This is a genomic window from Methylomonas methanica (assembly GCF_001644035.1).
Taxonomy (GTDB): domain Bacteria; phylum Pseudomonadota; class Gammaproteobacteria; order Methylococcales; family Methylomonadaceae; genus Methylomonas; species Methylomonas methanica_A.
This window is the reverse complement of sequence record NZ_LUUG01000122.1, coordinates 1-57,671: the sequence shown is the minus strand read 5'-3', so window position 1 is coordinate 57,671 and position 57,671 is coordinate 1. Positions and strand designations below refer to the sequence as shown.

Here is a 57,671-nt window from a genome sequence, read left to right as displayed (position 1 = left end):
CAAAATGAAGGCCGTGCGGCCAGGCATCAGCCTGTCTTCGGATTTCATCGTCGGTTTTCCCGGCGAAACCGAACAGGATTTTGAAGATACCATGGCACTGATTGAGGAGGTCGGTTATGACTTGTCTTACAGTTTTATCTTCAGCGCTCGGCCGGGTACGCCGGCGGCCAATTTTGCCGATGACGTCAGTATGGCGGTTAAGGAACAGCGTCTGAAGCGCCTGAAAGACCGGCTTAACGAGATGTTCATGGCGATTTCCGAAGCGATGATCGGTAGCGTGCAAAGCGTACTGGTAGAAGGCATTTCCAAGAAAAACCCGCTGCACCTGACCGGCCGTACCGAAAATAATCGCGCCGTCAATTTCGCCGGGCACCCGCGCTTGATCGGGCAATTTGTCGATGTCTACATTGCCGAAGCCTTGCCCAATTCGCTACGGGGCCGCCTGGTGGAATCGTCCATAGAAAAAATTACGCAGACCGCCTAGTGTTGACCGCCAGCCATTTTTCGCAAGAAATCACTCTATTACCCGCCGATGCGCAACGCCTGTCCAATTTTTGCGGGCAGTTGGATGCGCATATCCGCCAAATCGAGCAACGCTTGCAGGTGGAGATCGCCAATCGCAGCAATCATTTCAAAGTGACGGGCGTTGATGCAGCTGTCACAGCAGCTTGCGCGGTGATTCAGAAATTGTTCGAACTGACCGAGCGGGAAGAAATTACCCCGGAACAGGTGCATTTGAGTTTACAGGATGCCAGTATCGATCAGCTATTGCAGGCGGCTCCGCCCGTGAGGTTGGAGCCGGTAGCGATTAAAACCAAACGCGGTGTGATCAAGGGGCGCGGCTTCAATCAGCAGGACTATCTGCGCAAAATCCTGTCGCACGACATCAACTTCGGCGTCGGTCCCGCCGGTACCGGTAAAACCTATCTGGCGGTGGCTTGCGCGGTTGACGCGTTGCAAAACGAGACGGTACGGCGGATTATCCTGGTGAGACCCGCAGTGGAAGCCGGCGAGAAATTGGGTTTCCTACCGGGCGACATGGCGCAAAAAGTCGATCCTTATTTGCGGCCGCTGTACGATGCGCTTTACGACATGTTGGGCTTCGAACGCGTCGAGAAATTGCTGGAAAAAAATGTCATCGAAGTAGCGCCCTTAGCCTTTATGCGCGGCCGAACCTTGAACGACTCCTTCATTATTTTGGATGAAGCGCAAAATACCACAGTCGAACAGATCAAGATGTTTCTGACCCGGATCGGTTTCGGCTCCACGGCGGTGATTACCGGCGATGTCACGCAAATCGATTTGCCCAACGAAAAAATGTCCGGTTTGAAGCATGTGTTGAAAGTGCTGAAGGATGTGGAGGGTATCAGTTTTACCTTTTTCGGCGTGCGCGATGTGGTCAGGCATCCTTTGGTGCAGCGGATAGTTGCCGCCTACGAGCACTACGAGAAAGAGCACACGCCCTCGGTTTAGTGTATGAATTATATCGATATGCAAATTGCTACTTCGGCGCCTCACCCCGAATTGGAGCAGTTTCAGCGATGGGTGGATGCCGCGCTAGCAATCTTTGAGGATGGCGCGGACTGCGAGCTGGTGATTCGTTTGGTCGATGATGCGGAAAGCGCCCAACTCAACCAACAATATCGCCATAAGACCGGGCCCACCAATATCCTGAGCTTTCCCTTTGAAGCGCCGGCGGGTATGGACATGGACTTGCTCGGCGATTTGGTGATTTGCGCGCCGCTGATTGCGCAGGAAGCAGCGCAGCAAAACAAATTACCCGAACATCATTGGACCCATATCACTATACACGGCGTATTGCATTTGCTAGGGTATGACCATATAGAGGATCAGGATGCCGAACAAATGGAAGCATTAGAGATCGAGATTTTGAGCAAATTAGGTATAGCAAACCCTTATATGGAGGATGGAAAGTAATGAGCGATGGTAACCCCCCGAGTAGTCAACCCCATAAGAGCTTGATCGAGCGCATCGGTCATTTTCTGAGTGGGGAACCGCAAGATCAGGAAGACTTGCTGGAGATATTGAGAGAATCGCAAGAAAAACATCTGTTAGACTCTGACGCGTTGGCCATGATGGAAGGCGTGATGCATGTGGCGGAGATGCGGGTCAGAGACATCATGATTCCGCGTTCGCAAATGGTGGTCGTGCCCAGGGATGCGGAACTGGAAACCATCTTTCCCTTAGTCGTCGAATTTGCCCATTCCCGTTTTCCGGTCATCGAAGAAGACCGTAGCAAGGTGGTCGGCGTTTTGCTTGCCAAAGACTTGCTGGCGCACGCTTTGCGGGACAAAACCCTGAAAGTGGAAGATGTGATGCGACCGGTCAACGTGGTCCCGGAAAGCAAACGCTTAAACGTGCTGCTGAAAGAGTTTCGCACCGAACGCAATCACATGGCCATAGTGGTAGACGAATACGGCAATGCCGCCGGCTTGGTGACGATTGAAGACGTCCTGGAGCAAATCGTTGGCAAGATCGAAGACGAGCACGACGACGACGAAGTACAAGAATTTATTTCCCAGCGTAGCGAAAAAGAATTTATCGTCAGCGCGCTGACACCCATCGAAGAGTTTAACGATTATTTTTCCGCCACCCTGGAAGACGACGAATACGATACGCTAGGCGGTTTGATCGTGCAGAGGCTAGAACATTTTCCGAAGAAAGGCGAGAAAGTGGAGCTGGAAGATTTCTGTTTTGAGGTATTGCGTGCCGACAATCGGCGGGTGCATTTATTGAAATTGAAGATCAAATAAGTGTGTTCTTTGCGCTGGTGCCGGAGGCCTGAAGGATTAGCAGTTCCTCGAACGCATCGGCAGGCAGGGCTCTGGAGAATAAATAGCCCTGCCCATAGTCGCATTCCGCTTCCAGCAGTAGTTGACGTTGTTGTTCGGTTTCTATGCCTTCCGCGATGACCTTCATACCCAACTTGTGCGCCATCACGATAATCGCTTCGCAGAGAATTTTGTCGCTGGAATTCGGCGACAAATTGCCGACAAAAGACTGATCTATTTTCAGATAATCGATATCGAATTTTTTCAGATAAGCTAGCGACGAATAGCCGGTGCCGAAGTCATCCAGCGATACTTGAATTCCCGCGTCTCGAAAGGCCAGTAATTGATCTTTCACCACATTGCTGGCGTCCAACAGCAAGCCCTCGGTAATTTCCGCCACGATGCTTTGTCCGGGCAGTTCAAGTGTTTGCAAGTATTCCAGCCAAGTGCCATGGGAATGGTCGTCGTAGAACTGCACCGGTGATTTGTTGACGCTGATTTGAAAATCCGGATGGTACCGGGAACGCCATTGTTTAACCTGACCTGCCGCTTGTTTAAATACCCAATCGCCGATCTCGGCAATCAGGCCTATATCTTCGGCAATATGTACAAATTCGCCGGGGCTAACCATGCCGCGCGTCGGGTGTTGCCAGCGTATCAGCGCTTCGGCTTTGTGGATGGCGCCGGAGCCCAGTTCCACGACCGGCTGGTAATACACCTCAAACTGGTTTGCCTCCAGAGCATTGCGCAAATCGTCGGCAATCAGCATTCGCGCTAGTGCGGCTTCCTGCATTGACGGGGTGAAATAACAATAGCGATTACGGCCCTGATGTTTGGCGGCGTACATTGCCTGATCGGCGTTTTTGATTAAGGCATCGATTCTCTCGGCGTCCTTGGGGTAGAGCGTGATGCCGATACTGGCGGAGATGTAGGCCACTTTGCTTTTCAGCTGAAAAGGTTCGGCCAATCTTTGCAGGATATTTTTGACGACGCGTTCGGCATTGTCGGCGTCATCCAGTTCGCCGAGGATGACTGTAAATTCGTCGCCGCCCAATCTGGCGACAGTATCCGAATCGCGCACGCAACGCAGCAGCCTTTGCGAGGCATCTTTCAGTAATAAATCGCCCATATCGTGCCCCAGCGTATCGTTAACTTCTTTGAAACGGTCCAGATCAAGCAATATCAATGCAACCTGTAAGCCACTGCGATGCGCCTTTTTGATTTCCTGATCCAGTCTGTCGTGGAACATACGGCGGTTGGGTAGGCCGGTAAGTGGGTCGAAATTGGCTTGGGTCCAGATCAGTTCTTCGGACTGTTTCTTTTGGGTGATGTCCGAAAATAATGCAACGCGCCGTTGTGGCACGCCATCCGCGCTAAATATGGTATTGATGGTCAGTTGCTCGGCGAATATGTCGCCGTTCTTCCGGCGATTCCAAATTTCGCCTTTCCAGTGACCGTTGCTGTTGATGGCTTGCCACATGGCTTGGTAGAACTGTTCGCCCTGCCGCTCCGAGTTCAGAATGTTATGGTTTTTACCGATGACTTCTTCCAATGTGTAGCCGGTCAACGCGGTGAAAGCCGGATTAACATTGATAATCATGCCTTGTGCGTCGGTCACGGCCATAGCTTCGCTGCTGTTTTGATACACTAATGACGCCAATTGCAGTTCTTCATTGCTGCGGCTGCGGTCAATTGCGATGCCGGCCAGATGCGAAGCTTGTTCAATCATCTGGATATCGTCGGCTCCCGGTGCCGCAGGCTGTCGCTGGTAAATAGCGAACGTGCCCAACAATTGGCCGGAGGAGCCTCGGATCGGTTCCGACCAGCAGGCCCCTAAGTCGGCCCGTGCCGCAAGCTCGGTAAAAGGCCCCCAATAAGTATGATTTTGAATATCTTCGACAATGACGCGTTGGCCAAAGTAAGCGGCAGTGCCGCATGAGCCGACGCCGGGACCTATGAACAAGCCGTCTACGGCGGCATTGTAGAAGTCGGGCAGGCGCGGTGCCGCACCAATAAATAAGCGATTGCCTTCGCTATTTAATAACAAGATTGAACAGAGTAAGTCCGGATTTTGGGTTTCCACACCCCACACTACCGCTTGCAGGATCTCCGGTAATGCCGCACCTTTGGACAGTAATTCCAGCACGTGGTTATGGGCGCGTTCGCGATTAGCCGCTTGTTGGCGATCACTGATATCCATGGCAATACCGATAATGCCGACCGTTTCTTGGTTGATGTCCTGTAATTGGGTACGGGTTATCTGTATGGTATGCCGTTTGCCGTCGGCAAATTTTATTTGCTCAAGAGATTGATGCGGTTGGTTCGTTTGCGCTAAACAGGCTTGATCGGCGCTTAGAAAACGGCCAGCCATTTCCGAGCCAAACAACTCGGCAAGTTGCTCGTTAGCAATGAAACGGGCTTCCGGTAAGCCAAGGGCGTCGCAAAAGGTATGGTTTACAAACAAAAAGCGCGTATCAAGGTCGGCCAGCCAAATGCCGACCGGTGCATTATCCAGAATGGCATGCAACTTGGCTTCCGAGGCATGTAACTCGGCTACTTGCGAATTTAATTGCTCAGTCATCGAGATGAAGCTATTGGCTAGATAGCCGATTTCGTCGTTACGATGCGTGGGCAAGCCGGTTAGCGGTGTGCCCAGCTTGAATTGACCGATGGCGGTCGTCATCGAATTTAACGGTTTGGCCAGGACGCGCGCCAACATTAGCGAAATTGCACTTGCCAGCAGGCTGAACAACAATGTGATTTCAATTACTCCCACGCCGAGAGCCTTGCTTTCCACCAATACGTTTTGCAGCGGCGTATACAAGCCCAGCATCACGAAGCGCCCGCTGCTTTCCGAACCCAACGACAGTTTTACGAAAGCGGCTAGTGAAGAAGGTGCCAGACTTTGCGTATCGCTGGACGCGAACACCGAATGCTCTTGTTTGCCAGCCAGAATCGCTTTTATGTCCGGGATGTCATCCTGAATCAGGAAACTGCGCCCGCTCTCAAATCCAAAGGTTTTTGCAGCGTCGGGGTGAATCAAGTAGTCCCCTCTGTCATTGCTGAGCAGCAATTCAATATCGTCGGGAATGTTGCCGCGCACTTGCTCGAACAATCCCTGCAAGTCGACATTGATGACGATCACAGCGATGGTGGCGTTCGACGATTTGATTGGCATCGCTATCCGCAGGGTGGGTTTGCCGAATCCCAGGTGAGTACCCAATTCTTGGTTTAAATTGATTTCGGAAACGTAGTATTGCTCGGCGGCCAGAGGCACGGTTTCGAATACGTAAGGGAAATGGTTTTTCTCTTGTAATTGTGCTTCGGCAATGACTTTTAGGTTGTCCCGGTCTCTATCGACTCTGACCAATTCCTTGCCGTAATGTTGTGTGTCAATCAAACGGATTTGACTGTATTCGGGATGGGCGTTCAGCAGGCTAACAAAAATCTCCGCCAATTGATTTTTGCGTACGGTCAACTTTGAATCAGGTTTCGCCGAGACGATGTCGGCGCTGACCGGCATATTGGCCAGAAACTTTACGTTGCTTGCGGTGGCTGCCAACGCATCCGCGAAGCGGTGTCCCAAGGCTTGGGTGTCGTTGAGTAGCTTATCCTTGGCCGTTCCCACCAGCATGGCGCGGCTACGGTCGTAAACATAATAACCGGTCAGGCCTGTCGATAACGTGCCTAGCAGTGCCAGCCAGAAACCCAGTTTTATGCCTATGCTGGAGCGCACTCAGAAGGCCTCGGGTACTTCGCCGGAAATGATTCTATCCCATAGCGTTTTGCGCACCAGCGGATTGGCTATCGGTTCCAACCAAATGATGGGCTGGTTTTGGGTGCTGTCGTTTTCTGACGCGGTGATGGTGTTTGCCAAGCCGTGTTGCTGGGTGAGCCGTTCGCTGACCGCTTTTTCCAAGGTGTAATTAATCCATTTTTCCGCTAATTCCGGGTTTGGGCTATTGCGGGTGATCGCCCAGCAATCCAGCCAGGCCAGCGCGCCTTCACGGGGAATGACGTAGCCGATGTCCGCACCTGCTTCGCGCAGGGCTTTCAGTTGTTGCGTGCCGTAATTGCCGAAAATCAAGGCTACATCATACTTAACAAAAAGCCTGGTGGCTTCTTCGGCGGTCGCGTAAAAGGTCAAAACATTGCGACGCAACTTGACCAGTTCGCGAGCAGCCTGTTGTAGCTCGGGATCTGTCATGCGGAACGGATTGGACACGCCCCTTAGTAATCCGACCATGGAAAAATTGTGATTACTGGCGTTAAAAGCCAGCACCCGGCCCCGATAAGTAGCGTCCCACATGGCTGACATGGATTGTGGAGCAGTATTAACTAGTTTACGGTTGTAGATCAGCCCCATTTCCGAGTAGGTGTAAGGAACGGCATACGTATTGTTCTCACGAACCAGGCCGGGGATAGCTTGCAAGTTTTGGAAACGCGGCAATTGCTGGGTGTGGTTGGGGATATTCACCATTCTGATCGGTCTGCTTAGGCCCTGATCGATGTAGCGCTGTAATTCCGCAGTATTGACAGCAAATACGTCATAGTTGCCGCTATTAATTTTTTGCCAAAGGTCGTCGTCGGACGTTACCAGGGTTAATTCTATTGCAACGTTGAACCGCTGCTGGAAAGCCGAAACCACTTGATTGTCGGCGTAGCCGTCCCAAGTGAGTACCCGCAGCGTTTCCTGGGCGGACACCCAACCGGATGTTGCCAGACATATGATCGTTAGAAAATATGTAAGAACGGTCACGGAACGTTTAGCAATGATGCTCATAAGGCTGTTGGCATGAATTTGTCGGGCCATCATAACCAATTAGTATGCGCTTTCCGCCAATTACAATATTGATATTATGTTGCTGCGCACAGATTCCGAAAATAATTCCGTGACGATGTCGGGCGTGATTGTGTAGCCGGTAGTTTAAGGTGGGCCCGGATTAATCTGCTTGATCGACTTTGATCAGAATGCGTAAAACGTTTTGCCGGGTACTGTGGTTGAAACTGTTGAAGCCGCGACTGTCGGATTTTTCGGTGTCGGCATTGCCGGCAATTTCCACCCATTCGCCGAGATTGGCGCGTAAAGTGGTGCGAGCGGATTGGGTTTCGATATGGCCGTTGCGCTGAAAGCTGTCCGACCACGGTTCGACATCGAGAATGACCTGGTTGCCGGTCAAACGCGGCGTAACAGCGAAGCCTGTACTGGCTTCAATCATCTGGGTGTTGGTGCTTACTGCGGAACCGTAACCATAGCCCGAGTCGTAGACGCTGTAATTTTGCACCGGCCGCACCTGTCCGGTTTTGATATGGGCCGCCTGGCCTTCCAAGGTGCGTAATTGTTGATGTTGCTGCCGGTTTTGCAAATCCTCGGTGTTGCCCATCATGCCGCGCATCCGAATCATATTCGGCGCTGCGGCAATCGCCGCTTCGGCGTTCAACTCGGCTGCGGTTTTGCTGCTGGTTTGCAGTACACTGATGACCAAATTGCTGAGCCGGGCATCGAGTTTTTGAATGAGTGCTCTAATTTCGCCGAGTTTGGCGGGATTGGTTTTAACGATCAGACTGGAGCCATTATCGATGACGCGATCTTCGGCATCCAGCAAGGGTGCCACTAAAGCTTGGACTTCAGCGGCGGGGCGGTTGACGAGCGGGATGACTTCCATCACCGATTCGTCGGCGACCGCGAGGCCGGCTATCAACATCAGGCCGGCCAAGCAGGTTTTAGATTTCATTGTAAAGCGCGAGATATTGATTCGCACTGTTTTGCCAGGAGAAATCCTTGATCATCGCGTTACGCTGAATTTTTTTCCACACCGGTTGGTTGTGGAATAGTACCAGACTGCGTTTGATGGCTTCTATCAGCGCTGCCGCCGACGCATCGTTAAACGAGATGCCGCTGGCGGTGCCATTGCTGATGCTTTCCGGTAGTGCATCGACCACCGTGTCTGCCAAGCCGCCGGTTTTTCTGACAATAGGTATCGTGCCGTAGCATTGGCTATACATTTGATTTAGACCGCAAGGTTCGAAGCGCGATGGCATAAGGAATATGTCGGCACCCGCTTCGATTTGATGCGCCAAGCGTTCGTCGTAACCGATGGTGATGGACACTCGTTCGGGATACAGGCGGGCAAACTCCTGCAGGCGGTATTCGATGCTTTTGTCGCCGCTGCCCAGTAAGGCAAATTGCAAGGGTAGGGTGGTCATCTCCTGTAGACAGCTCAGTACCAGATCGATGCCTTTTTGCTCGACTAATCGACCGATCAAGCCGAACAAGGGTGTTTCCAAATCCACCGGCAAGCCCAGCTGCTGTTGCAATGCCGTTTTGTTGACTTGCTTGTCTTTTAGCTTGTCGACGCTGTAAGGCTGCGCAATATAAGCATCGTTGGCCGGATTCCAGACCGACACATCAATGCCGTTGATAATGCCGCGCAAGTGGCTTTGCTTATGCGCCAATAGGCCCTCCAAGCCGTAACCGAACTCAGGGGTCTGGATTTCCTGGGCATAAGTGGGACTTACCGTGGTAATACGGTCGGAATAGCTCAGGCCGCCTTTGATGAAGGACAGCATGCCGTGGAATTCCAGGCCGTCGGGATGTAGTAATTGCCCGGGCAGATTTAACTGGGCGTAGGTGCTGCCGGGGAACAGGCCTTGGTAGGCCATATTGTGAATGGTAAAAATCGTCGCCGGCGGGTTGGGTTCCAATGACAGTAGCGCGGGTACCAAGCCGGTCTGCCAATCGTTGCAATGCACGATGTCGGCGTGCCAATTTAAATAAGCCCGGTTGGTGGCCACTTCCACGATGATGCGGCAGAACAACGCAAAGCGCTCACCGATGTTCGGCCAGGGTCGCCCGGCTTCATCGAGGTAAGGGTTACCGGGAAAATTGAAGAACGGCGGATAGTCCACCAGCCAGACGATGACATCGCTGTCCGGCAAGCGCGTTTCCAATAGGTTAACGTCGCAATTGTTGACTCGTACCGTGCACAGATAACGGCCGGGCTCGCAATTCTTGATGCCTTGGTAATTAGGCATGATGATGCGCACGTCCTGGCCCAGTTCTGCCAGGGCCAAGGGCAGGCTGCCGGCGACATCCGCCAGGCCGCCGGTCTTAATCAAAGGATGGGTTTCGCTACTCGCGAACAGAATTTTTTTCATGACGATTAAAACTACATTTTCAAAATAATGCCGGCCAGGGGCGGCAAGGTTACGGAAATGGAGTGGTCTTGATTCATCCACGGTTGCGGTTCGGATAGTACTGCGCCGTTGCCGGTGTTGCTGCCGTCGTAATACTGCGAATCCGAGTTGAAGATTTCGTAGTAAGTCCCTGGGTTAGGTACGCCGATCCGGTAGCTTTCGCGAGGAACGGGCGTGAAGTTCAGGATCACGATCAGATCTTCATGCGCCGATTTGCGGCGGTAGCTAATGATCGATTGCTGATAATCGTGGCAATCGATCCACTCGAACCCGTGGTGATCGAAATCGTAGCGGTGCAGCGCCGCGTGGCTGGCATAGAGTTTATTCAAGTCTTTAACCAGGGTTTGTAGACCTTTGTGATGCGGGTAATCCAGTACATACCAATCCAAAGTGCGGTTGCAACTCCACTCGGTACCCTGACCAAATTCGCAGCCCATGAACAACAGTTTTTTGCCCGGATAGGTAAACATCATCGTATACAGCAGGCGCAAATTGGCAAAGCGTTGCCATTCGTCACCGGGCATCTTGTTCAGCATCGAGCCTTTGCCGTGCACTACTTCGTCGTGTGAAAACGGCAGTACAAAGTTTTCGGTGAATGCGTAAAGCAGGCCGAAGGTCAGCGAATCGTGATGATATGAGCGATGAATGGGTTGTTCCTGCATGTAGTGCAGAATGTCGTGCATCCAGCCCATGTTCCACTTCATCGAGAAGCCCAAGCCACCGGTCCAGGTCGGGCGAGTGACTTGCGGCCAGGAAGTCGATTCCTCGGCCATGATCACCGTACCGGGATGCTGTTCGTGGGTGACGGTATTCATCTGGCGCAGGAAATCGATGGCTTCCAGGTTTTCGTTGCCGCCATACATGTTTGGAATCCAGTCGTTGGCGTCGCGGGAATAATCCAGATACAACATTGAGGCCACCGCATCGACGCGCAGGCCGTCCAGATGGAATTCCTCCAGCCAGAAGAAGGCGCTGGACAGCAGGAAGTTTTTCACTTCGTTGCGGCTGTAGTTGTAGATCAGCGTGCCCCAGTCGCGGTGCTCGCCCTTGCGCGGGTCTTCGTGTTCGTACAGCGGGGTGCCGTCGAAACGACCCAGCGCGAAGCTGTCTTTCGGAAAGTGGGCGGGCACCCAGTCCAAAATCACGCCGATGCCGTTTTGATGGCAATGATCGACGAAATAGCGGAAATCATCCGGGGTGCCGTGGCGGCTGGTGGGCGCAAAATAACCGGTGGTTTGATAGCCCCAGGAAATGTCCAGCGGATGCTCGGTTACCGGCAATAGCTCAATGTGGGTAAAGCCCAATTCCTTGACGTAATCCACCAATTGCTCGGCCAGTTCCCGGTAATTCAGGAAATTGCCGCGATGGTCGCGCCGCCAGGAGCCCAGATGAACCTCGTAAATCGACATAGGCTGATGCAGCCAGTCGTGTTGCGGGCGTTGGTCCATCCAGCTGCCGTCTTGCCAGGTATAACTGTCTTCGGCCGTGACGATGGCCGCGGTTTGCGGACGGAATTCGAATTGCTGGCCGTAAGGGTCGGTTTTGACCAACAGTTGGCCGGTATGGCGATTGAGAATTTCAAACTTGTACAGGCAGCCGACCGCCAGGCCCGGAATGAAAATTTCCCAGATACCGCTGCTGCCCAAGCTGCGCATCGGATGGCAACGGCCGTCCCAGCGATTGAAGTCGCCGATGACGCTGACCCGCTGTGCATTCGGCGCCCAGACCGCAAAATGTACGCCGGGAATGTCGGCTACGCTGTGTAGATGCGAGCCAAGCTTTTGATAGATGTGCCAATGCCGGCCTTCGGCAAACAGGTGCTGGTCGAATTCCGGTAGTACCGGGCCGAAGCAATACGGATCGTACTGTTGATGGTCATGGCCGTCCTTGTCAGTCCAAAATAATTGGTAATGCTCGGGGATAGCTTGGTTGCCCGGATGGTATTCAAAAAAATCGGTATCGGGAATGCGTTTGAATTCAGGGCCTTTTGGGCTGTTTATTCTCACGGTTTCCGCATAAGGCAAATACACTTTGATGACGTTGTCGCTGCCTTGACCATGACGGCCTAGCACGGCGAAAGGATCGTGATGCTTTGCTTCGGTGAGTTTTATTAGTTCTGAATCAAGCGTGTTGGTTTTGCTTGGCTTGTTCATTTTGCAATGCCTCAGTTATAGTTTAGTTATCGGTTGGCAGGAATAGCAATTTTGGTAATGACCGACTTTTCAGCATCAAATCGCTTGAGTTTTTACTTTTCCGTGAAGAGTAACGATAATGGCTCCACGCGGCAAGTGGCAGGTAGAGAAATCTGTTAAATGTCGGTTGCAGTCGGTTTTGGGCGGTACAGCTTATTTAATTGAAAGAGGATACACATGTCAGTCGTCGATACACATCAAACGGAGAGACGGGTCAATGATTTAACCCGCAATACCATTGCGTTAATTCTGGCTGGCGGACGCGGGTCGCGGCTAAAGGATATGACCGACTGGCGGGCCAAGCCGGCGGTGCCGTTTGGTGGTAAATTCCGTATCATCGACTTTCCCTTATCCAATTGTATCAACTCCGACATTCGCAAGATCGGTATCCTTACCCAGTATAAGGCCGATTCGCTAATTCGCCACATTCAACAAGGCTGGGGCTTTTTGCGCGGCGAGTTTGGTGAATACGTCGACTTAATGCCGGCGCAACAACGGCATGACGAACATTCCTGGTATCAAGGCACCGCCGATGCGATTTATCAAAACATCGACATCTTGCGGGCCCGTAACCCTGAGTTTGTGTTGGTGTTGGCCGGCGATCACATTTACAAGATGGACTACTCGGTCATGCTGGCCGACCACGTCGCCAATAAGGCCGATCTAACGATAGGCTGCATCGAGGTATCCCTGGAAGATGCCAAAGCGTTTGGTGTGATGCATGTTGATGAAAATCGCCGGGTCAAGGCTTTTGTGGAAAAACCCGAAAACCCGCCCGTCATGCCCGGCCGTGAAAATACCGCGCTGGCTTCCATGGGTATTTATATTTTCAATGCGGGGTTCTTGTTTGAGCAACTGATCAAGGATGCCGATACCAAAGGCTCCAGCCGTGATTTCGGTAAGGACATCATTCCGTCGGTGATCGAAAAATACCGGGTCAATGCGTATCCGTTCCTGGATTTACAAAGCGGCCAACAAAGTTACTGGCGCGACGTGGGAACCATCGATGCGTATTGGGCGGCCAATATGGAATTGGTTGGGGTTAAACCAGACATGAATCTTTACGATAATACTTGGCCGATCTGGACCTATCAAGCGCAAACCCCGCCCGCCAAATTTGTGTTCGACGACGACGATAGACGTGGTCAGGCAATCGATTCCATGGTCTCCGGCGGTTGCGTAATTTCCGGAGCGACGGTGCGCCACTCCCTGCTGTTCTCCATGGTGCGGGTCAATTCATACAGCTCGGTACAAGACTCGGTGGTATTGCCCGAAGTGAATATCGGCCGACACTGCCGGATTACCAAAGCCATCATCGAAAAAGGTTGTCAGATACCGGAAGGTACGGTGATCGGCGAAGACCGAGCGGAAGACGAAAAACGTTTTCATGTCAGCGAGGGCGGCGTGGTGTTGGTGACATCCGATATGCTCGGACAAAGACGGAATTATGTCCGATAAAAAGCTCAAGCTGGTGCTGTGCTGGCACATGCACCAGCCGGAGTATCGCGACATGCAGAGCGGTGAATTCAAATTGCCGTGGACCTATCTGCACGTGATTAAGGATTATGTGGATATGGTCGCGCATCTGGAAGCAGTGCCGGCGGCTAAAGCAGTAGTGAATTTTGCGCCTATCCTGCTGGAGCAGATCGAAGATTATTCGAACCAGGTCAGCGGTTATTTGCACGACAGAATTGCTATCAAGGATCCCTTGTTGGCAGCTTTGGTCGAACCCTCTGTTTCCGCCGATCCGGAGAAGCGTTTAAAGTTATTGCGGGATTGCCGGAAAGCCAATCGCGAACGGCAGATCGAGCGTTATCCGGCTTTTCGTAAATTAACCGATATGGCCGACTGGATTGAAGGGCATCAGGATTCGGTGAATTATCTGAATGCCCAATTCATTTCCGATATTTTGGTCTGGTATCACTTGGTCTGGATGGGCGAGACGGTCAAGCTCAACGATAAGCGCGTGAAGCGCTTAATCGAAAAAGGCAGCGGTTTTAGTTTGCATGACCGCATCGAGATAGTTGAAATTATCGGCGATCTATTATCGAAAGTTATATATCGTTATAAAGCCTTGGCCAGAAAAGGTCGCATCGAACTGTCGGTGACGCCTTATGCACATCCGATCATGCCATTGATGCTCGAGATAGACAGCGCCCGCGAAGCCATGCCCGGCGTAACCTTGCCGGCTATTACCCATTACCCCGGCGGTGAAGAGCGGGTGCGTTGGCATTTGCAAAAAGGCTTGGCGACTTTTCGGCATTTTTTCGGTTTCGAACCGCAAGGTTGCTGGCCGTCCGAGGGCAGTATCAGTCAGCGGACCTTGCAAGTGTTAGCTGATTTCGGTTTCAAATGGGCGGCCAGCGGCGGCAATGTCTTGCATAACAGCATACGTGCCAGCGCGACTGGTGAAGCGGTTCCTGTGCATCGACCATTCAAGCTGGGTTCCGCGGAGATCGCCTGCTTTTTTCGCGATGATGGTTTGTCGGATTTAATCGGGTTCGAATATTCAAAATGGCACGCCGACGATGCAGTGGCGGATCTGATTCAGCACTTGGAAAATATCGCCGATTATGAACTCCAGACGCCCTTGGTTTCGATAATCATGGACGGCGAAAATGCTTGGGAATATTTTCCGGATAACGGGTATCATTTTCTTAGTGCGCTGTATAAGCGGCTTAGCGAACATCCCCGTATCGAATTAACCACTTTTTCGGACTATCTGGATAGCGCGGCTCCCCAAGCCGGATTCTTGCCGAAACTGGTGGCGGGCAGTTGGGTGTATGGTACGTTTTCGACCTGGATTGGCGATGCCGATAAGAACTGCGGCTGGGATATGTTGGCGGATGTCAAAATCGCTTTCGACAAAGCTGTCGCCAACGGCAAACTCTCCGAGCAACAAATGGCTGTCGCACAGGTGCAACTGGGCGTCTGCGAGGGATCCGATTGGTTTTGGTGGTTCGGTGATTATAATCCGGGCGAAGCGGTCAGCGATTTTGAAAAACAGTATCGGCTTAATTTGAGCAATCTATATCGTTTGCTGGGTGAAGAACCTCCGCCGTATCTGGCTTTGTCGTTTACGCAAGGCAGCGGCAGTCCGGCGATGGGTGGCGCAATGCGGCGCGGTATTCAAATATAATAAAACGGAACAAACAACATGGGTGCTCTCTTGGATAAACGCCGTGCAGGTGTTTTGCTACACATAACATCGCTCCCGGGCCGTGGAGAGTGTGGCGATTTGGGTAAGGAAGCCTTCAATTTTGTTAATTTTCTACATGATATAGGTGCCACTGTCTGGCAGACCTTGCCCTTGGGCATGACGCATGGCGACGGTTCACCTTACCAGTGCTTGTCGGCACATGCCGGCAATCCTGCCTTGATTAACATTCAATGGCTGGCCGATAAGGGCTGGCTGCAAACCACCGACCGTTGCGGCGATTGCCACACCAATGCGGAATACACCAAAAGCTGTTTGGTAACGAAAGCGTTCTATGGTTTTCAAAGCTTGGCTGATGCCGAGCAGCAACACGATTTCAAACAGTTTTGCGTGGAAAAGGCTGATTGGCTGGATGACTTTGCCTTGTTTATCGCTTTGCGTAATGTGTTCGGGCATAAAAGCTGGAATCAATGGCCGGATGCTCTGAAGCAACGCGAGCCGAACGCGCTGAACGAATCCAAGCAGTTACTGAAGGCTGTGATCGAAACGATCAAATTCGAACAGTATGTGTTTTTCCGGCAATGGCACGAGTTGAAAGATTACGCGGCCAAGCACGGCGTGCTGATGTTTGGCGACATCCCTATCTTTGTGTCGTACGACAGTGCCGACGTTTGGGCGAACCGTGCGGTATTCAAACTTAACGATTTGGGCGAAATGGATACTGTGGCCGGCGTGCCGCCCGATTATTTCTCCGAGAACGGTCAGCGTTGGGGTAACCCGCATTATGACTGGAAACATTTGCAGAAAACCGGCTTTAAATGGTGGTTGGACAGGATTAAATCCCAGTACGAAATGTTCGATATTTTACGAATCGATCATTTTCGCGGCTTGGAGGCTGCTTGGGAGATTCCGGCCAGCGAGCATACTGCAATCAATGGACGTTGGGTTAAAGCGCCGGGTGCCGAATTGTTGGCGGCCATTCAGGAACAATTTGCTTGTTTATCCTTGGTGGCAGAGGATCTAGGAATTATTACTGAAGAAGTAGAAGCCTTGCGCGACGATTTCGATTTGCCGGGCATGAAGATTTTACAGTTTGCGTTCGGCGACGACAGCCGCAATCCTTATTTGCCGTGTAATTATCAGAAAAATAGCGTGGTCTATACCGGTACTCACGATAACGATACCACGCTGGGTTGGTTCGAAGGGCTTAACGACGGCGAGAAACAGCGTATATACGATTATCTCGGCTGGTCCAGCCTACCCATGCCCAGCGCCTTGATTCATGCCGCGTTCGGGTCGGTTGCCAATCTGGCGGTGATTCCGATGCAGGATATTCTGAAGTTGGGATCGCCAGACCGGATGAACACACCAGGCACAACCGAAGGAAATTGGCGCTGGCGGTTCGATTGGTCGCAGTTAACCGATGATAAAGCCGGACATTTTGCGCATCTGGTTAGGCTGTTCGGGCGCTAAGCCTTAAAGGGCATTTCAATCGTCGTCTTTTTTGCCGGTGTCTGTGGGGATCGGCAATACGGCGATGTCGTAACTTGCGATGATGGCTTGGATTTTGTCCAGGTTTTTGTCGATCAAATCATTTAGTTGTTGCTTGCGTTTGTTGTCGCCTTGGCGCAAGCCCATGGCTATTGAAAAATCAAACTTCAAGCCCGGTGAAGATTGCATAGGTATCGCAATATAGCTGCCTTTGGGGGCTTGCGATTGCACATATCCCGCCATTGGTCCCCAGAGTATCACCATGTCTATCTTTTTGGCGCGTAGGTCTTTTTCGATTTGCATCGCGGTGTTGTGTTCGCTGTCCCCGGTCATGCTTTGGTAGGGAATCCCTTGCTCCAGCAAGCCGTTTTTTTGCAGCCATTCAGTGCCTGGACCACGGTCGAACATCGCTATTTTCAGCTTTTCCTGTCTGTCCTGCGGGAGATTGGCTAGTTGTACGCTGTCTTTAATATCGTCCCAGCCGCGGCCTTTGGCAATCAGCAGCACATAAGTCGAGTGGAAGTAAGGTTTGCTGGTGTCGGTAAGATCGTAACCGGCCGGTACGCCCATCACCACATCGCATTTAAAACCTTCGCCGTTATCGTTTTCGGCTTTCAATGTGTTGCGGATAAAGCCGATTCTTTCCGGTAGCCAGGTATATTCCAATTCCTGTCCTAACTGTTCGGCAAATAGGGCGGCAATTTTGTTTTCGTAGCCGGTTTGTTCTTTGGTCGAGTAGGGCGGGTTTAGCGGATCGGCGCAAACCCGGAATTTGTCTTGGGCATTCACGGAAATAGTGGATATAGCCAAGGTCGCCGTCATTAACAGTCTTGATGCGGTTGAGAACATTTTCATCGCAGTTTCCTTTTAGCTGGGGTCTATACGTAAAAAAGCCTTGGCCGATTACTCGGCCAAGGCTTGCTTTACTGAAATCTAATGAATTAGATCTTAGTTAGGCAGAGCGAACACGGTCAGTGTACCACCCAATTTAGTGTAGGAGCTTAAGCTTCTGTAAGCACCCACCGCGCCCAAACCTTCTGAGCTAGATGCAGATGTGCCGTCGTCGATACCAGCAGCGATACCGATACCTGCCCAGCCACCAATACCTGACAGAACGCCTACGTATTGTTTGCCTTCAAATTCCCAGGTATTGACGTTACCGATGATGCCTGATGGGGTTTTGAATTTATACAATTCTTTACCGGTTTTAGCATCAACCGCTTTCAAGTAGCCTTCCAGGGTGCCGTAGAATACCACGCCGCCAGCAGTAGCCACCGAACCTGACCATACAGAGAATTGCTCTTTGTTAGACCAAGCGATTTTGCCGGTTTTTGCGTCATACGCAGTGAACTGACCCAGGTTGGTGGTGCCGTCTTTTTTACCGGTCAGCACGTCTGCGCCAGCAGGCATCATAGACAGCGTAGCACCTACATAAGGTTGACCAGCGGTGTAAGATACTTCAAACGGTTCGTACTCCATGCACAAATGGTTGCCTGAAATATAGAACAGGCCGGTTTGGGGAGAGTAAGAAACAGGTTGTTGGTTTTTAGAACCCAACGCCGCAGGGCAAGTACCTACAGTGTTGACGTCTTCGCCTTGATGTTCGGTAGAGAACTCGGGCACTACTTCCGGACGGCCTGATTTCAGGTCAACGTGAGTTGCCCAGTTGACCGATTTGTCGAATTTCTCAGCAACCAATAGTTCGCCGGTTTCACGATCCAGGGTATAACCGAAGCCGTTACGGTCGAAATGCACGATGGTTTTGTGCATTTTGCCTTTTACTTCTTGGTCAACCAGAACGGTTTCGTTGATACCGTCATAGTCCCACTCGTCATGTGGAGTCATTTGGTAAACCCATTTAACTTCACCGGTGTCCGCGTCACGAGCCCACAAAGACATGGACCATTTGTTGTCGCCTGGACGTTGTACAGGATTCCAAGTAGATGGGTTGCCTGAGCCGTAGTAAACCAGGTTCAGTTTAGGATCGTAAGAATACCAACCCCAGGTGGTGCCGCCACCGATTTTCCATTGGTCGCCTTTCCAGGTGCTGGTGCCTGAATCCGCGCCAACAGGCGTGACTTTTCCGTCTTGCCATGTAGTGGATTTACCTGGTTTCAACAGGGTGTCCTTATCAGGACCCATGCTGTAGCCTTTCCAATCCAGTTGGCCGGTACGGATGTTGTAAGCAGCCAAGAAGCCGCGAACGCCAAACTCACCGCCGGAAATACCGGTGATAACTTTGTCTTTAACCACGATAGGTGCGTTGGTGTTGGTCATGCCCAGTTTCGGGTCACCGTTTTGTACGCTCCATACGCGTTTACCGGTTTTGGCATCCAGTGCGGTCAGAACGGTGTCTGATTGTTGCAGGAAGATTTTGCCGTCGCCGTAAGCCAAGCCACGGTTAACGGTGTCGCAGCACATCACGGGGATGGTTACGTCAGCGTCCATGGTAGGAGTGAACTCCCAGATGACAGCTTTGGTTTTTTGGTCGATTGCGTAAACAGTGTTTGGGAACGGAGTGTGGATGAACATAACGCCGTTAACAACCAAAGGGCCGCCTTCGTGACCACGCAGAACGCCTGTAGAAAAAGACCACGCTGGTTGCAGGTTTTTAACGTTTTGAGCGTTGATTTGCGACAGCTTGCTGTAACGTGTGCCGGCGTAGTCGCCGCCCCATGTAGCCCAGTTAGCTGGGTCTTGTGTCAGTTTTTCAACATCGCTGTTAGCGGTAGAGACAGTTGGTGCAGCAAGTAAAGTAGCTACAGTCGAAGCAAGCAGCCAGTTTTTTACAGGCTTCTTCATATGTTTCCTCCTGGTAATCTGTTGATGAGACAGAGTACGATTTTGTGTTGTTAAGACTAATATTAGTTTTAAAGCTCTGTTTGGATGACTGCCCTTTAGGGCCTGTTCGGCTATAGCCGAGCGCAGAGGGAGAGCCACACCAGACGCGTAAATTGAAGGATTTTTTCCTAAAAGTCAACCGGAAAAACTCTCCCGGCGTGGCGGGGAAACAATAATCTCAAGTCTTATAATGCCTTAGCATTTCTCGGCGATTCCGCTATCTGGAAAAACAAACGCCCAGGCCGCCCAAGCCGCAGTAACCGGACGGGTTTTTAGCCAGATATTGTTGATGATCTTCCTCGGCGTAATAAAAAGGCGGGGCATTGCGGATTTCGGTGGTAATTTCATTAAAGCCGGCTGCCGCAAGCTCTGCTTGATACTGTTGCTGGCTTGCTACCGCCGTTTGATATTGGTCGCCGTGGCAATAGATAACGGAACGGTATTGGGTGCCGACATCGTTGCCTTGGCGCATGCCTTGCGTTGGATTGTGCGATTCCCAAAATATTGTCAGTAAATCTTCATAAGTAATCACGGCTGGATCGAACACCACCAACACCACTTCGGCGTGACCGGTTAGACCTGTGCAAATTTCCTGATAAGTGGGGTTGGGCGTAAAGCCGCCGGCATAGCCCACTGCGGTGCTGAATACGCCGGCTTGTTGCCAGAATTTACGCTCCGCACCCCAGAAACAACCCATGCCGAACACGGCTTGTTGCAGATGCGCCGGAAACGGCGGATGGATAGGATGTCCGTTGACAGCGTGAACATGGCCGCTGTCTATGGCTTGCTGACGTCCCGGTAAGGCTTGATCGGCGCTGGGCATTGCGGTTTTTTTGAATAGAAAAGACATAAGTGCATCCCGAGGTCGAATGATGGGGTCGTGCGGATTATAATCGCGGCTCAGTTAAGAGGAATCAACTAAATCATGAAACAACAAGATTGCTTACGCCGCTTTATTTTTGAAGAACACGGAGTGCGCGGCGAATGGGTACGGCTGGAAAAAAGCTGGCAACAAGCGAAGCAGCATCAACATTTGGTCAACGATGCTGTCGATGCGCAAATGGGGCAGGCCTTGGCGGCGGTGGTTTTGCTGTCGGCAACCATCAAATTTAAAGGCGCGATGATCATGCAGATTCAAGGCGGTGGCGATTTGAAAGCCCTGGTGGCGCAATCCAGCAACGAGCGGCAAATCAGAGGCTTGGTGCGTAGCGAGGCTAGCGTCGCCGGCGCCAATTTGCAGGAAATGATAGGTGAAGGCGGTCGATTGGTGTTGACGGTGGAATCGGAAAACGCAGAGCCTTATCAAGGGATTGTCGGTGTCGAAGCGGAAACGCTGGCCGACGTATTGAGAACCTATTTCACGCAATCCGAACAACTCGATACCCGCTTGTGGCTGTTTGCAAACAAAACCCATGCGGCCGGCCTGTTCATCCAGGAATTGCCGAGCGGTAATCAGGATAAAGCCGACTGGGAACGCATTGAAATACTGGCTAATACCGTTACCGCCGAAGAACTGTTGAGTCTGGATTGCGAGGATTTATTGCACCGCTTATTTCATCAAGAGAAGGTCAGAATTTACGATCCGGAGCCGGTGGAATTTAAATGTAATTGCTCCCGGCAAAAAATCGGCGGCACTTTAGCCGCGTTGGGGCGGTCTGAGTTGCAGGCAATTTTGCGAGAACGCGACGACATCGAAGTCGATTGCCAATTTTGCGGAGCGCAATACCACTTTGACAAGGTTGATGTGGAGAATCTGCTGACCAATCCGGCAGCCGAAACCGATACTAACTCGCCTACCCGGCATTGAGGGGGCTATGCATAAAATTAACCGCTTTTTTCGCCTGTTCCTGGCTTTCGCATTGCTCAGTACGATGACCGGGTGTTTGCACTGGTTGCACGCCTACCAGACTTATCTGCAAATGGACGAGTTTGATCGTTATTTTGCGGTGACGTCTAAAGAGGATTTCACGGTGCATTTCAAACAACCCAAACTGCTAAGCGAAGATTTTGTGTCGCTGGCCAAGCTGCATGCCAGCAGTGAAGAACGAACCGGCGACGGCAAACGCTGGCGTTATTGGTTTCGTAAGATCGACAAAGACAGCAAGCTGATTGCGCCGGAGATTAGTTTTTATCTCGATCTGGCCTTTAACAAAGAAGATAAAATCACCGACTGGACTTTCTCCAACCTGTTTTTACAAATCGCCCCACCGGAGTTTCTGGAGGCGTCGTTTCGTTCCTTGGGCGGTGCGGAAATCAACGAAGAGAAAAAACAGCTGAGAGCCAAAGCCGATCAAATGGAAAAAATCGCCGCACTGCTACCCAAAAAAGCCACGGTGATTAAACAATTGGGCGAACCGCTGGAAATCACCGATGAAGAAAAACAGGAAGTCTATCTTTACCATTTTCGGCTGGACGCCAAGGACATCGAAGAAGGCTACGAGGACAGAGCTTTGAGCGAAGTCAGGCTGATGTTCGATAAAACCACGTCTGAATTGATCAAAATGTCCGGACGGTTTGCCGGTTTAAAAATATCGATCAATTACAGGAACTTCCAGGAAGAAGACGATAAAAAAGTGGCGGGTATGTGAGCTAGAACGGCAGGCATAAAAAAGCCCACATAAAGTGGGCTTCGTCCGGTCTTATTTTTTATATTGATTGGACGCCTACCGTCGAACAGTAGGTTAATTTCTTGCGTTTATTGTTGTTGTTATACCGGATTAACGGTCGCCTATCCCCCCCTCATTTAACGATCAAGATTCTTTCGAATCGTCTGCGCTTCGCTGAAAGTGGGCGAATTCTATTGGATTAAAATGCCCTTGTCTACAAAAAAGTGTGACAATTTGTCGCACATTGATTTTATGGGCATTGTGCCTGGTTTTTCTTCGAGAAATATACTCGCACCAAAGACCCGAACAGCTTAGATTCTTGGAATAACCGGAACGTATTGGTATGAGCGAACGTCCGAATCGTCTGATTTTCGTAGTTTGATAGGGCTAAACAATTGTCACGCTAGAGATTTAAACGCCTGTCGCTCGCCTTGACTAAGTTGGATCGCAAGGTAACTTCTCCCGAGTGGTGCTGGTGATGTTCAGGTTTAGGTCGGGAGATAGCTAAATTTGACTTATTAGTGCCACTGCGAACAAATGACGGTATTTATACTTAGCTGTAGGCTTTACTAAGAGCTGTTTTAAATACCAGTCCTGGCACTACCCCTCAGCGCTGAGTCCAGCCAGAAGGCGTTTCTACAAATTGTCCTGGTGCCGCTTGCCCTATAACTTTCTGCGCAGTCAGTCGGCCCACTTCCTCTACTGGGACGCCGTTTTTAGCGGCTATGCGCTGGTACTCGGTCAGGCGTTGGGCATTAATGCTCTTGACCAGCTCTTGTATCTCGGCGGACGCATCGGCTTTCACCAGACCCAGGAAACCGTTCATTTGTTCGCCCACCAAGCCAGCCGATTTTGCCTGGGCCAGATCGGCTGCATTAACCGGCAAGGCAACTAGGCATAAGCCTAAAAACAGAGGTGCCAAAATTGATAGCAAATTTTTGTTGTTCATCATTAGCTCCTTTAAAACAAGCCTTTCTGGCTGGAAAGCAATTCGTCTACGTCTTTTTCCACTTTTAAGCGGATTTCGTGTTCGATTTTGACATTCATATTGATTTCAATCGGTTTATCCGGCGCTTCCAGCCTGACCGAGGGCGAACACCCCGTCAGGTAGATGCTGCCGCACAATATGGCCGCGCTACTTGCAGCTTTCCAGTTCATTGACTCCTCCGGTCCGCCGGCGGCGGTTTGGGTAATTGATCCCCTGTTGGGGTGTTCGGCGATTTTTCCAGATTAGCCGGTTTGGCGATGGCCTGTTCCAGAATGGTTCGTTCCAAATCGCCGGCTAAAATCCCTTTTTGCAACAACTCGGGCAGTTGGCCGCTGATATTCAAGTTAAACGCCAGCGGATGGCCGGATAATACTTCCGGGTTACTGCCTTCCAGGCGTAAGCCCAGGTGATAGTCGCCGTTCGGGCGATAATTTACCTTGGCTTGCAGATTCCGGTAAACCAGGTTTCTGAGTGCCTTAAAGGCGATATTTTGATTATCGGCCGGTCCGACATAGCGTAACACACCCGGCTGCGTGCCGCTGATGCTGCCGTCTTGCAGGTCTATGGCCCCCGCCGATAGCTGCAACGGTAGTTCGCCGGCTATCGTGCCGGTGCCGGAAATATTCGGGTAATGCAAGCTCATTAAAAGTTGCGACAGATCGACATCGTGCAGGCGTAAGGTCAACAGAATCGGCGTTTGCTCTAAGCTAATGGTGTCCGGCATCAATTCCATCGTGCCGCCGAATATTGCCAGGCTGGCCTGATTTAGGGTCAGTGCCTGATCGAGATAGCGGGCTTTGACATTAAGGTTGCGCGCTATCAAATCTTTACCTAATCCCAGCGTCGGCACTTCGGCAGACAAGTCCACGGCCCGATTCGCTAACTCCGGGATATTCAGTTCGACCTTAGCTTTCTCGACTTTTGCCGCACCGGCCGTCAAGGCCAAATCGGTAATAGCCAATTGTGCCGTTCCGGAAGCATCTTGATTGCTGGACTTGTGCAGTTGCAGGTTTCCCAACATTGCGCCGCCTGTAACCGTCCAGCTAGCCGCCAGGGCCGGTAACCAGGGTTTGATTAAATCGAATGCCTCGCTAGCGGCCATGTCCAGACGGCCGTTCATATCGATAGTCTGCTTGTTTGCCATCGCCATATCGACAGCAACTAGAGACTGCTTATTGCGTTTCAGCACGGCTTCAGCGTACAGACTGGCAAAGTTGTCCACCGTTTTGGCGTTTGCGCTTAGCTGCGTAGCGCTGAGCAATGCGCTTAATTTCGATACATCGTATGTCCGGGTTTTTGCCCGCAAAGTTTGCGGTATCAGTAAGCTGCTGCTAAACCACTCGATAAGCTCAAGTGCGCCGGCATGCAGACTGATTTGTTTGGCGGGGCGATCCAGTTGTTGGGCTTCCATTTTTAATATATTGCCACTCGGGAGCCGATCGACGCTGAGTTTGGCTGCGCTAAAACCGGGGTCGATATTCAGATGAAGCGATTGTCGGGCATCCTGAAACCTTGCATCGATGGCATCGGCTGCACCGCGCTTAATGTCAGCTTTTCCGGCGAAGCTGCTCAGCCCCCAAGGCGTATCTATGTCAATTTCCAGTTTCGCGATGCTCAATCGGTCCAGCGGTAAACTGAAGCCGGTGTTTTCCGTGGTTTTCGTTGCGGATGGGGCGGCGGGGTGATGGTTAAATTTCAGCACGGCGTGGCCGATGCTGACGTTGTGGATTATTCGCTTTTCAATATCGAAATCGGTGGCGACGTCCTGCATCGCAACAGCCAAGTCGCCAGCCGGCGTTGCCATGCCGAAGCTGATTTCAGCCAGCTTGGCTTGCTCATAGTCAAACGACAATCCCGACAGTGAGGGTGAGCTGAGTGGGGTGTGTTTTAGTGCCTGTTGCAGTACTAGCTCAAGTAACACCGCGCGTTGCCACCATAGGGTCAGGCAAAACAACGTAAGTACCAGCAGTGTAATAGCAACCGTGCGCAGCCATGAGCTGCGCCGCTTCAAATCATTTTTGGCAGCAGACAAGTTCATAGCCTACCGAAGCCGATCTGTAGCGTTACTAACCAGCAAATGATGGTGGGGAGTTTGAGACGATAGAAACGCAAAATCGGCTGCCATTAGCCCAAGAGCTCGACTAAGGCATCGACTTGCTCCGCTGCCGTCGCAAAACTGGTGACCAAACGCACCAATACTTCCTGGTCAGCCACTAGACCGGGTTTCGCGCGCGGTGGATTCCAGGGGTAAAACACCGCGCCTTGTTGTTGCAAACGGTCCGCATGCCCTTGGTCTAACACAGCAAACACTTCATTGGCTTCTGCATGCCAGGCCAGTCGGGCAAGTTTCGAGTTGGCAATGCCGTTTTGCAAACGTGCCGCCATCGCGTTGGCGTGGCGCGCAAGATTCAGCCACAGCCCGTCGTCTAAATACGCCTCGAACTGACAGGCGATGAATCGGCTTTTGGACACCAACTGCGCGGCGCGTTTGCGAATAAACGGCAAATCTTTAGCCTGTGCCGGGTTCATAAACACCAACGCTTCCGCGCACCAGCAGCCGTTTTTGGTCGCGCCGAAAGACACGATGTCCACCCCCAGTTTCCAGCTCATTTCCGCGGGCGTTAACGCTAGCGAGACTAACGCATTGGCAAAACGTGCGCCGTCCATATGTAAGGGTAGTTGGTACGTTTTGGCAATGTCCGCAATAGCGGCGATTTCCTCGGGTTGATAAAGGGTACCGATCTCGGTAGCTTGCGTGATGGAAATGGCCATCGGTTGGCCGGCATGCACAAAATTAGGTGGAAAACGCTCGATTTCAGCTTTTAGATGGTCGGGGGCGATTTTGCCATTGTCGCCGTCTACCGGCGCCAGCCGCGCACCATGGGTAAAAAACTCCGGCGCGCCGCATTCGTCTTCCAGCATGTGGGCTTCCCGGTGACAAAACGATACGCCGCCCGGACGGTTGACGGCAGCCAGCGCCAGCGAGTTGGCGGCTGTGCCGGTGCTGACGAAATAGACCGCGACTTCGCGTTCGAAGAGCTCGTTAAACTGTTGCTCGATTTTGCGATCCAATGCGCTGGCGCCATAGGGTGCCGAAAAGCCCGCCGAGGCTGCCAACAAGCGTTGGGAAATGGCCGGATGCGCGCCGGCCCAATTATCGGATGCAAAATTCATGGTCGGTATCATGGCAGTGATGTTTAATGTATTGGCTATGCGACGGTATGAACTATACCAACGATACCGCAATCCGACACGTGAGCCTGGCTTTCGTTCGGCGTATTCGCGGAAAATGGCAGTTTTTGAGGCACTCACTATACCCATGCAAAATACCATTCGCGATCTCGTGCTTCAGGCTACCGGTGCCGATGACGCGTTGCAAATTGAGACTATTCAAAGTCTGTGGAGCGGTTACGGGTATATCTTGCGCTATGGCTTAAGCGGCTGCGACAGGGCTAGTGTGATCGTCAAGCACGTAAAACTGTCTGCGCAGAGCCTACAGACGCCCGGTTCCAACGAAGATTTATCGCATCGGCGCAAAGTGCGCTCTTATCAGATTGAGGCAGTTTGGTACCAACGCTGGGCGAAGCATTGCGACGCCGATTGTCGGGTGCCGGCTTGTTTGGCATTCGAGACGGTCGGCGAGGATATAGTCATGGTCTTGGAAGACCTGCATTCGGTGGGATTCCCGCAACGCCATTCAAGGGCCGGCGAACGGGAGATACGCACTTGTCTAAATTGGCTTGCAAATTTTCATGCCACGTTTATCGACGAAAAACCCCAGGGCTTGTGGTCCACCGGCACCTATTGGCATCTGCAAACCCGGCCCCACGAATTGGCAGCCTTGCAGGATATTGCCTTGAAAAATGCCGCGCCGGCGATAGATCAAAAACTGCGCGATACGCCTTACCAAACCTTTGTGCATGGCGATGCCAAAGTGGCTAATTTTTGTTTCTCGGCAGATGGCAACCGGGTAGCGGCGGTGGATTTTCAATATGTCGGCGGCGGTTGTGGCATCAAGGATGTCGCGTATTTTATCGATAGCTGTCTGGGGCAAGACGAGTGTCAGCGCCGGGAGAGTGAATTGTTGGATATTTATTTTCAGGCTTTGCAACAAGCGTTGCGGCGCAAACAAAAGACTGTCGATGCCGACGCCGTCGAACGCGATTGGCGGGCGTTGTATCCAGTGGCCTGGACCGATTTTCACCGCTTTTTAAAAGGCTGGAGCCCCGGCTATTGGTCGCCCAACAGCTATAGCGAGCGGCTGGCGCGACAAGTCATCGCCCAGTTATAAAACCTCCAGGAGAACCGATGCGCCTGTCGACGGACGATCTGTATTTACTTGGCCAATGCGCCATTTCGGCTGCGATGCAGGCCGGACAATTGATTGCCCGGCATTCGCAGCGTGCCGTCAAGGTCAATACTAAAGACGGCGGCAGCAGCCTGGCGGCTCAGGTTGTGACGGAAATTGATCACCTTAGTCAGGACATCATTTTGCAAACCTTGCGGCCGACTTGCACCAAATACGATTTGGCCTGGTTGTCGGAAGAAGCTCCCGACGACGGCGCGCGGCTGCAACAGGATTATTTTTGGTGCATCGATCCCTTGGATGGCACCTTGCCGTTTATCGAATGCGTGCCGGGTTATTCGGTATCCATCGCTTTGGTGTCGCGCGCCGGACAAGCATTGATCGGCGTGGTTTACGATCCCTTGACTCACACGCTTTATCGGGCGATTAAAGATCAGGGCGCCTGGCAAAACCAACAGCCTTTTAAGCCGGCAACGCCAGCGCAAACGTTGACATTCATCACCGATAAAAGCTTTGCTCAAGATCCTTTGTATCAAGCCACGCGAGGCGCGCTGCAACGCGTGGCCGTTGAATTAGGCTACGCGGGCGCCAATTTACGCTTACAAGGCGGCGCGGCCTTGAATGCCTGCCAAGCGCTGACCCAGGCGCCGGCGTGTTATTTCAAATTTCCCAAGCCGGATAAGGGGGGCGGCAGCGTTTGGGATTACGCCGCCACCGCCTGTTTGTTCCAGGAAACCGGTGCGCCGGTCAGCGATATATACGGCAAACCGCTGGTGTTAAATCCGGACGGCTCGACGTTTATGAATCATTGTGGCGTTTTGTATGGCTCCGACCAGGCTATTGCCGAGAGCATGATTCGGCTTTATCGGCGTTTGCACCAGGGATAATGGCTCTGCCACCGCTTCAAGGCGCGTTTTCAGCAGGGAAAAAAGTTCTGTAAGTGACGCTTATAAAACCGATTTTTGGAGCGCGCGTTCAGAAAGGCGGCGAACAGGTGTTCAGGAACGTGGCAAAAATCCTGAGCTTGTTGGTCTTTGAACGACACCCGCATTTTATGGGTTTGCTCGTCGTAGCCGATCACGTCGATAGTGCTGGATTTAACTGATTGCATGCGCATAGTAGCATCCCCGAATTTCATGCTAAAACTGTGTCGGTGAGGCACGGCCGAGTACAAATAGTTCAATCGGCCAACTTGCCGCCCGGACTTGCCAGGCTGCGGCAAACGCTTTAGTAAACCGCAGTAGCTTCCTGATCTTTTTTAATCACTTGCTTGGAGACGTAACGATGCAAACTGTTTTAATCACCGGTGCCAATCGCGGCTTGGGTTTGGAGTTTTGCCGGCAATATGCCGCCGCCGATTATAAGGTCATTGCGGCCTGCCGTAACCCAAGCCATTCGGAGCAATTGGCCGCACTTGCCAAACAATATCCGCAAATTCAAATCGAGACATTGGATGTGGCGGATTTCAATCAAATCGATGCTTTGTCAACCAAGCTGGCCGACCACAAAATCGATGTATTGCTGAACAATGCCGGTGTTTACGGCGATCAAGCCAGTCGCGGTTTCGGGCAACTGGACTACCAAACCTGGGCGAGCGTACTGGCGGTTAATGTGATGGCGCCACTCAAATTGGCCGAAGCCTTCCTGCCGCAGGTGCAACGTAGCGACAAACGTTTGATCGTAGCTTTGAGCAGTTTGATGGGCAGCATGACCGACAACACCAGCGGCGGCAGCATCCTCTACCGCTCTAGCAAGGCCGGTTTGAATGCGGCATTGAAAAGCCTGTCTATCGATTTGCGGTCGGCAGCCGTGGGCGTGTTGATTCTGCATCCTGGTTGGGTCAGAACCGATATGGGCGGGCCGAACGGCTTGATTGATGCTGAAGAAAGTGTGTCCGGCATGCGTAAAGTGATCGACAATTTCAGTTTGGCCGATACCGGCCGGTTTGTTAAGTATGACGGCTCCGCCTTGCCCTGGTAGAGCATACCCGTTTTAAATTTGTCACATCCCTAAATCATCCTGCCTGTCCTCTACGCACTGCTCGCCCGGCCTGAGCAGTGCGCTTCACGCCTTATCTGATCCGCTGTTGGCGTCATTAGGTAGCGATTCGAAACTTTATTGCTTGCGTAAAAATTTCGATTCGCTATTATTAGCTCGCCGCCGGCAAGATATCGGTCTATACCGGTTGCTTTAGTGCGACGTCCAAGAATCGCATCGTTTAATCGCAAAAACTCTAGAGGAGGGGTTTATGCAGACTCCCAATAAATTACTGCTGGAAAACAAAGCCTGGGCGGAAGCCATGACCGGCAAACAGCCGAAGTACTTCGTCAATATGGCTAAGGAGCAACATCCGGAGTTTTTATGGATAGGCTGTTCGGACAGCCGCGTGCCGGTCGACACCATTGTCCACGCCCAACCCGGCGAAATATTCGTGCATCGCAATATTGCCAATCAAGTCATCACCACCGATTTCAACGGTTTAAGCGTGTTGCAGTACGCGGTTAACGCCTTAAAGGTTAAGCATGTGATTGTCTGCGGTCATTACGGCTGTGGCGGCGTGGAAGCGGCATTGCGCCAACAACGCGGTGATTTGGCTATTGCCAACAAATGGTTGACGCACATCAAGGAAGTGTATCGTTTGCACCAAGACGAACTGGATAGCTTGCAGCCCGAAAACAAACTCAACAAATTGATCGAATGGAATGTCATCGAGCAAGTGCAGCGTCTGGCTCACACCTCTATCGTGCAATCGGCCTGGATGGCCGGCCAAAAAATCAGTTTGCGCGGCTGGGTATACGGGCTGCACGACGGCTTGCTGAATGAATTGATACACATCGACGACACGGCGCCGATTCACAACATTTACCAATACGCCCATTAAGGCTCCCAGTTATCCGCACGGAGACCGTCTATGAAAATGCAATTAAATGATTACCTGAAATATTTACGTCAGGATTTTTCGGCCAGTATCGTGGTGTTCCTGGTGGCCTTGCCCTTGTGTCTGGGGGTCGCGTTGGCTTCCGGCGCGCCCTTGTTCGCCGGGGTTATTGCCGGTATGCTCGGCGGCATCGTCGTGTCCTGGTGCAGCGGTTCGCAGCTTAGCGTCTCCGGCCCGGCAGCCGGTCTGACCGTCATAGTGTTCAATGCTATCGAGACGCTCGGCAGCTTCAAGGCGTTTTTATTGAGTGTGATGTTTGCCGGAATTTTCCAAATTATATTCGGTTTCGTCAGGGCGGGGATGATTGCCGCGTTTTTCCCCACTGCCGTGATTAAAGGCATGTTGGCGGCTATCGGCATGATTCTGATCATCAAACAAACCCCGCATGCTACCGGTTACGACGAGGGCTACGCGGCGGATGAGAGTTATATGCCGGATACCGCGGGTTCCAGCTTCATCGAGTTTACCCATTCCTTGCACGGCATTTCGCCCGGAGCGACTTTGGTGGCTTGCGTGGCCTTGTTGATCCTGATTTTTTGGGAAAGCGCTTTCATAAAACAATTTAACGCATTGCGGATGATTCCAGGGCCGCTTTTGGCGGTGATTTGGGGGGTATCTTTCAATGCCTGGGCGTTGGCGGCGGCGCCGGAATGGTCTATCGGCGTCAAGTATCTGGTGTCTTTGCCGGAACTTGGCAGCACCAGCAATTTCGTCAATCAGTTGCGCTTGCCGGATTTCAGTTATCTCGGCAATCCCAAGATTTACAGCATCGCGCTGACTCTGGCTATCATCGCCAGCCTGGAGACCCTGCTAAGCGTCGAAGCGGTGGATAAGCTGGATCCACATAAACGCGTGTCGCCGACCAATCGCGAATTGAAAGCCCAAGGCTTGGGCAACCTGCTCAGCGGTTTAATGGGCGGCTTGCCGATCACGGCCGTGATTGTGCGCAGCTCTGCTAACATCAATGCCGGCGGCCAAACCCGGGTATCCAGTTTTTTCCATGGGTTGCTGTTATTGATCAGCGTATTGTTTTTTGCCCATTTTCTAAACATGATCCCATTAGCCTGTCTGGCGGCGATTTTGCTGCAAACCGGCTACAAGCTGGCGAAGCCGGCCATGTTTGTGGAGTTTTACAAAAAAGGTCTGAATCAGTTTGTGCCGTTTGCGATTACGGTGTTCGCGATTTTATTTACCGACTTGTTGGAAGGTATCGCGATAGGGATGGTATGCGGTATTTTTTTCGTATTGCGGGCCAACTTCCATGCGGCTATCACCTTAACCCAGCATGGGCCCAACTATTTGCTGAGGCTGCACAAGGATGTGTCTTTTTTAAACAAAGCCTTGCTCCGCAATTATCTGGGCAGTATCGCCGATGATAGTGAATTGATCGTTGACGGCGGCAAAGCCTTGTTCATTGATCACGATATTCTGGAAACGCTGAGCGATTTCCTGCAAGCGGCACCGGATCGGAATATCCAAGTGGAGTTACAAGGTTTTGCCCTGGAATCTCGATTGCTTGAGCAGGATACCGTCTTCATACCCCGCTTGGCTGTGGCGGGTCATTAGCTGGGAATACGTTCGTAGAATCTGTCAAACACTGGCTCTGCATCAATCCAGCGGGGTGCGCAGAAGGGTGTTAGGCAGATTCGACGCATTGCCGACTGTTTAATGGTTACGCCGTTTTCTTTGCGCGATCCCGGCAAGCCCCAGGACTGAAGCAAACAGCCAGACGGCTCCCGGCAACGGGACCACGGAAGCCTGTATGTGATAGGTGTAACCCGCTCTTAAGTTATCTACTGCCGCGAAGCCGTCCATGCTTATGGCTTGATTGCTCAGGGTTCCGGACCAAGACGATGGGTTTGGGTTGGGCATTGTCACACAGGAAGCGATAAAGCCCAGTGGGACAGAACAACCGACAGAGGCAGGCTCCGACTGAAATACTGTGTCGCTAGTCATAAGACTAAAGAAGCTTGGGAAATCGAAGCTATGGATTGCGCCGTTCAGCGTGACGTTGGCGTTGGTAAACAATAGCTTGTCGGTAATTCCGCTGCTTGCCGGCGTTGCAGAAGAGCTTGACGTACTTTGATAACGTTCGACATCAAATGACCCGGATATGCTGAACGGTCCAAAATTCTCACTTGGCTCCGAACCGTCTGCGCCGATTACGATAAATGACGGGGTGTAGGTAGCCGAGCTTCCCGCTGAGTTAATAAGGTAATGAGTAGTTGCGGTCTTGATGTAGTCCGCGCCAGCAACCACGGTCGCCTGCGCGGAGCCAATCGCCATCATGCCGCTTAACAGAGCGACACCGCGTGCGATAGCCAAAAGTCTAAACATAAGTTCTCCTTGAATTGTTGAAATGGCAGGCTTCCTAACCTCTGGCTAGGCTGCGCGGATTCTATAGACACAGATATTTTTAGTCAAACAAATAAGCTATGCGGCCAGGCGGTTTTTGCCGTTTATCAGGTTGCCGATGGCGCCTGATTCAAAAGGTGCTTAAATGTTTGTCCAAAAAATCGATAAACACCCGGGTCTTGGTCGGCATCAAGCGCCGACCGGGGAACACCAGCCAGGCGGTGGTTTGCGGCAAACACCATTCCGGCAACACCCGCACCAGTTCATGGTTAGGCACGGAAATGCTGGCGTAAGAGTCCGGCGCGGCGACGATGCCTTTTACACTCGTTCGATGGGCGATCCGGCCAACCAATTGGGATGCGCATTTATTGCATCAACGCCTCTACGGCATCGTCTTCCCGCAAGCCTATCTTGAATTGTTCGCGCCGCCTGGGAACGGCTTGAAGATCAAGCTGGGCGAGTTTTACACGCTGATTGGTAACGAAGCAGTTAACGCGCCGGATAACTTCTTTTACTCGCATTCCTATACGATGCAGTTCGGCGAACCGTTTTCGCATACCGGCCTACTGGCCAGTTATTCGATTGATGAAAATCTGGAACTAAAAGCCGGCGCGGTGACCGGCAGTCCTTACGTTGGCACGCAACCTTGCAACACGATTATGGCTGGATTGCCAAGGCGGCCGGCGCCGAAAGTGCCGAATGGTATGGCGTGGTTGGCTATTTGAATTGCGATCTATTCGATGACCTGGGTTTGGGCCTGCGCCTGGAATGGTTTCGCGACGACGATGGCGCCCGGGTTGGCGTGCCGGCCCGCAAACCGGCGTTGACCAGCGAACCGGCCAATTATTACGCCGCCACCGTCGGCGCCAACTGAAAACCCTTGCCGTGGCTGACCTTGCGCCCTAGCGTGCGCTACGACATCTGCGACGGTTGGCGAACGTTCGATGTTGGTGTCAGCCATCAGAAGTTGTTGGTTTCGACGGATTTGTTGCTGACTTTTTGACGAGTAGGGTTCGGTCGAATATGCAAACTGGACAGATGATTCAACTAAGGGCTTTTGGATTCAAATTGCTCCAATAACAAACCATCCACTGCCTTGATAACATAAGGGAATAATTCTTTAGTTAACCTATCATTTTCTTCAGGCGGTCTTAACGCCTTCCACGGCGTCGGGTGCCAGCCCACTCGTTCTGCAACCGGACAATTAAAAAACTCACAGAGATCTTCAGGCGACTCTTGAGTATCGGAAATAATTTTTTGAAGAATGCCATCGTTAAAGCCGCGTGCGACGGATGGAGGCGCGCCGGTTGAGCCATCGCTCAAACGTAACCGTAACACCGATACGTTCCCCCTAAGCAAAACTGTTCCTTCATTTAAGTAGATGCCGAATTCTCGGGGTTCATCCAAAATACGCTTAGTATCAAAACAGGAAATAAAACCTCCTGTTTTGATTAAATATTGCTTCTTCATTAAATAAGGTTTAGTCCAAGAACGATTATCACGCCAAATCACAGGCAATCCATAACCTGAACAATGAAAAAGCTCTTGATCCAATTTAATATAAGGAATGACGGAAGCATATCCTACGGCATGCGACCCAGAAACATCCATCTCTATATCGATTGCATTTTTAATTCTATTGTTTATCCTGCTCTCATATTCGAGCGAAGTCATACATTTAGTAACATTTTGATCGTTACTAACAAAGAATCTACCATTCTTGGAATGGAGTGGATTTTTATGTTTAGCCGCACATTCTCCAAACTTCTCTCTTATGGCCGGCTTTAATTGATTGAATAAAGTACCACAGCTGTAATAGCTGCCATTTTTCAGACGATGAAATTTTATTTCGTTGGCAGTAGGATAAATACAACCATCGTGAGGATCGATCTTTCCATTTGCATACGAAGCTAATCGGTAATGACTGTATAAAATATATGAAAAATCGCCAAATTCCGTAGGCAAATTATATGGGTCGTAAGCAATTGGTTCTTGCTCAGGGGTCTCCTCGTCTCGACTGCCGTATATCAACTTCGTATTATTACTCGTTAATACAATTTGTATTGAGTCAATTTTTATCGGTTGATTAGGTTTGTAATCCTCTTCTCTCACCAGAATTTCAGACACGAAATCTGGAAAAACCTGTACCCATGGCCCCGGTTGTTCAGCATATTGTGGTGAATAATTATTTAACTGATCTGGAGCTTTAGATTGAGAAGATACGACTAACTCGTTAAGTCTTTTTTCATAAGACAACTGGACACAAGCGGTGTCAGTGCAGACGTTGCGCTCTTTCATCCAGATTTTTTGTGCTTGTTTTACTTCATCGGTAGTTGTCCTGCTTTCTAAAGCTTTTTTATAAGTAGAATGTAATTGATCGTCAAGGCTGGACAGTTTTTGATTTGCGCAAATAAGTTTTTCGATATTTGATACAGCCTTTTGGCAGTCAAAACTGGCGGCTCGTACTGTCGAATACGGGGTTAAAAAGTAAAAAATAATAGAGATGCATATGGCAATTTTTCGGCAGAAAATATTGATTAATTTGCGCTCTAAAATGTCGTAAATTTCTATATCGCTTTCAATGATTTTAGTTGGTATTGCCATGCAAATTTCCTCTATATTCAATTATCGTTATTGCTCGCAGCTTTCTGCTCTAATTGCGGCGTAAAAACAATCCCACATACTTTAACCAAACGCTTTAATGTTAGTCTCCAGAAAATCGATAAACACCCTGGTTTTGGTTGGCATCAAACGCCGGCCCGGAAACACCAACCAGGCGGTGGTTTGCGGCAAACACCATTCCGGCAACACCCGCACCAGTTCCTGGTTCGACACGGAAGTGCTTGCGTAGGAGTCCGGCGCGGCGACGATGCCTTGATGCTGCGTGGCCAGTTTGACCAATAATTCCGGCGAGTTTGCCTTGATCCGCACCGGTGGCGTGCCCAGCCATTGTTGTTCACCCTTAGTCAATTGCCAGGCCGGCGCTTCCCGATTGCCGGCCAGCAGGCTTAGGGCATCGTGTGCTAATAATGCTTCGGGGTGCTCAGGTGTGCCGCGTTTTGCCAGATATTGCGGCGAGGCATACAAGCCCCAGGTTTGCAGATTCAGCCGCTTGGCCGTCAATGTGGCGTCGTCCGGTAGATCGCCCATCCGGATCGCCAGATCGAAACTCTCACTTAATAGATCCACCCGCCGCGCGGATAAATCGATCTCCAAGGCTATCGCCGGGTAGGTGTCGCTGAATTGGGCCAGCAGCGGCGCCAAGAATAGATTGGCAAAATCGTTGGGCATCGAGATGCGCAGCACGCCGCTGGGCTGAATTTGCCGGTGCTGCGCCAGCGCCATCGCCCCTTCGATTTCCTCGCTGACTTGCCGGCCATGTTGCAGCAAGCGCAAACCAAGTTCGGTCAGATTGAGTTGCCGGGTGGTGCGTTGCAGCAAGCGCTCGCCCAGCTGTTTTTCCAGATTGCTGATGCGTCGCGACAAGGTCGATTTCGGTAAGCCCAGTAATTCGCCGGCTTTGGAAAAGCTGCCGGCGTCGGCGATTTTGGCGAATAGCCACAGGTCGTTGGGTTCTATCTGCATTATTGTTCCTCCAGTGGAACAATGTTATCCATTTTCCGGTCTTCTGCCCAATATTATCGAGGCGTATAGTGAACCCAACGTCAAAAACATTTGGGAGACTTAAATGAATATTCTGCAAATTAACTCCAGCATCCGCGCCGAAAATGCCTATTCCAGCCGTCTGGCTGACAACTTGGTAGCCGGCTTACTTCAGCAAGCGCCGGCCGCACAATTGACCGTGCGCGACTTGGCGAAAACCCCACATCCATTGCTGGATGAAGCGGCTTTAATCGCCTTGAGCACGCCCGCCGAGCAACGCAGCCCGGCGCAAGCGCAACGGGTGGCGCTCGACGATGCCTTGATCAGCGAAATTCAACAAGCCGATATTTTAGTACTGACCGCGCCGATGTATAACTTCGGCATCCCGGCGCAACTGAAAGCCTGGATAGACGCCGTCGCCCGCGCCAGAGTGACGTTTCAATACACCGAAAACGGCGTGGAAGGCTTGCTGAAAAACAAACAGGTTTATGTCATCCAAACCGCCGGCGGCAAACACAGCGGCACCGAGACCGACAGCCAAAGTATTTATTTGCGTACCGTCTTGGGATTTTTGGGTATGACCGATGTCACCTTTATTTACGCGGAAGGTTTGGCGATGGGCGGCGATGCCGAACAACTGGCCTTGCAAGCCGCCGCTAGCCAAATCGCCGCGTTGGCGGCCTGAGCCTTAACCTTTTATAGGAGATTAGTGATGAACGCAGAGATCGTTAAAGCTGATGTGGTTCAGCATTCGCGCGCTATCGAACAACTGGTGGTGGGTCACGCCACGTCGGATGGCGCCGGCGTGAAATTGACCCGCGTGCTCGGCCAGGCCTTACAGCAACGGCTCGATCCGTTCTTGATGCTGGATGCCTTTGGCAGCGATAAACCTAACGATTACATTGCCGGCTTTCCCAACCATCCGCATCGGGGTTTCGAGACTTTGACCTATTTGATTGCCGGGCGGATGCGGCATAGCGACAATGCCGGTCATCAAGGCTTGTTGGAAACCGGCGGCATTCAATGGATGACCGCCGGGCGCGGGATTATTCACTCGGAAATGCCCGAGCAAAAAGACGGCTTGCTGGAAGGCTTTCAGTTGTGGATCAATCTGCCTGCCGCCGAGAAGATGCAGTCGGCGGGTTACAAAGACGTGCAAAGCGAACAGATTCCGGAATTTGTCACGGCTGATGGCGTGAAGGTGCGGGTGATAGCCGGCAGTAGCCATGGCGCAGCGGGGGCAATTCAACGGCCTGATACCGAACCGCTATTTCTGGACGTGCATGTATCGGCTGGCGTTAGTTTCAGCCAGTCTCTGCCCGTTGGCCACAACGCTTTTTTCTATGTATATCACGGCGAAGTGGCTGTGGCCGAGCGGTCGGTATCCGCGCAACGCATGGCGGTTCTGAACAACGATGCGTCCGCAGATGGGGTAATCTTGCAAGCCAAGCAAGACAGCCGCTTGATATTGGTGGCCGGCGCGCCGCTACGCGAGCCTATCGTGCAACACGGGCCGTTTGTAATGAATACTCGCGAGCAGATTGAGCAAGCCATAGACGATTACCAGACCGGTCGCTTTAACGCAGCCGCTTAGGAGCAAACAAAACCTTTTCATGGGAGTAGAGACGATGAATTCGGCCAAGCCTGACAACCGCAACTTGCCTAGGATGCCGGCCTTATTCATCGGTCACGGCAGCCCGCTGAATGCAATTGAAGAGAGCGAATTCCGTCGAGCTTGGGCGGCGCTGGGACAAAGCCTGCCCAGGCCCAAGGCCATTTTATCTGTCTCCGCGCATTGGCAAACCAAGGGCACTTGGGTTACCGCAATGCCGCAACCGAGGACCATCCACGACTTTTACGGCTTTCCGCAAGCCTTATTCGATTTTGTCTATCCGGCGCCAGGCAGCCCCGCATTGGCGGCTAAGATTCAGGCCCAGATGCCATTTATCCAGCTGCATCAGGACTGGGGTCTGGATCATGGCAGCTGGTCGATTTTGTGCCATATGTTTCCGAATGCCGACATTCCTGTTTTACAACTCAGTCTGGATAGGAATAAGTCGCCGGAAGAGCACTATCAACTGGGCAAAGCGTTACGCTGGCTGCGGGACGAAGGCGTGTTGATCGTCGGCAGCGGCAACATCGTGCATAACTTGCAGGCAGCGATTTGGCGAGATACCGCTCATGACTGGGCTGTAGCGTTTGCCGAACGGGTTAAACGATTGATTGCCGAAGGCGATCACCGCGCTTTAATCAAATACCGCGAGTTAAGCGATGCAACTTTGGCTATTCCTACGGACGAGCATTTTCTGCCCTTGCTGTACCTCCTGGGTTTGCAAGACGAAGGCGATAAGCTGAGTTTTTTTACCGACAAAACTACGCTGGGCGCCATAGCCATGTTATCTGTCCAATTAGGTTAATGGGGCGAAACGATGTTTCTGCTTAGCTTATTCGCCGTTAGTGTTGGTGTGCTGCTGCATTCGCGAATAAAATTGCCGGCTTAACTAGCCTCTCCATCTGTCCACCATTATGTCCAACCACCAACTTCACCGCCAATCATCTGCAAGCAAACCAGCTAGTAGCGTAGCAATTTCTGGAAATGAAGATCGGGAATACGCGCTTAGCTGGCCCGATTACGAGTTACTGGATGCCGGTGACGGTAAAAAGCTGGAGCGATGGGGCGAGGTGATAACCATCCGTCCGGAGATTCAAGCGCAGTTCAAGCCGGGTTGGTCATGGCTAGAATGGCAGGATAGGGCGCATTGGGAGTTTGTAGAGCTATCATCCACCCAAGGTAGCTGGAAAAGTCTGAAGCCTAATTCACCGGACCACTGGCAAATTGTTTACGAGCAATTGCAGTTTGGCTTGAAACTCACCAAATTTAAACATGTCGGCTTATTTCCGGAGCAGCAGGCTAACTGGAAGTTTATCGCTGAACATTTGCAGCCAGGGCAAAAAATGTTGAATCTGTTTGCTTATACCGGCGCGGCCTCATTGGTGGCGCGGGCGAATGGCGCGGAGGTGGTGCACGTGGACTCGGTCAAGCAAATGCTGGATTGGACCAACGACAACATGGCGCGTAGCGGGCTGACCGACATCCAATGGGTGCTGGAAGATGCCTTGAAATTTGCCAAGCGCGAGTCGAAACGCGGCAACCGCTACGACGGTATCATTATGGACCCGCCGGCCTGGGGATTGGGCGCCAAGGGCGAAAAATGGAAACTGGAAAATCAGCTGGCCGACTTGATCGAAACGGCGCGCGGCTTGATGAATCCCGGCGGGTTTCTAATCCTGAATACTTACTCGCCGAAAGTGGAATTGGTGGATTTGGCCAACACCGCCGCCCCATGCTTTGCTAAAAACCAAATCGAAATAAAACAACTCTGGATGCAGAGCAAAACCGGCAAGGCCTTGTTTTACGGCAATTTGTTGCGGGCGACGGTTTAATCCGTGAATGGATTGAGGACCCGAATTCCTGTGCCGGCAAAGTCACCAACATTCCGGGTGACAACGGTAAGATCGTAAATTAACGCCGTAGCAGCGATTAATTTATCCAATGGGTGTTGAGGATTTGGTACGCGCATTTTCCCCCAAACCAGTGCAATCTCGGTGTCGATAGGCAGGACATGATGGCGATATTCCTGCATAAGCTGGTTTAGCCAGTTCTCGAGTAACTCGCCTTGGCTAAAATCGCCGCGGTGATAAATCAGATCCACACCGCGCCGCAATTCACCGACGGTGACGACAGAAATATACAGCTTGTGATCATTTTGGGCGACGCCTGCAAAGAATTGATTAACGCCCGGATTTGTCTTGCTGCCTTTGCGGATTTCGCTAATCACATTCGTGTCAATCAAATACATCAGCCAAGTCGCTCTCGGTATCAACACGCAGAAAGTCAGTATCCAAGCCGACATTGGGCATGGCGGCTAGTGCTTCCGTAAAAGATTTCCGTTGCGGCCCGGTCAAAACCTCCGCCAGAATGGCGCGATGTTCTGCTTCTGTGGAACGATGGTGGGCGGCAGCTCTGGCTTTCAAAGCCTTAACCAGTGTTTCATCAAGATTTCTAACAACGAGGCTGGGCATAGCGAACTCCAAGGGCGTGGTGCTATCAATGCTAGCACGCGCTTTGGCGTAGCGGTAGTTTTTTAACTCTAACGTTGTTGGCCCGTAAAAAACGGCCGAGTCGCAAAGATGCCATCCGCAAAACGCTTGCCTTGCCAGGCCAGGCTGCGTTTCAACACAAAATCGAAGCGGAAGGGGTGATATTCCTGTAGGGCCAGCAACGGTTCCACGGCGTCTTCCGCCAGCAAGCCGACGTTGGCAAAAGCCTCGGGCGAGATCAAAGGCAAAATCCCGGTCAAGGGGTAATCCGAACCATACAGCAAGCGGCTGTGCCAGGCTGTCTCCGTCAGCAGGGTTTTGATCACTGCCATGTCACGATTGCGCAAGGTAATCGCGGAAATATCGCCAAATAACCGACCCTGCCATTGTTTATCGGCCATCAACTTGGCGAACAAATCAAAACTTCTGACTTCCCGACCGTCTTCATCCACATCGGTGCCCAAAGTCGCGCAATGGGCGATCACGACCCGGACGCCGGCATCGAGAGCCCGCCGCAAACGCAACGGATTGCCGAACAAAGGTTGGTCGGCACCGTGCAGCGCGTTCTCTTCGCCGCCGTGGGTGATGATCGGTATGTTCAATTGTGCAGCCGCTTTATAAAACCGGTCGCATTGCGGCGAAGCCGGGTCAATGCCCATCGCCGGCGGCAGCCATTTGACTGCGCGCGCGCCGTTCGCCACGGCTTTTTCCAGTACCGTCACGCAATCCTGACGATAAGGATGGATGCTGGCCACCCATTCGAAGCGCTCCGGATAGGCCTGCGCCAAACTTTGGGCGTATTCGTTGGGGACAAAAAATGCGGTATTGGCATGATCCGGGTCGCCGCTGGCGCCATGGGCACGGTCGAAGGCATACAACATGGCCTTGGCGCCCTTTGGCGTGGTGTCCATCAGTGCGCGCAGACGTTTTACAAAAGCGATGTCTTGGTCGGAATCGGGGATGCAGGCGGCGTTGGCGTAGGCCCAATGTTGCAGGGTTTGCACTGGGTGCTTTAACGGCGCGTGCATGTCCGGGGTTTGCGTGATGCCGCTACCGCCGTCGCCGGAGCCGACAATATGGGTATGGCAATCCCACCAGTCAGCTGGATTGATGCCTTGCCAGGCGGTCGTTTCCAGGGCCGAGGCCGGCGTCCCGGACGGATCGAGACACTGATTGGTTAATCGAAACAGTGCTGAAGCCGGCATGCTGGCGGTTGCCAGACCGGTTGCGGCCAGTTTTAGAAAGCGGCGGCGGGCTCGACTCACGGCTGGCGTGCTGTGGTTTGGTCTCATGGCGTGTTCTCTAAGTCGGAAGCGGAGTGTGTCGTTAGGATCCGAAAAATCAAACCGGTTGTAAAGAGGCTAGGGAGAAGGGGGGTGGGTTTTGCCGAAATCTGTTGCTGTCAGCATCGCAGGTTTTTATTCATTCCCGCCTAATAATAAGGCAAATATTGGGTGGGGATGGCCCGATGCCTTGCCGAATGGTCAAGTAAGCTTTCTGCAAGGCTTCGGACTGTTGCTAACTAATACTGGTCAAATGGCTAACGCTGGGGTTTCCGGGTAGTTCTCGGCCGGAAATGTACCGGAGTACATTTCCGTTATTAAACTCGCTGATTACCTGAGCCAGTATCTTAAGTACGCGAACCAAATCAGAAAGATTTGGGCGTCATAGATACTGGCCGTTTTCATCACTAGAAACTTATCGCGCCTTCAAGGAAGAAGGTTCTTTGTGGATAAGGATGGAACACATAAGCCGTTTTATCGGTAAGGTTGTTGATACCGAATGAGATTCGGCTTTTCGCGGGCTTACCTAGCAAATCGTATTTGAAGCGGTAACTGGTTTTGAAGTCCAGGAAGAAAAATCCGTCCTGAGAGCCGAATACGTTGTTAACGTGGTCGCCGTTGTCGATATCGTTGTACGAGTCGCTGGTGTAGCGGCCGGCCATTGATGTGTCCCAAGCCTCACTGATGTGATAGGTAGCCAGGGCATTGAAGCGCCATTCGGGTAGTCGAATCCGTTCTTTTCCGGTCAGATTGTAACGGGTGGGTGAGCCACTCGCTTCCGTGAAGATGAGGTCTGGCCCGCCATCTTCCACGATGGCATTCATCCAAGTGGCGTTAAAATTCAAATCGAAGTCAGAATCCAGCACCCGAGCTTGGTCGTATACCAATTCTACGCCGGTGGTGCTGGTAGCAGGAATGTTTTGAAACCCGTTCTCTGTAAAAACGCCCGATGCGCGGCGGACTTGCTGGATCGTGTTGCGTATGTCATCCCGGAACACATTGACTCGCACATAGCCGTTGTCCAATCCGTATTCGATCATGAAGTTGTGATGCCAGCCGTCCTCGGCTTTTAAGTTTTCATTCGCGGTCGTTACGCTTGTTGGAGACACGGAGTTTTGATACATCTCCGCGATGACCGGAAAACGATAAGCACGGCCGAAAGAGTAGCGGAATTTCCAATTGGCTGGTTCAAAGCCTAAAGATGCTTTCGGCGAAATTGCATCGTCACTGCGATCCGGCAAATCCCGGCCGCGACCCACACCACTGGAAGCCAACCACCACTCGTAACGCGCGCCCAAGGTCAAATCCCAGTCGGGAGCAAAGTGATAGGCGAACTGGCCGAACATCGCATTGGTAGTCACTTCGCCTTGATTACGTCTAGTTAAATCTTCTGCTCCAATCCGATCGGCTGAATAGCTGGCATAGGAGAACTGCTTGAAATTCATGTTGTAGTTGTCAAAGTGGTAACCGCCTAAAAACTCCAAGGGTTTCCAACCTAAAAACTCCCGGGTACTTAGTTTCAAGTCATAATTCTTCCAATTGAAATCGTCAAATACTTGCAATTGGCCGGAGTTTCGATTTCTGGGGTCATCAGGTGAGAAAAACGCTGATTGACGTTCGTCCTTTATGACATCCAGATAACTGAAAGTGGTGTCGATGTCCCAGGTATCGGTGATAGCCCCTTTAAGCTGCATACCGATTTGCATGGTTTGCCTTTCGTCGTCTGAAGGGCCAAAGCCGGTGTTTTGAACATTGAACGCTCTGCCAGCGAATACAGCATCACGAGTACTGTTGTTGCTGTCAGTAGTATTATCGCCGTAGTAGGCGTTGCCGTTTGCAGAGGTCAGATAATTGCGCGGTTTTTCTGATTTGCGGGTACGTTCTTCGAATGCGCCGGTAAAAATAGCCTGCAAATCCGGGGTGATGTCGTAGCCAACTTTAAGTTTAACCAAGTCGGTATTGACCAATTCAGGTCCAGTGTCGCCGTAAATGTAACTGGGCGTGCCTCGGGTGTCCAGTGTCGGTACCGCGCCGTTTACTGCTGTCGTTACTCCAGTAGGATTACGCAAACCGGTATTGTCGATGAAATAGCTCATCGGCTGGCTTTCCGCTTCCAGGCGGTTATAGGAGAGCAGTGCAGACCACTTATCCAGGCGATTGCCGTACGAGAAATATTGCCGATTGCCGTCAAAGGTGCCGCCGTCAGCGCCGATATTTTCCCAAGGTTGCACGAAGTAGCTGGTTTCTCCGTAGTACTCTTCTTTCATAGGCATGTGGGTTTTGATGTTTACCACCCCGCCAATAGAGTTACCGCTGTATTCTGCGGAAAATGGCCCGTATACCACGTCAACCGCGTCGATTTCGTTTGGGCCCACCATCGACCAGCGCGGTGCGCCGTTGAAAGAAGCCTGCAACTGATTGTGTAACGGTAAACCATCGGCGTAAACCATGTTTCTGGCCGTTGAGAACATGTCAGCACCGCGTATGCCCAACACGCCGTTAGGATCGCCAATGTAGCGTTGACGAATTTGTAAGCTCGGTTGGTACTTGACGGCTTCTTCGGTGGTTTGGGCATTTTGCCGTTCAATTTCCGCGCGTGACAGGCGGGTTGACGGCGAGGTGAAGTGCGAGTCTTTCGCCACTTCACCGGTGATCACCATTTCTTCCATCACCTCGTCTTTGGTGCTACTACCCACGGCTGTACTTTCCGGCAACACTTGTTTAGATTCTGTTTGACTATCGTTAGCAATGGACTGGTCCGCTGACTTGGAAGGTTCTGCATTTTTTGCCGCATGTTTAGTGGTGTTGCCAGTACTTTTCTTCTGTGTTTCAGCGATGGCTAAATTGCTGGTAATTGCCAGAAGAACAGCAGTAGACAGTAAAGAACGCATTGGCAATCTATAAGATGCGGATTTCTCAAGAGTTTCGGATTGATTTTTCACGTGTAATCTCGGTTGTAATTATTATTTCTGGATTATTGCTAAGTTTGTTTTAGCCTTCTGATCTAATCGCTGTGAGCGGTTTTCAGAGCTTGATCATGCTGATAGCCAACAGGTTTTCCGGATAAAAAACATTCCGAAATTCCGGCAAGATTGGGGCCAAGATTAAATGGCCTTGATTTCATTAATAAAAAATTATTGGTCGCGGCTTATTTTTAATAAACTGTGTTATTTGACAGATTATTTAGATTTTTTTGAGTGATACGCCTCGTTATTTCGAACCGCTATCTCTGGGATGCATACTCTTTAACCGAACGAGATGTTTAAAAGATGCCGGATAGTTCCAAAATATTCAATAATTTAATGTGAGCGCTGGGTTAGGAAAGGATTGAACGGCTTGAGCAATGAAAGTATTCAGTACTTAGTCATAAAGGGTCAGGCATGTAGAAACAGAATAATAAAACTATGTTAAATAACTATGTTCCGTAGGTTGAATTTGGACGACATCAACTTTGTCGTCGCCACTTCCGTTTAGGCTTGAATGTACTACTAACTGGCGTTATGGTGCCTGCTGATTTTGATGCCGATAATCGGCCTGAACTCGCAGAGAATTTAATAAGGATACTATGAACATAAGAACCATTCTGGTTGGTCTAGCTTTAAACCTAATTGGCAGTAATGCGGTTTTGGCGGATCAGGTCGAGATAAAACCCTTCATCCCCGGCAGCTATCAACAGATTTTAACTGCAAGCCCCCATCAGCCTTTAATGCTGGCGATCTGGTCGGTGGATTGCCCGTCGTGCCTAAAGGACATGGACATACTGGGTAAACTGCACGAAAAACATCCGGCTTTGAAAATCGTCATGTTAGCCACTGACGATGCGGAAGCCTTGCCGGAGATCAAGCGCATCATCGACAGTCACAAACTGGGCGGGCTGGAGAATTGGGCATTCGCCTCGGATAATCCGGAAAAATTGCGTTACGAAATCGATCCGGCCTGGTATGGCGAATTACCCAGAACTTATTTCTTCGATGCCGGCCATCAGCGCGTGGGAAAAAGCGGGGCGATGTCGCTGGAAGAATTCGAGGCGCAATTCAGCAAGTTGAAGATGTGATGTCTCTAGGGACGCTATAAAGATCTCCCTCTCCCGCCGGGAGATGGCTAGGGTGAGGGATGTAAATAATTGATTTTATTCCCCTCATCCCAACCTTCTCCCGGTGGGAGAAGGAGGTTTTTTAATTTTCAGAGGTCCCCTCCATACCTACTGAATCAGAGCAAAGGCAGGTATTAGCCCGTCTTTGCGGTTTGCCGCGAGCCATACAAGTAATACACCGCAACCCCTATCAAATTCCAGAACAGAAAGTGCAGTTGGGTGGTACTCGGTAGGCTGATAAAGAGATACAGGCAGCCGACTATCGCAATCGGTCCGGTGATCCGGGCAAACGGCACGGAAAATTTCCGAACTATTCCCGGCTGCCTGCGCCGCAATAGCAGCATACAGACCGACACCGTGATAAAGGCCAGCAAAGTGCCGGCATTGGCCAGTGCGGCGATCTCGGCCAAGGGAAATAGGCCGGCGATAATACTGACTATGACGGCGGTAAATAACACGGTGCGCACCGGCATGCCGCGGTGCGAGACCTTGGCCAGACCGCGCGGCAACAAACCGTCGCGGGCCATCGCAAAGAAAATCCGGCTTTGCCCATAGAAAAACGCCAGCACCACGGTCGGCAAAGCAATTACCGCGGATGCCGCCAACCAGCGTGCGGCGTTGGGTTTGCCCAACTCGCGCAAAATCAGCGCTAAGGGCTCCGGGCTGTCGGCGAAGCGCTGATAGTCCAAAGCACCCAGCGCCGCCACCGCCACGACGACATAAATCAGGACGCAGATCAGCATGGAACCGACAATGCCCAGCGCTAAATCGCGGTCGGGATTGCGGGTTTCCTCCGCAGCAGTGGCAATCGCATCAAAGCCGTAAAAGGCAAAAAAGATGATGGCCGCCGAGGCCATCACCCCGCGCTCCAGGCCGTCCGCGCCCAGGGTTTTGATAAAGCCAAACGGCATGAAGGGTTGGAAATTGGCGAAGTTCAACAGCGGCAAAACCAGCGCGATAAACACCAGCAAAGCGGTGAGTTTTACTACCACTAATAAGGCATTGACGCTGGCGCTTTCCTTAGTGCCGATCAGCAACAGCGCGGTGACGACCAGGATGATAAAAATGGCCGGCAGGTTGATCAGACCGCCCAGTTCCGGGCCTTGCATCCAGTGCATCGGCACGCCTAAGCCTTCCTGCAAGAGTGGCGCCGCGTAACCGGACCAGCCGACCGCTACCGCACTGACCACCAGCGAATATTCTAAAATCAAACTCCAACCCACAAACCAGGCCGCCCACTCGCCGATGACGATGTACGCATAGGTGTAAGCGCCGCCGGCGGCAGGCATAAGCGTGACCATTTCCGCATAAGCCAAGGCTGCGCAGGCGCAAATCACGCCGGCGATGATAAACGCCAAAATCACCGCCGGCCCGGCTTTGGCGGCGCCAACCCCGATCAAGGTCAGAATGCCGGTGCCGACAATCGCCCCCACGCCCAGCGCAATTAGATGGGGCGAACTCAAGGCTGCGTTCAATCGATGTTCCGTGGCCACCTCATTCAGCGACGACCAAGGCTTGCGTGTGCGCCAGTTTTTCACGGTCCGGATCTCCTTTGTGGCTGGGCAATTGCCAAGCCGCTAAAATACCCGGCTACTTCAGCCAATTCAAACGGAATCGTCTATGAAAATCATCTCCTGGAATGTCAACGGCATCCGTGCCGTGCAAACTAAAGGTTTTACCGAAACGCTGGCCGCGCTCGATGCCGATTGCGTCCTACTGCAAGAAACCAAGGCCCAGGACGATCAAGTCAAAAAAGCCCTTGAAGGCGTGGATGGCTACCATCTTTACAGCAATTCCGCCGACCGCAAGGGTTATTCCGGCGTGGCAATATTGAGCCGGCAGCCACCGCTGCAAGTGGTGCACGACATGGGCATCGCCGAGCACGACCAAGAAGGCCGGGTCATCGTCGCGGAATTCGAAACGTTTTATCTGTTGAATGTCTACGTGCCCAACTCCGGCGACGGCCTGGCGCGACTGGATTATCGGCAGACCTGGGACAAAGAGTTTTTGGCGTACATGCAAAAGCTGCAAAGCAAAAAACCGCTAATTGCCTGCGGCGATTTCAACGTCGCCCATCAAGCCATCGACATTGCCCGGCCCAAAGCCAACTACAACAAGTCTGCCGGCTATACCCAAGTCGAGATCGATGGCTTCAGCAACTTCGTCGCCGCCGGTCTAGTCGACAGTTTCCGCCATCTGCACCCTGATACCGTGGCCTACAGTTGGTGGAGCTACCGCGCCAATGCCCGCGCAAACAATATCGGTTGGCGGATTGATTACGTACTGACCAGTCAGGCCTTGACCGGTCAGATCAAGGATGCCTTTATTCTGCCGGACGTGACCGGTTCCGATCATTGTCCGGTCGGCATCGAGCTGGCGCTTTGAACCTTAGCGACCGCCAATACCTGATAGAGCAGCATCGTCAAACCCTGCTGGCCTGTAGCCGATGCCCGGCCATGGTCCGCCCGGTGGTCAGCGGTAAGCCGGTGTTGTCGCCCATCTTGCTGATCGGCCAGGCACCGGGCGACAAGGAAGGCGCGCTGGGCCGCCCGTTTGCTTGGACGGCGGGCAAGACGATGTTCAAATGGTTTGCCCAGATCGGGCTGGACGAAGCCAGTTTTCGGGAGCGAGTGTATATGGCGGCCGTGTGCCGCTGCTTTCCGGGCAAAAATCCCAAAGGCGGCGACCGCGTGCCCAATCCGCAGGAAATCGAACAGTGTGCGGCCTGGCTGCAAGCGGAAGTAGAGCTGTTACAGCCCAAGTTGATCATCCCGGTCGGCAAGCTGGCGATACAGCAAATGCTGCCGGTCGACAAACTCAGCGATGTCATCGGCGGCTTGCATCGCTTGAAGTTTGAAGGCCACGACACCGACGTCATCCCGCTGCCGCATCCCTCCGGCGCCTCCACCTGGCATCGCACCCAGCCGGGCGCCGGTTTATTGGAAGCGGCACTGGCAACCATTCAGGAGCATGCAGCCTGGCGACAAGTGTTAGGGCGTTGATGGTCAGCCAACGTAGGGCGCAATAACCAACGGGCATTGCGCCGCAAGCGATGAACTTACTATTGAAATAAAAAAAATGGATTACCGAAGAGTTTGGCGCCCTGGCGGGACCTATTTTTTTACTATCAATTTGTTACAAAGAAAGGGTAACGATCTTTTGGTGCGGCATATTCAACCGTTAAAGGATGCCATCAAAACGGTAAAAACTAATCACCCGTTCAACATTCACGGCTGGGTGGTATTACCGGAACACATGCATTGTTTAATCGAATTACCGGAAAACGACATCGACTACGCTACTCGGATACGGTTGATAAAAATCGGATTTTCCAAGGTAATACCCAAAACCGAACTGAGATCGACCGTAAGAATAAAGCGGGGAGAACGCGGAATATGGCAACGGCGTTATTGGGAGCACCTGATACGCGATGAAGCTGACTTTAAAGCGCATCTGGATTATATCCACTATAACCCAGTGAAACATGGCTGGGTAAAACAAGTAAAAGATTGGCCATACTCGACCTTTCCACGCTGGGTAGAGCGCGGAATTTATCCATTAGATTGGGCTGGAGCTGGTGGAGATTTGTATGAGTTTGAATAGTTAAAATGCGGCGCAATGCCCGTTGGTTATTGCGCCTTACGGACTTGCACTTCGTTGTAATAAGCGACCTCAGCAAGAAATTCTTGGCGAGCTTCTGCGACAAAACGTGCTCGTTTCACTTAGTCATGCGCCTTGCTTCAGAAAACACATCCTCTGCCGGATAGGTCTCTAGTTCCCCCCTGTCGAAAGCGGCGGTGCGCTTCTCAATTTCTCGTTCCCACTCTGTTTCGATTTCGGATAGAGGAGAGTCATGTAGTGACTCAAGAAGAACCTCAGCAAGATGTGCTCGCTCTTCAGGCAAAAGTGAACATGCTTGTTTCTCTAACTCGACTAGTAACGCGGACATGGTGAATACTCCTTTGGCTGAGGCTAAGGTATTTTACGCTTGGCGTTGCCAGTTGTCTTGGTTTGGTCGCCAATGTAAAGCTGACCGAGCGAGGCACAGAAAGCTGAAAAATAAAGGTGCGTTGCAACCGCTCTCCGGTTCAGCGCGATGTTACTCAAGATGCGTGATTGCAAGACCTCGTGCGATGTCTTTCCATAAGTAAACCGATCCCTTTTCCCAAAAGCTTAAAATTCGGCGCAATGCCCGTTGGTTATTGCGCCTTACGGCCTTGTGAAACAGGGTGTGTATTAACAAAATTGGGGGAAGAGTGAAAGGTCGGAAAATAAAGGTCTCGAGTAACTCGACAGATGCGCCTCCTAGCGTCGGCACATCCTATTTGGCGCACGTTTTCGCATTGAAAACCCTCCTTGTCACTTTTCCAGAAACAATACAGGTGTGCAGTAAAAAATAGGTTGTGCCGAGCTATGCGAGGCGCAACGGTCGTGATCGATGCGCCCAACGGCAGCATCTTTTCGCGAGGATTTAGCGCACGTTAACGAGTTGATCCCTTTTCCCAATAGCTTAAAATCCGGCGCAATGCCCGTTGGTTATTGCGCCTTAAGGCCTTGCGTTAATTCGGACCGTACCGCAATACAAAGAGCGTGTTGGACGCCGTGTCGAGCAACCCCAAGTCAAGGTAGTTGAGATGCCATTTGAGCTTAGGCGTCTTTGGGCATGGTAGTCCTGCTGGGTCGTAAAGTCCTTTGACAAATTTAACGTCATCGAGCATTGGGTCGATTTCACGAACTACGCGAGCATAGTCGTCCGCCATGCGCACAACGTGCATTGAATGTCCGGAAGTAGTAATCATAGAAGGGATATATACGGAACCAGGCGTCATTCCTCTGGATGAGTGCCTATCAAATACCGACCAAAGTCTTTCTCGTTCTTTTGTCATTGCCGCAGTCGGGTCTTCTGACCTCTTGAACACTGAGTGGTCAAAAATAGCAATGACGGAGAAATGATCACGAGAAACCCTCGCGAAAATTAGGTCGTCGGTCCGTGCGGCAAATCCGTTTGGATGAACTTGCTGCCCAAGGTGGAAATGGTGGTAGCCCATCACATTCAGCAAGAAGTCCTTGTCGGCCCATCGATCAACATCCGGTTTTTTTTGCGCCGAGGCTGGTGTATAGCCTCGCGTATGGGGCTCTAAAGAGAGGTGCGGTGTAAGGTTTTCTCCAATCCTCACTTTGTCGAGGAAGGCTGCAATTTTGTTGGCGAATGTTGACCATCGGGGATCTCCGGACGCCGTAGCTTCAATCGATACCGTCCTAGGGCGGGGCGATACATAACGGATCGCCCAGTTATTGTAGTGGATTAAGAGTGAAGCTAACGATGACGTCTCCAGCCCCTGAAGCGTCGCTTTGTCGTTTGGAAACTTCGGGATTTTCTTAGCGATTCCCAAGCGGAACGTCTTCACGCGCTTCGATTCAAGATGTGCCGCAGTCATCTTTGGATGCCTTCATTGCGCTCGATACCAAGCCGCATAGCGTGGAGTTGAAGCGACTTGCGCGGCTTATCGCGCTGGTCGCCTCGAACGAAAGGTTAGATTTCACCGGCCAATTCCCCACCGCTCTTTGAGATAAGCAAGCCGTTCAGCGTCGGAGACCGATAGCACCTCTATAACGAAGGCCGATTCCACCATGATTTCAATTTCTGGGGCTGAGGAGCATTCGCTACGCCAGTAAGCGCCAGCCAACTCTTCAATGGATTTCCCTTCCTCCACCAATTCTTTCATACGATCCATCAGTGCCATATCACCACGGTGGCAGATGGAATCTTCATAGATTTCGACGTGGTATAGCTTTCCATTAGACATCTTTGACCAATGCTTCTTAGCGCATTGTTCGTCACAGAATACGAATAAGCAGTTGGTTCGACAGGTCTTGGAGCCAGGCCGACTTTCTTCCAGAAAGTCCTCGACGGCTTTCGCCGCGCCAGTGAATCGGCCGTAATAGTCCTTGGCCGTTGTGATTTTGTCTCCGACCGAGAAAGGTCGTTTGTCCACGCGATAGTAGGGCATGAAAGTGAAAGCTAACGTAAAAGTAACCGGCACCGGAGCACCAGAGTAGGGAACCCAAATGCGCAGCCCGCGTAGGGAGCTATAACCAACGGGCATTGCTCCCCATTCTAATTCGACTAAGGCCCCGGCGCCAAGTCCGACAAATCGGTATTCTGCTCGCTCAACGACCAACCACCCCCCAAGGCTTTATACAACTGCACCTGGGCGACCAGGACATCCAGCCTGGCCTGCACCCGGCTGTTTTCGGTGCTGAGATAAGTGGTCTGGGTGTTTAACAAGGCTTGATAGTCGATGGCGCCAAGCCGGTAACGTTCTTGGGAGATGTTGTAAGCCAAACGGGCTTGCGCGGCGGCGGTTTCTAGGGCGCTGAGGCGGCGGCTGGAGTTGTTGTAGGTGGCGGCGGCGTCTTCGACTTCTTTGAATGCGGTCAGCACGGTTTTCCGATAGGTTTCCGCTAACTCCGCATTTGCGGCCAGTGCGTTGCTTAATGCGCCTTCCAAACGGCCGCCTTGAAACAAGGGTTGGGTCAGGCCGGCGGCCAGCGTCGCCGCGACACCCGCCGGTTGCGGGTTGGCTAATACGCTGCCCAAGCTTAGTTGCAGTTTTGGGTAAAACGCGGCGCGCGCTACGGCGATGTCGGAATTGGCAGCGATCAACTGCATTTCCACCTGACCGATGTCCGGCCGGCGTTGCAGTAGCGTGGCCGGTTGCTCGGCGGCAATGCCGGGCACGGCAAGGTCCACGAAACGCGCGGGTTCCAGGGCCAGATGTTGCGGCGGATGACCGAGGAGTATCGCCAGGCTGTTTTCCGCCAGCGTTTGCTGTTGCATCAATAAGTCCAGGCTGGCGCGGGCATTGGCTTGTGCTGTGCGCTGTTGCGCCACTTCCAGTTCATAAGCCGCGCCGGCGCGTTGCCGGGCTTCGATGATGGTCAAAATCGCGTTGACGGTGTCGAGAAAATCGCTGGCGATTTGCCGACGTTCCTGGATCGCCAACAGATTGAAATACGCCTGGCCGACATCGGCCATTACCACCAATTGCAAAGCATCGCGTGCAAAGATTTGGCTGAGCATCAATGCGGTGCCGGCATCGCGTCTGGCTCGGTTGGCGCCCCATAAATCCACTTCGTAAGCAATATCGATTTGGCCGCTGCTTTGTTGGCTGTCGGTTCTGTTGTTCCGGTTGTCGCTGAAATCGCCGCTCAAGGAAGCGGCGGGCCACAACCCGGCGCCGGCAATTTTGGCTTGGGCGCGGGCTTGGGCGACGCGTTGCTGGGCGGCGGCCAGGTCGTTGTTGTAGGCCAGAGACTCGCGCATCAAACGGTTGAGTTGATCGCTGGCAAAGGCTTGCCACCATCGCGGATCGACGGTAGCCGAGGCGGTTTGCGCGGGTTGGTGCCATTGCTCCGGGGTTTCGACGACGGGGCGTTGGTAGTCTGTCAATAAATTACAGCCGCTCGTCAACAGCACGGCGCCGGCAAATAGCAAGCTAACAGGCTTGATTAATCTCATTCTTGAGTCCAGATTGGGCGTCATTCCCGCGAAAGCGGGAATCCAGTTTGATAACTGGGCTCCCGTATGCGCCGGAGTGACGAGTCCCAGGCATTTAAGGGAACCTCTAAAAATACCCTCTCCCTCAGGGAGAGGGCTAGGGTGAGGGATGTAAATTGTTGATTTAATTCCCTCATCCCAACCTTCTCCCTGAGGGAGAAGGAGCCTTTTTGAGTATTTTGAAATTCCCGAAAGCCTGGGTTAATAAATTTACTCATTCCGCCGCCAAGGCCACGACCGGGTCCAGATGGGCGGCTTTGCGCGCCGGTAAATAACCAAACAGCAAGCCGGTGCCGAAGGCGCAGGAAAACGCCAAGATTGCCGGCAGTGGTGAAAACAATACCGCCATCTCGAAATACTTGAGAATATAGCCCGCTGCGAAACCCAGTAGCACGCCCATCAAGCCGCCGAGGGTACAAACCACGGCGGCTTCGGTATTGAATTGCAGCAAAATGTCGCGGCGGCGAGCGCCGGTGGCGATGCGGATACCAATCTCGCGGGTGCGCTCGGTGACGCTGACCAGCATGATATTCATCACACCGATGCCGCCGACCAGCAAGGAAATCGCCGCGACGATGCCCAGCATCATCGTAAAGGTATTCTGGGTTTCGGTGGCCGATTCGATGATGGAGGCCATGTTGCGAATCCGAAAGTCCTCTGTCTGATGGCGGGCAATCAGCAAGTCGCTGATCGCTTGCTGGGTGGTGTCGATTATGGAGACATCCTTGACCAGCACGGTAATCCCGCCCAGATACTTTTGTCCAAACAAGCGGATCAAACCGGTACTGATAGGCACGAACACCGCGTCGTCGCGGTCGGTACCCATCGCGTCGGCACCTTTGCTGGACATCACGCCGATTACCTCGAATGGGATGTTGCCGATCATTACATAGCGGCCCAGCGGATCTTCGCCGTCTACAAACAACAGCTTGCGCACGGTTTCGCCCAGCACCATCACCGGTGCATAGCGGCGTTGGTCGCGCTCGTCAAAAAAGTCGCCGCTGCCCAAGGGCCAGTCGCGCACTTGCGGCATGCTGGAGGCCACGCCCTGCACGCTGGTGGCGTAATCGACATTGCCGTAGCGCACCGTCATGCGGCTGGTGCGTTCCGGCGAGGCCCACAGCACATTGTCCAGTTCGGCGATGGCATCGGCATCGGCAGGCATCAAGGTGGCTATATCGCCGCCGCCGCGAAAGCCGGTAATGCCGGGGCGGATAGACAGGACGTTGGTGCCCATGGCCCGCATCTGTTCCAGTACTTTTTCCTGACTGCCCTGGCCGACCGCCAGCATGGTGACCACGGCGGCAACGCCAATCACGATGCCTAATAAGGTCAGCGCGGTGCGGAATAAATTGGCGCGCAGTGAGCGCAAGGCGGTTTTCGCGGCCTCGCCGAGTTCGGCCAGCAGACCGGCCGCGCCGATCCCGCGATGCACGGTGGGGGGCAGCAATTGGCCGCTGAGATTGGCTACGCCATCGCTGACGATTTTGCCATCGGCGATAGTGACGATGCGTTGTGCGTGCGCGGCGACTTTGTCGTCGTGAGTGATCAATAAAATCGTGCGGCCTTCTTGGTGCAGGGCTTTTAGTAAAGCCATTACTTCCATACCGCTCTGGCTGTCCAGCGCGCCGGTGGGTTCGTCGGCCAGGATGACCGGCGGATCGTTGACCAAGGCGCGGGCAATGGCGACCCGTTGTTGCTGGCCGCCAGAGAGTTGCATCGGCTTCTGTTCGCTGCGGTCCGCCAAACCGAGTTTGGCGAGCAATTGCAAGGCGCGTTGCCGGCGCTCGGGCTTATTTAGGCCAGCGTACAGGGCGGGGATTTCGATGTTTTCGGCGGCGCTGGCGGTATTTAATAGGTTGTAGCGCTGGAAAACAAAGCCAAAACTTTCTCGGCGCAGCGCCGCCAGTTGGTCCGGGTTTAAATCGGCAACGTCCTGATCTAACACCCGGTAGCTGCCGACGTCGGCTTTATCCAGACAGCCGATCAGATTCATCAACGTCGATTTGCCGGAACCGGACTGGCCGATGATGGCTACAAACTCGCCAGGCCAGATGGTCAGCGATACATCGTCCAAGGCGCGGACGATGCTGTCGCCGTTGGGGTAAAAACGTTGAATATGTTTAAGTTCGAGGAGGGGCCGGGCGCTCATAGTCTGGGAACCCCGGCACCGGGATAGCCTTGGTCTTTTTTGCGGTTTTTGGATTTATCCTCTTTGCCGGCAGCGATTTGCACCCGGTCGCCTGCCGCTAGCCCTGCCAGTACTTGCACGAAGCGGCGGGTTCTCAAGCCAATTTGCACGATTTTGTCTTGCGGGCCTTGCTCGGTCAGTACTTTTACCTGGTAAGCATGACCGTTGCCTTGATCTTGGTTGCGCTGGCGCGGCCCCAGGACATTGACGGGAATCAGCGGCACTTGTTCGGCTTTACCCAGCACAAAGAACATCTGCGTACTCATGCCTGTCATTAGTTGCCGGTCGTGGTTATCGACATCAACCAACACGTTGTACAGCACCACGTTATTGATCACTTCCGGTGTCGGTAGTATTTGACGCACCGTGCCTTGCCAGCGCCGTTCCCCGGAACCCAGGGTGGTGAAGTACACCGGCATGTCGGAACGTAAACGCATCACGTCGGCCTCGGCCACCTGGGCGCGCACCGTCATGGTATCCAGTTTGGCGAGTTGCAGGATGGTCGGGGTAGTTTGGTTGGCGTTTAAGGTCTGGCCTTCGCGGGCTTTCTGATCAACCATGGTGCCGTCCATCGAGGCAAAGATTTTGGTAAAACCCAGGTTGGTTTTATCGCCGTTTAAGGTCGATTGCACTTGTTCGATTTGCGCTTGCAGCGATTCGGCAGTGGCTTTGGCGTTTTTTAAGGTGAACTCGCTATTTTGAAAATCCTGGACGCTGATGCCCTTGTTTTGCAACAACTCGCGGTTGCGGTCGTATTGCTGTTGAGCAAACACCACTTGCGCTTGTTGACCGGTCAGTTGCGCCTGCAAATTCTTGATATTGGCTTCGCCAGCGGCGACTCGGGCAGCGTAGATCCGCGGATCGATCTGCGCCAGCAAGTGGCCGGTCTGCACGTCGTCACCAATTTTAACGTAAATTTTCTGCAAAAGACCGGTCACCTGGGCACCGACATCCACGTATTCCTTTGGCTCTAGTTTGCCTTGGGCAGTGACGTTTTCTTCCAGATCGCCCAGGGTCACTTCAACACTATCGACGTGGTCCTGATCGGCATTTTTGGGCTGTTTGAAAAAATACCAGCCGCCAACGGCGACTGCTATAACCAGCACAAACACGATAAGCCAGCGCAGACGTCGGCGGTTTAACGATGAATCGGGAGATTGCGGCATGGCACTAATCAATGGCTACTTTAGGATTACGGATAGTTTCCCGACCAGCAGTAGTGGCGATGGCTTCGACAGCGGATAGCAGGATATGGCTTGCGGAGTGCCTGAGCGCTAGCTCCAGCCGTCCGCCAAGCCTGAGGGGAGTTTATGCTTTGGTATCTGTATTGGCAATACTGGAAAGGTAAAGCTTGGTAAAGATGGGTTGTTTATTTTATCCACAGTCTTAATGCTACAGTTCGACCCTCACCCGTCATTCATATTTCTCCAAGGCGGCCACAAGTCCAAACATCGTTTTTCGGGTTTCGCTCCTACGAAGCAGCCTTTCGTGGTTTCGGGCAGTCGGCCTATTTGAGCCATTGAGTAGGCACCGACCAATGGCATCAAACCGGCTGTATTCCAACAATGATTTGGCTTGTCTCAAAGTCCAGTTGTAGATGTAGGGTACGCTCACAAACCTATGGAAGGTCAACATGGTACTGATCGATTCGGCTGTCACGACTTGTTTCCTGCGGTTTGGCGTGCGGGTATTTTATCGCATCTTGCGTATCGCAGCTTTTACGACAGCCTCAGGATTTATAAGCGATACACGCGGCAATCGCTACAACCCGGGTGCTATCATGGGAGCCCTCGATAAACATCAAAAACCTTTCCAATGATTGCAATTCTTGAAGCCAGACGCGCGGGCTTATTGTCCAGAGCGCATTGGCTGAATAACCTGTTAGCCGGCGTGATTGTCGGCGTAGTGGCGCTGCCTCTGGCTATGGCCTTTGCGATAGCCTCCGGCGCCAAACCAGAGCAGGGACTATACACGGC

At 52.2% G+C, this 57,671-nt stretch carries 54 protein-coding genes (1 of these 54 running past the window's edge); 26 read left to right on the top strand and 28 right to left on the bottom strand.

All coding sequences use genetic code 11. The features are described 5' to 3' along the window. The 4 genes in view from miaB to A1332_RS22160 are tightly spaced (at most 3 nt apart) and all read left to right on the top strand, a layout consistent with a single transcriptional unit that may run on beyond the window. Positions 1-484, top strand: partial view of a tRNA (N6-isopentenyl adenosine(37)-C2)-methylthiotransferase MiaB gene (miaB, locus tag A1332_RS22175; protein WP_064010578.1) — the 3' portion only. The gene continues 872 nt to the left of window position 1, outside the view; 484 of the gene's 1,356 nt are visible here — the last part of the coding sequence; its start codon lies off the left edge, out of view; its stop codon occupies positions 482-484. Further along, a complete protein-coding gene (locus A1332_RS22170) occupies positions 484-1,473 on the top strand; it encodes a PhoH family protein (RefSeq protein ID WP_064010577.1) in 990 nt (329 codons plus the stop codon). Before miaB ends, A1332_RS22170 begins: the two co-directional genes overlap by 1 nt. A gap of 3 nt (positions 1,474-1,476) precedes the next feature. Beyond that, the gene (ybeY, locus tag A1332_RS22165) at positions 1,477-1,938 is read left to right on the top strand and encodes an rRNA maturation RNase YbeY (RefSeq protein ID WP_064010576.1); all 462 of its coding nucleotides are present in this window, start codon (positions 1,477-1,479) and stop codon (positions 1,936-1,938) included. Then, complete coding sequence (locus tag A1332_RS22160; protein WP_036275591.1) at positions 1,938-2,774, top strand: HlyC/CorC family transporter; 837 nt, start codon at positions 1,938-1,940, stop codon at positions 2,772-2,774. Before ybeY ends, A1332_RS22160 begins: the two co-directional genes overlap by 1 nt. On the opposite strand, the gene A1332_RS25110 is transcribed toward A1332_RS22160, so the two are convergent. The 5 genes from A1332_RS25110 to glgB all read right to left on the bottom strand — a co-directional run bounded on the left by A1332_RS25110 (position 2,767) and on the right by glgB (position 12,142). Continuing rightward, the gene (locus A1332_RS25110) at positions 2,767-6,528 is read right to left on the bottom strand and encodes an EAL domain-containing protein (RefSeq protein ID WP_082879832.1); all 3,762 of its coding nucleotides are present in this window, start codon (positions 6,526-6,528) and stop codon (positions 2,767-2,769) included. The genes A1332_RS22160 and A1332_RS25110 overlap by 8 nt on opposite strands. Next, entirely contained in the window at positions 6,529-7,575 is a 1,047-nt protein-coding gene (locus tag A1332_RS22150) for an extracellular solute-binding protein (protein WP_231890387.1), read from the bottom strand. It lies immediately after the preceding gene. Between the two features lie 160 nt (positions 7,576-7,735). Then, positions 7,736-8,527 (bottom strand): type II and III secretion system protein, encoded by a 792-nt coding sequence (locus A1332_RS22145; RefSeq protein ID WP_064010574.1) that lies wholly within the window; start codon positions 8,525-8,527, stop codon positions 7,736-7,738. Further along, entirely contained in the window at positions 8,517-9,950 is a 1,434-nt protein-coding gene (gene glgA, locus A1332_RS22140) for a glycogen synthase GlgA (RefSeq protein WP_064010573.1), read from the bottom strand. The genes A1332_RS22145 and glgA overlap by 11 nt, the downstream gene beginning before the upstream one ends. Before the next feature lie 11 nt (positions 9,951-9,961). Further along, positions 9,962-12,142, bottom strand: coding sequence for a 1,4-alpha-glucan branching protein GlgB (gene glgB / locus A1332_RS22135; RefSeq protein ID WP_064010572.1), 2,181 nt, complete (start codon positions 12,140-12,142; stop codon positions 9,962-9,964). Positions 12,143-12,358: 216 nt separating this feature from the next. Here glgB and glgC point away from each other — a divergent pair, with 216 nt between their 5' ends. The 3 genes from glgC to malQ are packed head-to-tail and all read left to right on the top strand — an operon-like array spanning position 12,359 to position 16,811. Then, on the top strand, positions 12,359-13,639 hold the full coding sequence (gene glgC / locus A1332_RS22130; RefSeq protein WP_026146964.1) for a glucose-1-phosphate adenylyltransferase: 1,281 nt from the start codon (positions 12,359-12,361) through the stop codon (positions 13,637-13,639). Beyond that, complete coding sequence (locus A1332_RS22125) at positions 13,629-15,320, top strand: glycoside hydrolase family 57 protein (RefSeq protein WP_064010571.1); 1,692 nt, start codon at positions 13,629-13,631, stop codon at positions 15,318-15,320. The genes glgC and A1332_RS22125 overlap by 11 nt, the downstream gene beginning before the upstream one ends. A gap of 18 nt (positions 15,321-15,338) precedes the next feature. Next, positions 15,339-16,811 (top strand): 4-alpha-glucanotransferase, encoded by a 1,473-nt coding sequence (gene malQ / locus A1332_RS22120; RefSeq protein ID WP_064010570.1) that lies wholly within the window; start codon positions 15,339-15,341, stop codon positions 16,809-16,811. A 15-nt stretch (positions 16,812-16,826) separates the two neighbouring features. Here malQ and A1332_RS22115 read toward each other — a convergent pair whose 3' ends face one another. The 3 genes from A1332_RS22115 to msrA form a co-directional block, all read right to left on the bottom strand. Beyond that, positions 16,827-17,684, bottom strand: coding sequence for a quinoprotein dehydrogenase-associated putative ABC transporter substrate-binding protein (locus A1332_RS22115; protein WP_064010569.1), 858 nt, complete (start codon positions 17,682-17,684; stop codon positions 16,827-16,829). Positions 17,685-17,777: 93 nt separating this feature from the next. Further along, entirely contained in the window at positions 17,778-19,631 is a 1,854-nt protein-coding gene (locus tag A1332_RS22110; protein WP_064010568.1) for a methanol/ethanol family PQQ-dependent dehydrogenase, read from the bottom strand. A 256-nt stretch (positions 19,632-19,887) separates the two neighbouring features. Then, positions 19,888-20,520, bottom strand: a complete 633-nt coding sequence (gene msrA / locus A1332_RS22105; RefSeq protein ID WP_064010567.1) for a peptide-methionine (S)-S-oxide reductase MsrA — start codon at positions 20,518-20,520, stop codon at positions 19,888-19,890. Positions 20,521-20,595: 75 nt separating this feature from the next. Between msrA and hslO the strand changes: the two genes are divergently transcribed. Together hslO and A1332_RS22095 are read left to right on the top strand one after the other, a co-directional pair. Continuing rightward, complete coding sequence (gene hslO, locus A1332_RS22100) at positions 20,596-21,477, top strand: Hsp33 family molecular chaperone HslO (RefSeq protein ID WP_064010566.1); 882 nt, start codon at positions 20,596-20,598, stop codon at positions 21,475-21,477. A gap of 7 nt (positions 21,478-21,484) precedes the next feature. After that, positions 21,485-22,258 carry a hypothetical protein gene (locus A1332_RS22095; protein WP_064010565.1) on the top strand — a complete coding sequence of 258 codons (774 nt, stop codon included), beginning with the start codon at positions 21,485-21,487 and terminating at the stop codon, positions 22,256-22,258. A gap of 625 nt (positions 22,259-22,883) precedes the next feature. Here A1332_RS22095 and A1332_RS22090 read toward each other — a convergent pair. The 4 genes from A1332_RS22090 to A1332_RS22075 form a co-directional block, all read right to left on the bottom strand. Beyond that, entirely contained in the window at positions 22,884-23,225 is a 342-nt protein-coding gene (locus A1332_RS22090) for a YdbL family protein (protein WP_064010564.1), read from the bottom strand. Between the two features lie 11 nt (positions 23,226-23,236). Further along, positions 23,237-23,434 (bottom strand): YnbE family lipoprotein, encoded by a 198-nt coding sequence (locus A1332_RS22085; RefSeq protein WP_064010563.1) that lies wholly within the window; start codon positions 23,432-23,434, stop codon positions 23,237-23,239. Then, positions 23,431-25,296, bottom strand: a complete 1,866-nt coding sequence (locus A1332_RS22080) for an intermembrane phospholipid transport protein YdbH family protein (RefSeq protein WP_197491533.1) — start codon at positions 25,294-25,296, stop codon at positions 23,431-23,433. The genes A1332_RS22085 and A1332_RS22080 overlap by 4 nt, the downstream gene beginning before the upstream one ends. A gap of 92 nt (positions 25,297-25,388) precedes the next feature. After that, on the bottom strand, positions 25,389-26,438 hold the full coding sequence (locus A1332_RS22075) for a threonine aldolase family protein (protein WP_064010561.1): 1,050 nt from the start codon (positions 26,436-26,438) through the stop codon (positions 25,389-25,391). 145 nt (positions 26,439-26,583) lie between these two features. On the opposite strand from A1332_RS22075, the gene A1332_RS22070 reads away from it, so the two are divergent. Together A1332_RS22070 and A1332_RS22065 are read left to right on the top strand one after the other, a co-directional pair. Beyond that, positions 26,584-27,555, top strand: a complete 972-nt coding sequence (locus A1332_RS22070) for a phosphotransferase (protein WP_064010599.1) — start codon at positions 26,584-26,586, stop codon at positions 27,553-27,555. A gap of 17 nt (positions 27,556-27,572) precedes the next feature. Next, positions 27,573-28,457 (top strand): 3'(2'),5'-bisphosphate nucleotidase CysQ family protein, encoded by an 885-nt coding sequence (locus tag A1332_RS22065; RefSeq protein ID WP_064010560.1) that lies wholly within the window; start codon positions 27,573-27,575, stop codon positions 28,455-28,457. Positions 28,458-28,486: 29 nt separating this feature from the next. On the opposite strand, the gene A1332_RS22060 is transcribed toward A1332_RS22065, so the two are convergent. Continuing rightward, the gene (locus A1332_RS22060; protein ID WP_064010598.1) at positions 28,487-28,687 is read right to left on the bottom strand and encodes a KTSC domain-containing protein; all 201 of its coding nucleotides are present in this window, start codon (positions 28,685-28,687) and stop codon (positions 28,487-28,489) included. A gap of 167 nt (positions 28,688-28,854) precedes the next feature. Here A1332_RS22060 and A1332_RS22055 point away from each other — a divergent pair, with 167 nt between their 5' ends. From A1332_RS22055 to A1332_RS22045, 3 genes are all read left to right on the top strand, one after another. Continuing rightward, positions 28,855-29,550, top strand: a complete 696-nt coding sequence (locus A1332_RS22055) for an SDR family oxidoreductase (protein ID WP_064010559.1) — start codon at positions 28,855-28,857, stop codon at positions 29,548-29,550. Positions 29,551-29,818: 268 nt separating this feature from the next. Continuing rightward, positions 29,819-30,451: a carbonic anhydrase gene (locus A1332_RS22050; protein WP_064010558.1), complete on the top strand. Its 633-nt coding sequence runs from the start codon at positions 29,819-29,821 to the stop codon at positions 30,449-30,451. A 30-nt stretch (positions 30,452-30,481) separates the two neighbouring features. After that, on the top strand, positions 30,482-32,074 hold the full coding sequence (locus A1332_RS22045; RefSeq protein ID WP_064010557.1) for a SulP family inorganic anion transporter: 1,593 nt from the start codon (positions 30,482-30,484) through the stop codon (positions 32,072-32,074). Between the two features lie 99 nt (positions 32,075-32,173). On the opposite strand, the gene A1332_RS22040 is transcribed toward A1332_RS22045, so the two are convergent. Together A1332_RS22040 and A1332_RS22035 are read right to left on the bottom strand one after the other, a co-directional pair. Then, a complete protein-coding gene (locus A1332_RS22040) occupies positions 32,174-32,845 on the bottom strand; it encodes a hypothetical protein (protein ID WP_064010556.1) in 672 nt (223 codons plus the stop codon). A 148-nt stretch (positions 32,846-32,993) separates the two neighbouring features. Further along, positions 32,994-33,140, bottom strand: coding sequence for a hypothetical protein (locus tag A1332_RS22035; RefSeq protein ID WP_231890386.1), 147 nt, complete (start codon positions 33,138-33,140; stop codon positions 32,994-32,996). Positions 33,141-33,174: 34 nt separating this feature from the next. Between A1332_RS22035 and A1332_RS22030 the strand changes: the two genes are divergently transcribed. Together A1332_RS22030 and A1332_RS25105 are read left to right on the top strand one after the other, a co-directional pair. Continuing rightward, entirely contained in the window at positions 33,175-33,588 is a 414-nt protein-coding gene (locus tag A1332_RS22030) for an outer membrane beta-barrel protein (RefSeq protein WP_082879833.1), read from the top strand. Beyond that, complete coding sequence (locus tag A1332_RS25105) at positions 33,510-33,737, top strand: outer membrane beta-barrel protein (protein ID WP_082879831.1); 228 nt, start codon at positions 33,510-33,512, stop codon at positions 33,735-33,737. Before A1332_RS22030 ends, A1332_RS25105 begins: the two co-directional genes overlap by 79 nt. A gap of 173 nt (positions 33,738-33,910) precedes the next feature. On the opposite strand, the gene A1332_RS22025 is transcribed toward A1332_RS25105, so the two are convergent. Together A1332_RS22025 and A1332_RS22020 are read right to left on the bottom strand one after the other, a co-directional pair. Then, positions 33,911-35,467 (bottom strand): lysozyme inhibitor LprI family protein, encoded by a 1,557-nt coding sequence (locus A1332_RS22025; protein WP_064010553.1) that lies wholly within the window; start codon positions 35,465-35,467, stop codon positions 33,911-33,913. An 81-nt stretch (positions 35,468-35,548) separates the two neighbouring features. Next, on the bottom strand, positions 35,549-36,448 hold the full coding sequence (locus tag A1332_RS22020) for a LysR family transcriptional regulator (protein ID WP_064010552.1): 900 nt from the start codon (positions 36,446-36,448) through the stop codon (positions 35,549-35,551). A gap of 103 nt (positions 36,449-36,551) precedes the next feature. Here A1332_RS22020 and A1332_RS22015 point away from each other — a divergent pair, with 103 nt between their 5' ends. The 4 genes from A1332_RS22015 to A1332_RS22000 all read left to right on the top strand — a co-directional run bounded on the left by A1332_RS22015 (position 36,552) and on the right by A1332_RS22000 (position 39,910). Continuing rightward, entirely contained in the window at positions 36,552-37,151 is a 600-nt protein-coding gene (locus tag A1332_RS22015; protein ID WP_064010551.1) for an FMN-dependent NADH-azoreductase, read from the top strand. Between the two features lie 27 nt (positions 37,152-37,178). Next, on the top strand, positions 37,179-38,060 hold the full coding sequence (locus tag A1332_RS22010; RefSeq protein ID WP_064010550.1) for a pirin family protein: 882 nt from the start codon (positions 37,179-37,181) through the stop codon (positions 38,058-38,060). Positions 38,061-38,094: 34 nt separating this feature from the next. Next, positions 38,095-38,883 carry a 4,5-DOPA dioxygenase extradiol gene (ygiD, locus tag A1332_RS22005; protein WP_064010549.1) on the top strand — a complete coding sequence of 263 codons (789 nt, stop codon included), beginning with the start codon at positions 38,095-38,097 and terminating at the stop codon, positions 38,881-38,883. Positions 38,884-38,992: 109 nt separating this feature from the next. Next, the gene (locus tag A1332_RS22000; RefSeq protein WP_082879830.1) at positions 38,993-39,910 is read left to right on the top strand and encodes a class I SAM-dependent methyltransferase; all 918 of its coding nucleotides are present in this window, start codon (positions 38,993-38,995) and stop codon (positions 39,908-39,910) included. Here A1332_RS22000 and A1332_RS21995 read toward each other — a convergent pair. The 4 genes from A1332_RS21995 to A1332_RS21980 form a co-directional block, all read right to left on the bottom strand. Beyond that, positions 39,907-40,326, bottom strand: a complete 420-nt coding sequence (locus A1332_RS21995; RefSeq protein WP_064010548.1) for a type II toxin-antitoxin system VapC family toxin — start codon at positions 40,324-40,326, stop codon at positions 39,907-39,909. The two genes, A1332_RS22000 and A1332_RS21995, sit on opposite strands and share 4 nt — an antisense overlap. Then, complete coding sequence (locus A1332_RS21990) at positions 40,313-40,549, bottom strand: FitA-like ribbon-helix-helix domain-containing protein (protein WP_064010547.1); 237 nt, start codon at positions 40,547-40,549, stop codon at positions 40,313-40,315. The genes A1332_RS21995 and A1332_RS21990 overlap by 14 nt, the downstream gene beginning before the upstream one ends. A gap of 68 nt (positions 40,550-40,617) precedes the next feature. Continuing rightward, a complete protein-coding gene (locus A1332_RS21985) occupies positions 40,618-41,859 on the bottom strand; it encodes an amidohydrolase family protein (RefSeq protein WP_064010546.1) in 1,242 nt (413 codons plus the stop codon). A gap of 398 nt (positions 41,860-42,257) precedes the next feature. Beyond that, positions 42,258-44,792, bottom strand: a complete 2,535-nt coding sequence (locus A1332_RS21980) for a TonB-dependent receptor (RefSeq protein ID WP_231890385.1) — start codon at positions 44,790-44,792, stop codon at positions 42,258-42,260. Positions 44,793-45,415: 623 nt separating this feature from the next. Between A1332_RS21980 and A1332_RS21975 the strand changes: the two genes are divergently transcribed. Next, positions 45,416-45,904 (top strand): TlpA family protein disulfide reductase, encoded by a 489-nt coding sequence (locus A1332_RS21975; RefSeq protein ID WP_064010544.1) that lies wholly within the window; start codon positions 45,416-45,418, stop codon positions 45,902-45,904. 173 nt (positions 45,905-46,077) lie between these two features. Here the strand turns inward: A1332_RS21975 and A1332_RS21970 are convergent, their stop codons facing one another. Continuing rightward, positions 46,078-47,481: an amino acid permease gene (locus A1332_RS21970; protein WP_197491532.1), complete on the bottom strand. Its 1,404-nt coding sequence runs from the start codon at positions 47,479-47,481 to the stop codon at positions 46,078-46,080. An 82-nt stretch (positions 47,482-47,563) separates the two neighbouring features. Between A1332_RS21970 and A1332_RS21965 the strand changes: the two genes are divergently transcribed. The 3 genes from A1332_RS21965 (at position 47,564) to A1332_RS21955 (ending at position 49,546) form a co-directional block, all read left to right on the top strand. After that, positions 47,564-48,328: an exodeoxyribonuclease III gene (locus tag A1332_RS21965; protein ID WP_064010543.1), complete on the top strand. Its 765-nt coding sequence runs from the start codon at positions 47,564-47,566 to the stop codon at positions 48,326-48,328. Positions 48,329-48,399: 71 nt separating this feature from the next. Continuing rightward, a complete protein-coding gene (locus A1332_RS21960; protein WP_064010542.1) occupies positions 48,400-48,945 on the top strand; it encodes a uracil-DNA glycosylase family protein in 546 nt (181 codons plus the stop codon). A gap of 76 nt (positions 48,946-49,021) precedes the next feature. Next, positions 49,022-49,546 carry an REP-associated tyrosine transposase gene (locus A1332_RS21955; protein ID WP_064010541.1) on the top strand — a complete coding sequence of 175 codons (525 nt, stop codon included), beginning with the start codon at positions 49,022-49,024 and terminating at the stop codon, positions 49,544-49,546. Between the two features lie 115 nt (positions 49,547-49,661). Here A1332_RS21955 and A1332_RS21950 read toward each other — a convergent pair whose 3' ends face one another. The 6 genes from A1332_RS21950 to A1332_RS21920 form a co-directional block, all read right to left on the bottom strand. Continuing rightward, positions 49,662-49,892: an addiction module protein gene (locus A1332_RS21950; protein WP_064010540.1), complete on the bottom strand. Its 231-nt coding sequence runs from the start codon at positions 49,890-49,892 to the stop codon at positions 49,662-49,664. 610 nt (positions 49,893-50,502) lie between these two features. Beyond that, entirely contained in the window at positions 50,503-51,381 is an 879-nt protein-coding gene (locus A1332_RS21945; protein ID WP_064010539.1) for a hypothetical protein, read from the bottom strand. Between the two features lie 102 nt (positions 51,382-51,483). Then, positions 51,484-51,954 (bottom strand): hypothetical protein, encoded by a 471-nt coding sequence (locus A1332_RS21940; protein WP_231890384.1) that lies wholly within the window; start codon positions 51,952-51,954, stop codon positions 51,484-51,486. Between the two features lie 116 nt (positions 51,955-52,070). After that, on the bottom strand, positions 52,071-53,465 hold the full coding sequence (locus tag A1332_RS21935) for an efflux transporter outer membrane subunit (protein WP_064010595.1): 1,395 nt from the start codon (positions 53,463-53,465) through the stop codon (positions 52,071-52,073). A gap of 253 nt (positions 53,466-53,718) precedes the next feature. Beyond that, positions 53,719-55,656, bottom strand: coding sequence for a MacB family efflux pump subunit (locus A1332_RS21925; protein WP_064010536.1), 1,938 nt, complete (start codon positions 55,654-55,656; stop codon positions 53,719-53,721). Further along, on the bottom strand, positions 55,653-56,861 hold the full coding sequence (locus tag A1332_RS21920) for an efflux RND transporter periplasmic adaptor subunit (RefSeq protein WP_231890383.1): 1,209 nt from the start codon (positions 56,859-56,861) through the stop codon (positions 55,653-55,655). Before A1332_RS21920 ends, A1332_RS21925 begins: the two co-directional genes overlap by 4 nt. A gap of 467 nt (positions 56,862-57,328) precedes the next feature. Here A1332_RS21920 and A1332_RS21910 point away from each other — a divergent pair, with 467 nt between their 5' ends. Continuing rightward, positions 57,329-57,514, top strand: a complete 186-nt coding sequence (locus A1332_RS21910; protein ID WP_064010534.1) for a hypothetical protein — start codon at positions 57,329-57,331, stop codon at positions 57,512-57,514. Next, on the top strand, positions 57,511-57,671 hold a 161-nt coding region (locus A1332_RS26595), incomplete at its 3' end, for a SulP family inorganic anion transporter (protein ID WP_197491502.1). The genes A1332_RS21910 and A1332_RS26595, both read left to right, overlap by 4 nt.

Bases quoted from the DNA above. Each gene is read 5' to 3' on its own strand.
- A1332_RS22095 (WP_064010565.1), top strand. From the start codon at position 21,485: ATGCATAAAATTAACCGCTTTTTTCGCCTGTTCCTGGCTTTCGCATTG.
- A1332_RS22000 (WP_082879830.1), top strand. From the start codon at position 38,993: ATGTCCAACCACCAACTTCACCGCCAATCATCTGCAAGCAAACCAGCT.
- A1332_RS21945 (WP_064010539.1), bottom strand. From the start codon at position 51,381: ATGACTGCGGCACATCTTGAATCGAAGCGCGTGAAGACGTTCCGCTTG.
- hslO (WP_064010566.1), top strand. From the start codon at position 20,596: ATGAAACAACAAGATTGCTTACGCCGCTTTATTTTTGAAGAACACGGA.
- A1332_RS21910 (WP_064010534.1), top strand. From the start codon at position 57,329: ATGGTACTGATCGATTCGGCTGTCACGACTTGTTTCCTGCGGTTTGGC.
- ygiD (WP_064010549.1), top strand. From the start codon at position 38,095: ATGAATTCGGCCAAGCCTGACAACCGCAACTTGCCTAGGATGCCGGCC.
- A1332_RS22010 (WP_064010550.1), top strand. From the start codon at position 37,179: ATGAACGCAGAGATCGTTAAAGCTGATGTGGTTCAGCATTCGCGCGCT.
- A1332_RS22125 (WP_064010571.1), top strand. From the start codon at position 13,629: ATGTCCGATAAAAAGCTCAAGCTGGTGCTGTGCTGGCACATGCACCAG.
- A1332_RS22070 (WP_064010599.1), top strand. From the start codon at position 26,584: ATGCAAAATACCATTCGCGATCTCGTGCTTCAGGCTACCGGTGCCGAT.
- A1332_RS22060 (WP_064010598.1), bottom strand. From the start codon at position 28,687: ATGCGCATGCAATCAGTTAAATCCAGCACTATCGACGTGATCGGCTAC.
- A1332_RS22015 (WP_064010551.1), top strand. From the start codon at position 36,552: ATGAATATTCTGCAAATTAACTCCAGCATCCGCGCCGAAAATGCCTAT.
- A1332_RS22115 (WP_064010569.1), bottom strand. From the start codon at position 17,684: ATGAAAATGTTCTCAACCGCATCAAGACTGTTAATGACGGCGACCTTG.
- A1332_RS21925 (WP_064010536.1), bottom strand. From the start codon at position 55,656: ATGAGCGCCCGGCCCCTCCTCGAACTTAAACATATTCAACGTTTTTAC.
- A1332_RS22085 (WP_064010563.1), bottom strand. From the start codon at position 23,434: ATGAACTGGAAAGCTGCAAGTAGCGCGGCCATATTGTGCGGCAGCATC.
- malQ (WP_064010570.1), top strand. From the start codon at position 15,339: ATGGGTGCTCTCTTGGATAAACGCCGTGCAGGTGTTTTGCTACACATA.
- A1332_RS21940 (WP_231890384.1), bottom strand. From the start codon at position 51,954: ATGCCCTACTATCGCGTGGACAAACGACCTTTCTCGGTCGGAGACAAA.
- A1332_RS21960 (WP_064010542.1), top strand. From the start codon at position 48,400: ATGGTCCGCCCGGTGGTCAGCGGTAAGCCGGTGTTGTCGCCCATCTTG.
- A1332_RS22110 (WP_064010568.1), bottom strand. From the start codon at position 19,631: ATGAAGAAGCCTGTAAAAAACTGGCTGCTTGCTTCGACTGTAGCTACT.
- A1332_RS22160 (WP_036275591.1), top strand. From the start codon at position 1,938: ATGAGCGATGGTAACCCCCCGAGTAGTCAACCCCATAAGAGCTTGATC.
- msrA (WP_064010567.1), bottom strand. From the start codon at position 20,520: ATGTCTTTTCTATTCAAAAAAACCGCAATGCCCAGCGCCGATCAAGCC.
- A1332_RS22050 (WP_064010558.1), top strand. From the start codon at position 29,819: ATGCAGACTCCCAATAAATTACTGCTGGAAAACAAAGCCTGGGCGGAA.
- A1332_RS22025 (WP_064010553.1), bottom strand. From the start codon at position 35,467: ATGGCAATACCAACTAAAATCATTGAAAGCGATATAGAAATTTACGAC.
- A1332_RS22020 (WP_064010552.1), bottom strand. From the start codon at position 36,448: ATGCAGATAGAACCCAACGACCTGTGGCTATTCGCCAAAATCGCCGAC.
- A1332_RS21955 (WP_064010541.1), top strand. From the start codon at position 49,022: ATGGATTACCGAAGAGTTTGGCGCCCTGGCGGGACCTATTTTTTTACT.
- A1332_RS22145 (WP_064010574.1), bottom strand. From the start codon at position 8,527: ATGAAATCTAAAACCTGCTTGGCCGGCCTGATGTTGATAGCCGGCCTC.
- A1332_RS22040 (WP_064010556.1), bottom strand. From the start codon at position 32,845: ATGTTTAGACTTTTGGCTATCGCACGCGGTGTCGCTCTGTTAAGCGGC.
- A1332_RS21965 (WP_064010543.1), top strand. From the start codon at position 47,564: ATGAAAATCATCTCCTGGAATGTCAACGGCATCCGTGCCGTGCAAACT.
- A1332_RS21950 (WP_064010540.1), bottom strand. From the start codon at position 49,892: ATGTCCGCGTTACTAGTCGAGTTAGAGAAACAAGCATGTTCACTTTTG.
- glgA (WP_064010573.1), bottom strand. From the start codon at position 9,950: ATGAAAAAAATTCTGTTCGCGAGTAGCGAAACCCATCCTTTGATTAAG.
- A1332_RS22055 (WP_064010559.1), top strand. From the start codon at position 28,855: ATGCAAACTGTTTTAATCACCGGTGCCAATCGCGGCTTGGGTTTGGAG.
- A1332_RS22065 (WP_064010560.1), top strand. From the start codon at position 27,573: ATGCGCCTGTCGACGGACGATCTGTATTTACTTGGCCAATGCGCCATT.
- glgC (WP_026146964.1), top strand. From the start codon at position 12,359: ATGTCAGTCGTCGATACACATCAAACGGAGAGACGGGTCAATGATTTA.
- A1332_RS22150 (WP_231890387.1), bottom strand. From the start codon at position 7,575: ATGAGCATCATTGCTAAACGTTCCGTGACCGTTCTTACATATTTTCTA.
- A1332_RS21920 (WP_231890383.1), bottom strand. From the start codon at position 56,861: ATGCCGCAATCTCCCGATTCATCGTTAAACCGCCGACGTCTGCGCTGG.
- glgB (WP_064010572.1), bottom strand. From the start codon at position 12,142: ATGAACAAGCCAAGCAAAACCAACACGCTTGATTCAGAACTAATAAAA.
- A1332_RS22030 (WP_082879833.1), top strand. From the start codon at position 33,175: ATGCCTTTTACACTCGTTCGATGGGCGATCCGGCCAACCAATTGGGAT.
- A1332_RS21935 (WP_064010595.1), bottom strand. From the start codon at position 53,465: ATGAGATTAATCAAGCCTGTTAGCTTGCTATTTGCCGGCGCCGTGCTG.
- A1332_RS22090 (WP_064010564.1), bottom strand. From the start codon at position 23,225: ATGAACAACAAAAATTTGCTATCAATTTTGGCACCTCTGTTTTTAGGC.
- ybeY (WP_064010576.1), top strand. From the start codon at position 1,477: ATGAATTATATCGATATGCAAATTGCTACTTCGGCGCCTCACCCCGAA.
- A1332_RS22075 (WP_064010561.1), bottom strand. From the start codon at position 26,438: ATGAATTTTGCATCCGATAATTGGGCCGGCGCGCATCCGGCCATTTCC.
- A1332_RS21990 (WP_064010547.1), bottom strand. From the start codon at position 40,549: ATGCCCAGCCTCGTTGTTAGAAATCTTGATGAAACACTGGTTAAGGCT.
- A1332_RS21995 (WP_064010548.1), bottom strand. From the start codon at position 40,326: ATGTATTTGATTGACACGAATGTGATTAGCGAAATCCGCAAAGGCAGC.
- A1332_RS21985 (WP_064010546.1), bottom strand. From the start codon at position 41,859: ATGAGACCAAACCACAGCACGCCAGCCGTGAGTCGAGCCCGCCGCCGC.
- A1332_RS21975 (WP_064010544.1), top strand. From the start codon at position 45,416: ATGAACATAAGAACCATTCTGGTTGGTCTAGCTTTAAACCTAATTGGC.
- A1332_RS22045 (WP_064010557.1), top strand. From the start codon at position 30,482: ATGAAAATGCAATTAAATGATTACCTGAAATATTTACGTCAGGATTTT.